Annotated in this window: 58 protein-coding genes, 2 tRNA genes and 3 pseudogenes (2 of these 63 cut by a window edge); 37 read left to right on the forward strand and 26 right to left on the reverse strand. The window is 61.6% G+C overall.

What is annotated here, in order from left to right:
• The 7 genes from ABE459_RS01335 to ABE459_RS01365 all read left to right on the forward strand — a co-directional run.
• On the forward strand, positions 1-293 hold the 3' end of the coding sequence (locus ABE459_RS01335; protein WP_346647867.1) for a phage antirepressor. 454 nt of this gene lie to the left of the window's left edge; only the last 293 of its 747 coding nucleotides appear in the window; its start codon lies beyond the left edge, outside the window; the stop codon is at positions 291-293.
• Complete coding sequence (locus ABE459_RS01340) at positions 290-568, forward strand: hypothetical protein (RefSeq protein WP_346647868.1); 279 nt, start codon at positions 290-292, stop codon at positions 566-568. The genes ABE459_RS01335 and ABE459_RS01340 overlap by 4 nt, the downstream gene beginning before the upstream one ends.
• 4 nt (positions 569-572) lie before the next feature.
• The gene (locus tag ABE459_RS01345) at positions 573-1,304 is read left to right on the forward strand and encodes a helix-turn-helix domain-containing protein (protein WP_346647869.1); all 732 of its coding nucleotides are present in this window, start codon (positions 573-575) and stop codon (positions 1,302-1,304) included.
• Positions 1,285-2,085: an ATP-binding protein gene (locus tag ABE459_RS01350; RefSeq protein WP_346647870.1), complete on the forward strand. Its 801-nt coding sequence runs from the start codon at positions 1,285-1,287 to the stop codon at positions 2,083-2,085. Before ABE459_RS01345 ends, ABE459_RS01350 begins: the two co-directional genes overlap by 20 nt.
• Positions 2,082-3,473, forward strand: coding sequence for a DnaB-like helicase C-terminal domain-containing protein (locus ABE459_RS01355; protein WP_346647871.1), 1,392 nt, complete (start codon positions 2,082-2,084; stop codon positions 3,471-3,473). The genes ABE459_RS01350 and ABE459_RS01355 overlap by 4 nt, the downstream gene beginning before the upstream one ends.
• The gene (locus ABE459_RS01360) at positions 3,460-4,668 is read left to right on the forward strand and encodes a tyrosine-type recombinase/integrase (RefSeq protein ID WP_346647872.1); all 1,209 of its coding nucleotides are present in this window, start codon (positions 3,460-3,462) and stop codon (positions 4,666-4,668) included. Before ABE459_RS01355 ends, ABE459_RS01360 begins: the two co-directional genes overlap by 14 nt.
• 360 nt (positions 4,669-5,028) lie before the next feature.
• The gene (locus ABE459_RS01365) at positions 5,029-5,589 is read left to right on the forward strand and encodes a hypothetical protein (RefSeq protein WP_346647873.1); all 561 of its coding nucleotides are present in this window, start codon (positions 5,029-5,031) and stop codon (positions 5,587-5,589) included.
• Positions 5,590-5,903: 314 nt separating this feature from the next.
• On the opposite strand, the gene ABE459_RS01370 is transcribed toward ABE459_RS01365, so the two are convergent.
• Entirely contained in the window at positions 5,904-6,152 is a 249-nt protein-coding gene (locus ABE459_RS01370) for a DUF6555 family protein (protein WP_346647874.1), read from the reverse strand.
• A 188-nt stretch (positions 6,153-6,340) separates the two neighbouring features.
• On the opposite strand from ABE459_RS01370, the gene ABE459_RS01375 reads away from it, so the two are divergent.
• The 12 genes from ABE459_RS01375 to ABE459_RS01430 all read left to right on the forward strand — a co-directional run bounded on the left by ABE459_RS01375 (position 6,341) and on the right by ABE459_RS01430 (position 15,202).
• On the forward strand, positions 6,341-6,715 hold the full coding sequence (locus ABE459_RS01375) for a putative holin (RefSeq protein WP_346647875.1): 375 nt from the start codon (positions 6,341-6,343) through the stop codon (positions 6,713-6,715).
• A complete protein-coding gene (locus tag ABE459_RS01380; RefSeq protein WP_346647876.1) occupies positions 6,716-6,997 on the forward strand; it encodes a phage holin family protein in 282 nt (93 codons plus the stop codon).
• 139 nt (positions 6,998-7,136) lie between these two features.
• Complete coding sequence (locus ABE459_RS01385) at positions 7,137-7,370, forward strand: hypothetical protein (RefSeq protein ID WP_346647877.1); 234 nt, start codon at positions 7,137-7,139, stop codon at positions 7,368-7,370.
• Positions 7,371-7,511: 141 nt separating this feature from the next.
• On the forward strand, positions 7,512-7,838 hold the full coding sequence (locus tag ABE459_RS01390; RefSeq protein ID WP_346647878.1) for an HNH endonuclease signature motif containing protein: 327 nt from the start codon (positions 7,512-7,514) through the stop codon (positions 7,836-7,838).
• A gap of 380 nt (positions 7,839-8,218) precedes the next feature.
• On the forward strand, positions 8,219-8,896 hold the full coding sequence (locus ABE459_RS01395) for a thermostable hemolysin (protein ID WP_346647879.1): 678 nt from the start codon (positions 8,219-8,221) through the stop codon (positions 8,894-8,896).
• Complete coding sequence (locus ABE459_RS01400; protein WP_346647880.1) at positions 8,886-10,349, forward strand: AMP-binding protein; 1,464 nt, start codon at positions 8,886-8,888, stop codon at positions 10,347-10,349. Before ABE459_RS01395 ends, ABE459_RS01400 begins: the two co-directional genes overlap by 11 nt.
• Before the next feature lie 8 nt (positions 10,350-10,357).
• Positions 10,358-11,038, forward strand: coding sequence for an iron-containing redox enzyme family protein (locus tag ABE459_RS01405; RefSeq protein WP_346647881.1), 681 nt, complete (start codon positions 10,358-10,360; stop codon positions 11,036-11,038).
• The gene (locus ABE459_RS01410; RefSeq protein WP_346647882.1) at positions 11,025-11,831 is read left to right on the forward strand and encodes an SDR family oxidoreductase; all 807 of its coding nucleotides are present in this window, start codon (positions 11,025-11,027) and stop codon (positions 11,829-11,831) included. The genes ABE459_RS01405 and ABE459_RS01410 overlap by 14 nt, the downstream gene beginning before the upstream one ends.
• Positions 11,828-12,469, forward strand: coding sequence for a hypothetical protein (locus ABE459_RS01415; RefSeq protein ID WP_346647883.1), 642 nt, complete (start codon positions 11,828-11,830; stop codon positions 12,467-12,469). Before ABE459_RS01410 ends, ABE459_RS01415 begins: the two co-directional genes overlap by 4 nt.
• A gap of 2 nt (positions 12,470-12,471) precedes the next feature.
• Complete coding sequence (locus ABE459_RS01420; protein ID WP_346647884.1) at positions 12,472-13,134, forward strand: response regulator; 663 nt, start codon at positions 12,472-12,474, stop codon at positions 13,132-13,134.
• The gene (locus tag ABE459_RS01425) at positions 13,131-14,495 is read left to right on the forward strand and encodes an ATP-binding protein (RefSeq protein ID WP_346647885.1); all 1,365 of its coding nucleotides are present in this window, start codon (positions 13,131-13,133) and stop codon (positions 14,493-14,495) included. Before ABE459_RS01420 ends, ABE459_RS01425 begins: the two co-directional genes overlap by 4 nt.
• 167 nt (positions 14,496-14,662) lie before the next feature.
• Positions 14,663-15,202 carry a cytochrome b gene (locus ABE459_RS01430; protein WP_346647907.1) on the forward strand — a complete coding sequence of 180 codons (540 nt, stop codon included), beginning with the start codon at positions 14,663-14,665 and terminating at the stop codon, positions 15,200-15,202.
• A gap of 557 nt (positions 15,203-15,759) precedes the next feature.
• Here the strand turns inward: ABE459_RS01430 and ABE459_RS01435 are convergent.
• The gene (locus ABE459_RS01435; RefSeq protein WP_346647886.1) at positions 15,760-17,655 is read right to left on the reverse strand and encodes an ATP-dependent helicase; all 1,896 of its coding nucleotides are present in this window, start codon (positions 17,653-17,655) and stop codon (positions 15,760-15,762) included.
• On the reverse strand, positions 17,652-19,610 hold the full coding sequence (locus ABE459_RS01440) for an AAA family ATPase (protein ID WP_346647887.1): 1,959 nt from the start codon (positions 19,608-19,610) through the stop codon (positions 17,652-17,654). The genes ABE459_RS01435 and ABE459_RS01440 overlap by 4 nt, the downstream gene beginning before the upstream one ends.
• A 457-nt stretch (positions 19,611-20,067) precedes the next feature.
• Here ABE459_RS01440 and ABE459_RS01445 point away from each other — a divergent pair, with 457 nt between their 5' ends.
• The gene (locus tag ABE459_RS01445; protein WP_346647888.1) at positions 20,068-21,255 is read left to right on the forward strand and encodes a restriction endonuclease; all 1,188 of its coding nucleotides are present in this window, start codon (positions 20,068-20,070) and stop codon (positions 21,253-21,255) included.
• A gap of 87 nt (positions 21,256-21,342) precedes the next feature.
• Positions 21,343-22,326, forward strand: coding sequence for a hypothetical protein (locus tag ABE459_RS01450; protein ID WP_346647889.1), 984 nt, complete (start codon positions 21,343-21,345; stop codon positions 22,324-22,326).
• A 215-nt stretch (positions 22,327-22,541) separates the two neighbouring features.
• On the opposite strand, the gene ABE459_RS01455 is transcribed toward ABE459_RS01450, so the two are convergent.
• From ABE459_RS01455 to ABE459_RS01470, 4 genes are all read right to left on the reverse strand, one after another.
• Complete coding sequence (locus ABE459_RS01455) at positions 22,542-23,780, reverse strand: MgtC/SapB family protein (protein ID WP_346647890.1); 1,239 nt, start codon at positions 23,778-23,780, stop codon at positions 22,542-22,544.
• Entirely contained in the window at positions 23,765-24,574 is an 810-nt protein-coding gene (locus ABE459_RS01460; protein WP_346647891.1) for a helix-turn-helix domain-containing protein, read from the reverse strand. Before ABE459_RS01460 ends, ABE459_RS01455 begins: the two co-directional genes overlap by 16 nt.
• 2 nt (positions 24,575-24,576) lie before the next feature.
• A complete protein-coding gene (locus ABE459_RS01465; protein WP_346647892.1) occupies positions 24,577-24,795 on the reverse strand; it encodes a hypothetical protein in 219 nt (72 codons plus the stop codon).
• 80 nt (positions 24,796-24,875) lie between these two features.
• On the reverse strand, positions 24,876-25,949 hold the full coding sequence (locus ABE459_RS01470) for an NAD(P)-dependent alcohol dehydrogenase (RefSeq protein ID WP_346647893.1): 1,074 nt from the start codon (positions 25,947-25,949) through the stop codon (positions 24,876-24,878).
• A gap of 199 nt (positions 25,950-26,148) precedes the next feature.
• Between ABE459_RS01470 and ABE459_RS01475 the strand changes: the two genes are divergently transcribed.
• Positions 26,149-27,075 (forward strand): universal stress protein, encoded by a 927-nt coding sequence (locus ABE459_RS01475; RefSeq protein ID WP_346647894.1) that lies wholly within the window; start codon positions 26,149-26,151, stop codon positions 27,073-27,075.
• A 27-nt stretch (positions 27,076-27,102) separates the two neighbouring features.
• On the opposite strand, the gene ABE459_RS01480 is transcribed toward ABE459_RS01475, so the two are convergent.
• A complete protein-coding gene (locus ABE459_RS01480; RefSeq protein WP_346647895.1) occupies positions 27,103-27,654 on the reverse strand; it encodes a GNAT family N-acetyltransferase in 552 nt (183 codons plus the stop codon).
• A gap of 181 nt (positions 27,655-27,835) precedes the next feature.
• On the opposite strand from ABE459_RS01480, the gene ABE459_RS01485 reads away from it, so the two are divergent.
• The 3 genes from ABE459_RS01485 (at position 27,836) to ABE459_RS01495 (ending at position 30,785) form a co-directional block, all read left to right on the forward strand.
• The gene (locus ABE459_RS01485) at positions 27,836-28,762 is read left to right on the forward strand and encodes a universal stress protein (protein WP_346647896.1); all 927 of its coding nucleotides are present in this window, start codon (positions 27,836-27,838) and stop codon (positions 28,760-28,762) included.
• Positions 28,753-30,120, forward strand: coding sequence for an MBL fold metallo-hydrolase (locus tag ABE459_RS01490; protein ID WP_346647897.1), 1,368 nt, complete (start codon positions 28,753-28,755; stop codon positions 30,118-30,120). The genes ABE459_RS01485 and ABE459_RS01490 overlap by 10 nt, the downstream gene beginning before the upstream one ends.
• Positions 30,121-30,278: 158 nt before the next feature.
• On the forward strand, positions 30,279-30,785 hold the full coding sequence (locus tag ABE459_RS01495; protein WP_346647908.1) for a hypothetical protein: 507 nt from the start codon (positions 30,279-30,281) through the stop codon (positions 30,783-30,785).
• A gap of 77 nt (positions 30,786-30,862) precedes the next feature.
• Here the strand turns inward: ABE459_RS01495 and ABE459_RS01500 are convergent, their stop codons facing one another.
• The 4 genes from ABE459_RS01500 to ABE459_RS01515 form a co-directional block, all read right to left on the reverse strand.
• The gene (locus tag ABE459_RS01500) at positions 30,863-31,432 is read right to left on the reverse strand and encodes a GNAT family N-acetyltransferase (RefSeq protein ID WP_346647898.1); all 570 of its coding nucleotides are present in this window, start codon (positions 31,430-31,432) and stop codon (positions 30,863-30,865) included.
• 371 nt (positions 31,433-31,803) lie between these two features.
• Entirely contained in the window at positions 31,804-32,229 is a 426-nt protein-coding gene (locus ABE459_RS01505; protein WP_232884572.1) for a potassium channel family protein, read from the reverse strand.
• Between the two features lie 28 nt (positions 32,230-32,257).
• Positions 32,258-34,099 carry an ATP-dependent zinc metalloprotease FtsH gene (ftsH, locus tag ABE459_RS01510; protein ID WP_346647899.1) on the reverse strand — a complete coding sequence of 614 codons (1,842 nt, stop codon included), beginning with the start codon at positions 34,097-34,099 and terminating at the stop codon, positions 32,258-32,260.
• A 27-nt stretch (positions 34,100-34,126) separates the two neighbouring features.
• Complete coding sequence (locus ABE459_RS01515; protein ID WP_346647900.1) at positions 34,127-34,255, reverse strand: hypothetical protein; 129 nt, start codon at positions 34,253-34,255, stop codon at positions 34,127-34,129.
• Between the two features lie 184 nt (positions 34,256-34,439).
• On the opposite strand from ABE459_RS01515, the gene ABE459_RS01520 reads away from it, so the two are divergent.
• Both ABE459_RS01520 and ABE459_RS01525 read left to right on the forward strand, forming a co-directional pair.
• Positions 34,440-34,691 (forward strand): outer membrane lipoprotein OprI, encoded by a 252-nt coding sequence (locus ABE459_RS01520; RefSeq protein ID WP_346647901.1) that lies wholly within the window; start codon positions 34,440-34,442, stop codon positions 34,689-34,691.
• Between the two features lie 115 nt (positions 34,692-34,806).
• Positions 34,807-34,938, forward strand: a pseudogene (locus ABE459_RS01525) (universal stress protein); the annotation flags it as partial.
• Positions 34,939-35,007: 69 nt separating this feature from the next.
• On the opposite strand, the gene ABE459_RS01530 reads toward ABE459_RS01525, so the two are convergent.
• Positions 35,008-35,904, reverse strand: coding sequence for a universal stress protein (locus ABE459_RS01530; protein WP_346647902.1), 897 nt, complete (start codon positions 35,902-35,904; stop codon positions 35,008-35,010).
• 162 nt (positions 35,905-36,066) lie between these two features.
• Here ABE459_RS01530 and ABE459_RS01535 point away from each other — a divergent pair, with 162 nt between their 5' ends.
• Together ABE459_RS01535 and ABE459_RS01540 are read left to right on the forward strand one after the other, a co-directional pair.
• Positions 36,067-36,957: a universal stress protein gene (locus ABE459_RS01535; protein ID WP_346647903.1), complete on the forward strand. Its 891-nt coding sequence runs from the start codon at positions 36,067-36,069 to the stop codon at positions 36,955-36,957.
• A gap of 275 nt (positions 36,958-37,232) precedes the next feature.
• Positions 37,233-37,512: pseudogene (locus ABE459_RS01540) on the forward strand (cupin domain-containing protein); the annotation flags it as partial.
• Here the strand turns inward: ABE459_RS01540 and ABE459_RS01545 are convergent.
• Positions 37,427-37,710, reverse strand: a pseudogene (locus ABE459_RS01545) (carboxymuconolactone decarboxylase family protein); the annotation flags it as partial. The pseudogenes ABE459_RS01540 and ABE459_RS01545 overlap by 86 nt on opposite strands.
• A gap of 531 nt (positions 37,711-38,241) precedes the next feature.
• Between ABE459_RS01545 and ABE459_RS01550 the strand changes: the two are divergent.
• A tRNA-Ser gene (locus tag ABE459_RS01550) sits at positions 38,242-38,313 on the forward strand.
• 125 nt (positions 38,314-38,438) lie between these two features.
• Here ABE459_RS01550 and ABE459_RS01555 read toward each other — a convergent pair.
• From ABE459_RS01555 to ABE459_RS01580, 6 genes are all read right to left on the reverse strand, one after another.
• Entirely contained in the window at positions 38,439-39,344 is a 906-nt protein-coding gene (locus ABE459_RS01555) for a MurR/RpiR family transcriptional regulator (RefSeq protein ID WP_323831741.1), read from the reverse strand.
• Between the two features lie 81 nt (positions 39,345-39,425).
• Positions 39,426-40,190, reverse strand: a complete 765-nt coding sequence (locus ABE459_RS01560) for an ATP-binding cassette domain-containing protein (protein ID WP_346647904.1) — start codon at positions 40,188-40,190, stop codon at positions 39,426-39,428.
• A gap of 19 nt (positions 40,191-40,209) precedes the next feature.
• On the reverse strand, positions 40,210-41,322 hold the full coding sequence (locus tag ABE459_RS01565; protein ID WP_323831737.1) for a succinylglutamate desuccinylase/aspartoacylase family protein: 1,113 nt from the start codon (positions 41,320-41,322) through the stop codon (positions 40,210-40,212).
• Between the two features lie 9 nt (positions 41,323-41,331).
• A complete protein-coding gene (locus ABE459_RS01570; protein ID WP_110994742.1) occupies positions 41,332-42,030 on the reverse strand; it encodes an ABC transporter permease in 699 nt (232 codons plus the stop codon).
• Between the two features lie 13 nt (positions 42,031-42,043).
• Positions 42,044-42,733, reverse strand: a complete 690-nt coding sequence (locus ABE459_RS01575) for an ABC transporter permease (RefSeq protein WP_323831735.1) — start codon at positions 42,731-42,733, stop codon at positions 42,044-42,046.
• A 24-nt stretch (positions 42,734-42,757) separates the two neighbouring features.
• Positions 42,758-43,534 carry an ABC transporter substrate-binding protein gene (locus tag ABE459_RS01580; protein ID WP_125464482.1) on the reverse strand — a complete coding sequence of 259 codons (777 nt, stop codon included), beginning with the start codon at positions 43,532-43,534 and terminating at the stop codon, positions 42,758-42,760.
• A gap of 350 nt (positions 43,535-43,884) precedes the next feature.
• Here ABE459_RS01580 and ABE459_RS01585 point away from each other — a divergent pair, with 350 nt between their 5' ends.
• Together ABE459_RS01585 and ABE459_RS01590 are read left to right on the forward strand one after the other, a co-directional pair.
• Positions 43,885-44,337 carry a hypothetical protein gene (locus tag ABE459_RS01585; protein ID WP_323831733.1) on the forward strand — a complete coding sequence of 151 codons (453 nt, stop codon included), beginning with the start codon at positions 43,885-43,887 and terminating at the stop codon, positions 44,335-44,337.
• Positions 44,338-44,416: 79 nt separating this feature from the next.
• On the forward strand, positions 44,417-44,836 hold the full coding sequence (locus tag ABE459_RS01590; protein ID WP_258704545.1) for an organic hydroperoxide resistance protein: 420 nt from the start codon (positions 44,417-44,419) through the stop codon (positions 44,834-44,836).
• A 37-nt stretch (positions 44,837-44,873) separates the two neighbouring features.
• On the opposite strand, the gene ABE459_RS01595 is transcribed toward ABE459_RS01590, so the two are convergent.
• The 3 genes from ABE459_RS01595 to ABE459_RS01605 are packed head-to-tail and all read right to left on the reverse strand — an operon-like array spanning position 44,874 to position 48,111.
• Complete coding sequence (locus ABE459_RS01595; RefSeq protein WP_258706621.1) at positions 44,874-46,382, reverse strand: DHA2 family efflux MFS transporter permease subunit; 1,509 nt, start codon at positions 46,380-46,382, stop codon at positions 44,874-44,876.
• Positions 46,383-46,435: 53 nt separating this feature from the next.
• Positions 46,436-47,566 carry an HlyD family secretion protein gene (locus ABE459_RS01600; protein ID WP_323831730.1) on the reverse strand — a complete coding sequence of 377 codons (1,131 nt, stop codon included), beginning with the start codon at positions 47,564-47,566 and terminating at the stop codon, positions 46,436-46,438.
• A gap of 5 nt (positions 47,567-47,571) precedes the next feature.
• Positions 47,572-48,111, reverse strand: a complete 540-nt coding sequence (locus ABE459_RS01605) for a helix-turn-helix domain-containing protein (RefSeq protein WP_323831728.1) — start codon at positions 48,109-48,111, stop codon at positions 47,572-47,574.
• Between the two features lie 249 nt (positions 48,112-48,360).
• Here ABE459_RS01605 and ABE459_RS01610 point away from each other — a divergent pair.
• Positions 48,361-48,437 (forward strand) — tRNA-Val (locus ABE459_RS01610).
• A gap of 94 nt (positions 48,438-48,531) precedes the next feature.
• Here ABE459_RS01610 and ABE459_RS01615 read toward each other — a convergent pair.
• Entirely contained in the window at positions 48,532-49,437 is a 906-nt protein-coding gene (locus ABE459_RS01615) for an AraC family transcriptional regulator (RefSeq protein WP_125464476.1), read from the reverse strand.
• Positions 49,438-49,614: 177 nt separating this feature from the next.
• Between ABE459_RS01615 and ABE459_RS01620 the strand changes: the two genes are divergently transcribed.
• On the forward strand, positions 49,615-50,667 hold the full coding sequence (locus ABE459_RS01620; protein WP_323831726.1) for an NAD(P)-dependent alcohol dehydrogenase: 1,053 nt from the start codon (positions 49,615-49,617) through the stop codon (positions 50,665-50,667).
• A 266-nt stretch (positions 50,668-50,933) separates the two neighbouring features.
• On the forward strand, positions 50,934-52,136 hold the full coding sequence (locus tag ABE459_RS01625) for a sugar transporter (protein WP_110994757.1): 1,203 nt from the start codon (positions 50,934-50,936) through the stop codon (positions 52,134-52,136).
• On the opposite strand, the gene ABE459_RS01630 is transcribed toward ABE459_RS01625, so the two are convergent.
• Together ABE459_RS01630 and ABE459_RS01635 are read right to left on the reverse strand one after the other, a co-directional pair.
• Positions 52,133-52,771, reverse strand: coding sequence for a cupin domain-containing protein (locus ABE459_RS01630; protein WP_223277149.1), 639 nt, complete (start codon positions 52,769-52,771; stop codon positions 52,133-52,135). The genes ABE459_RS01625 and ABE459_RS01630 overlap by 4 nt on opposite strands.
• Before the next feature lie 11 nt (positions 52,772-52,782).
• Positions 52,783-52,938 carry a hypothetical protein gene (locus tag ABE459_RS01635; RefSeq protein ID WP_153788526.1) on the reverse strand — a complete coding sequence of 52 codons (156 nt, stop codon included), beginning with the start codon at positions 52,936-52,938 and terminating at the stop codon, positions 52,783-52,785.
• A gap of 157 nt (positions 52,939-53,095) precedes the next feature.
• Between ABE459_RS01635 and ABE459_RS01640 the strand changes: the two genes are divergently transcribed.
• Both ABE459_RS01640 and ABE459_RS01645 read left to right on the forward strand, forming a co-directional pair.
• A complete protein-coding gene (locus ABE459_RS01640) occupies positions 53,096-53,485 on the forward strand; it encodes a GFA family protein (RefSeq protein ID WP_323831723.1) in 390 nt (129 codons plus the stop codon).
• Between the two features lie 36 nt (positions 53,486-53,521).
• Positions 53,522-53,682, forward strand: partial view of a VOC family protein gene (locus ABE459_RS01645; RefSeq protein WP_258642151.1) — the 5' portion only. Its footprint extends 286 nt past the window's final position; only the first 161 of its 447 coding nucleotides appear in the window; the start codon lies at positions 53,522-53,524; its stop codon lies off the right edge, out of view.

Raw genomic sequence — 53,682 nt, forward strand, 5'->3', positions numbered from 1 at the left:
GCTTTGAGACCATCACCTCGATCCGCGACCGCATCAACCACCGTCACGGCCTACCTGTGTGGGTGGTCAATGCGGTGATGCGCGAGGTGTCCGGCGCGCCGCTGCCATTCGCCATGGTGCGCAGCCGGCACGCGGGCGAAGGCGGACAGCCCTTCGCCATTTGGCCCAGAGCAGCAATCACGCGCCGCTTCGATCAGTTCGTTGCGCAGTGCATGTACGTCACGGCCGAGCGCGCCACTCACCCGGAAATTCCGCAGGACCGTTTCAAGATCAAGTCGAGGTCTACGCGATGATCGACAACACCATCCCGTTTCTCGGTCCTCGCCCGACTGACTCGGTTGGGATCAGCGAGGTGTATTTCGAGCCGCTGACGGAACCCCACCGCGCAACCGCAGCCGGCGGGCACACCTCAGTGGAGGCCAGGGCAAGCCGTCTTCCTGAGTATGATCGCCGGCTGATCTACGAGGCCGCGAAGCGTCGACGCGCCGACCTGGAAGACGAGGGCATCGCCCTGGCAGAACCGTACGACCTGTTTGTTCAGCGGATCACCGCTGTGTTGGAGATTTGAGCCCGTGAGCATGGATTTAATGGTCAAGGCCATGAATACCGCAGTTGGCAATCCGCTGCGCAAGCTGGTGCTGATCAAGCTGGCGGACAACGCCAGCGATCAGGGCGAGTGCTGGCCGTCGTATCAACATATCGCTGATCAATGCGAGATCGACCGCAGTACCGTGCGCAAGCACATCAAGCAGTTGGAGGCCCAAGGTCTGCTTCGAATTGAGAATCGGGATGGTCCGAAAGGGAACTCCACCAACCTGTATACCCTGACACTTTCAGGTGTAGGCCGAAACAGCCCCCCTGTAGGCCCAGAAAGCACAGGTGTAGGCCCAGAGCCTAGAGGGGGTGTAGGCCCAGAAAGCACCAGAACCAGTCACTCTTTTGAACCAGTCAAAGAACCTATACCTGTGTGCATTTTCGATGCCGCTGGGTTCGATCAATTCTGGAAGCTGTACCCGAAAAAGAGGAGTCGCAAGGAGGCGCTGAAGGCCTGGAACAAACTCAACCCGACTGTCGACCTGCAGACACTCATGATCGCCGCGCTCGCCAAGCACTGTGCCTCTCCGGACTGGACCAAGGCTGGCGGCCAGTACATCCCGTTGGCCTCGACCTGGCTCAACGGCGAGCGCTGGCACGACGTTGTTCAGCCCGCCGGCCACGCCGCGCACTTTGGGTCATTCAACGACCTGCCGCAACACACCCCTGACATGTACCTGGAGAGCGCCGATGGCCGTGCAAATTTCTGATCTGTTCCACCGTGCCCCGGCCAAGCGAGCGTTCACTGGTCAGTGTCCCGCGCATGGCGAGGTCGACATGAGCGAAGTCGAGCAACTGGACGGCTCGCTGCTGGTGCGCGGCTGCAAGCGCTGCCAGTGGGAGGCGCTGCACTTGGCTGCGCGCGATTCCGAAACCTACGCGCTGGCCCAGCGTCAGGCCCTCGCTGAGCGCACCACTGCGGCGCTGATCGGGGCCGGCATCACACCGCGCTTCGCTGACGCGACGTTCGACGGCTATGTCGCCCACACCGCTCAGCAGCGCAATGCCCTGAGCAAGTGCCGCGACTACGCCGAGCAGTTTCCGAGCCACTTCCGCGCTGGTCGCTCGCTGCTGCTGACCGGCAACGTCGGCTGCGGCAAGACTCACCTTGCCAGCGCGATTGTGCGCACCGTTGTGGCTGACCAGTGCCGGGCGCTGATCATCCCAGCCAGCGACGTCATCAGCCTTGCGCGCGCCTCGATGGTCGCCAACTCGGGTTACACCGACCGGGATGTGGTTCTGCACCTGGGCGGCCTGGACCTGTTGGTGATTGACGAGGTCGGTTGTCAGAAGGGCAGCGAGTACGAGCTGGCGCTGCTGCACGCGATCGTCGACCGCCGATATCAGGCGGTTTTGCCCACAGTGCTGATCAGCAACTTGGGTGTTGACGGATTGAAGGCCTACATCGGTGACCGCGCCCTGGACCGCCTGCGCCAGAACGGTGGCATGGCCGTCGGCTTCACCTGGTCCTCGATGAGGACGGTGGCATGAGGGCGTTGTTCAGCGACGAAGCCGAACATGGCGTGCTCGGCGCGGTGTTGCAGGCCGGCCTGCACCAGGATACCGGCTTGGTCGAGGACATCCTCGGCCAGGTGCGAGCCAGTGACTTCTACCGTGACGATAACGCGGCGTTGTTCGAGGCGATGCAGGAATGCCGCGAGCGCAACCTGCCCATCGACCCCGTGACCGTGAGCATGGTGCGCCGCCACCTGCCCAGCAGCGACTCGGTCATGGCCTACGCCGCCGAGCTGGCCCGCAACGTACCCTCGATGGCTAACTGGAAGGCCTACGCCAAGCACGTGAAGGAGTGGGGTGTTATCCGCCACATTCTCGACATTGCCGGCCAGGCCGAGACCATGGTGGAGGCGGGCGCCCCCACCGCCGAGGTGATCGCCACGGCGCAACAGGCCATGGCCGAACTGCGTGACCTGGACGGCGAGACCAAGGGTTTCAAGCGCCTGGACGCGTGGATGGGGGCGGCGGCGCAACTGGTCGATGACAAGTTGAACGGCAACGCACCGGCCTGGCCCGGCACAGGCCTCGACACCTTGGATGAGCTAGTGCAGGGCATCCGCCCGAAGAAGGTGACGGTGATCGCCGGCCTACCCGGCAGCGGCAAGACCACCTTGGCCCTGCAGATCGCCCAGCACAACGCCGTCAAAGAAAAGCAGCCGTGGCTGGTGTTCTCCATCGAAATGCCGGGCGAAGAACTGGGCCTGCGCGCCATTGCTTCGCTGGGCGGCGTGTCCCTCCAGCGGCTGGACAACCCAGACCGGATGCAGGACGACGACTGGGCGCGGATGGTTAGCGCAGTGGCCCAGGCCCAGCAGGCGCCGTTGTTCGTTTGTGATGACCCGGTGCAGACCCCGGCCAGCATCCGCGCCACGGCGCGGCAGTGTCAGCGCGAGCACGGCCTGGCCGGGATCGTGGTCGATTACCTGACGCTGGTGCGCGGCGACCGCGCCGGCCGCAGCCGCAACGAGGAGGTGGGGCAGATCAGCAAGGCGCTGCTGCAACTGGCCAAGGAACTGGCCATCCCGGTGATCGAGCTGGCGCAGCTGAACCGCGAATCCACCAAGCGGGTGGGCAAGAAACCGCAGTCCAGCGACCTGCGCGACTCCGGCGAGATCGAGGCTGACGCCAGCTGCATCCTGATGGTCCATCGCGACATGGACAGCGAGGAAGGCCAGAACGGCTTGACCGAGATTCTCATGACCAAGTGCCGGCACGCCCGTGTCGGCAGCTGCATCGTCCAGCAGGAGGGGCAATACGGGCGCTTTGCCGACTTTATGGGCTCGCTGCCCTGCGACGACGAGATCGAGGCGGGGCGGGGCAGCTATGCCCAGCGCTACAAGGGAGGGGGCCATGAGCGGTTCTAAAACCCTGACCGTCACCCTCAGCGATGCCGAGATCCGCCGGCACGCCGCCGGCGATGCAAGTCAATTGCGCGATACTCGCCACCGCGAACTGCGCTTCCGTTACTCGACCACCGACCGCACCCGAGGCGCCTGGCACGTGGTGTTTCGCCAGCGCTGGGGCAAGGCCGGGGATTACCCGGGCATCAACACCAAGACCATGCTGGCCACGCTGCCGGCGATCCTGGCGCGCCGGGCGGCCGATGCCAGCGCCAAGTCCACCACCACCAGCTGGACGACCGTGGGCGAGGTGCTGGCGTGGTACCGCGCCCGGATGAACCGGGATCGGGGGCTGTCGGCCAAGCGCAAGGCCAGCGTCAGGTCGGCCTTGGATCGTCACCTGCTGCCGCGTCTGGGGGACCAGCGCCTGGATGCGATCAACAAACAGCTGATAGACCAGCAGCTGATGTGGCCGCTGCAGGAGCGCTACGCCCTGTCCTTCGTGCGTTCGGTCTATGGGGTGCTCGCGGTGGCGTTCCGTCAGGCCCTGCGCCTGGAGCTGCTGGCGGCCAACCCGCTGGCGGCGCTGAAGTTCACCGACTTCGTGCGGACGCGGATCCGGCCCAAGCCGGCGCGGCTGCGCGGGGATGATGTGCCGGGCCTGCTGGCGCGGCTGAACCAACGCTTCGAGGTCGAGCCGGCGGGCAGCATGCTGGCGTTGATGATGCTATGCCACGGCTCGCGCTTGGGGGAGACCCGGCTGGCGCGTTGGCGTCATCTCAATCTCGACGCGGGGCGCTGGTTCATCCCGGCGGGCGACACCAAGACCAAGGCCGAGCACACGCTGCCACTGACCGCCCAGGCCTGTGCGCTGCTACGCCGCTACCAGCGTTTGCAGACCGCCCAGGGCTACCCGGGTCCGTTACTGTTCCCCGGCAGCCACGGTGCGCCGTTGAGCCCGAGCAAGGCCAGCACCCTGTTCACCGACCTGGCCCAGGGCGCGTGGTCGAGCCACGATCTGCGCAAGTTAGCCCGCACGGCCTGGACCGACCTGGGGGTGGACTACATGGTCGGTGAGCTGCTGCTCAACCACGCCATGAAGGATCTGGACGCCACCTATATACACACCACCGCCGAGGCCCTGAAGCGCCGCGCCCTGGAGGCCTGGCATCAGCAGCTCGACCAGCACGGCTTTACTGTGCTGCACACCGAGACATAGCCGAGACAGGAAGCTCCGTCATTGCCCGCCGACGCCAGTGCCGACGCGGGCTGTGGCGGTTTTCAGGATCCATCCCAAGGGAGGATGCGCAATCAAGATTCAGAGCCAGGAGGTGGCCATGAATAACGTCGCAGCGGCTCTACCGCGCAAGAGCTTGACCCCAGTCGAGCGGGAGTTCCTGAAGAAGGGCAATCGCATGCGTAAAAAAGGCTTTCCGTACGGATAAACACCTGTTTTCATAGCAGCGTGTCCAGCTTGCAACGTCACGCGACACAGACAAACCCCGGCCTAAGCGTCGGGGTTTCGTGTTTCTGAAGGGCCACCAATTCGCTATCCTGCGATGGCCCAAGAGGAAACGTGATGAACAGTGCAATCGAAGCAATCGGTTTGATCATTGATGGAAGCAGAAGACTCGAGCAGCAGCTTCGAGATGTCGGGGCTGTTGGATCCGGGCTCAAAGAGCTGAGTGAGAGCATTACGGCCAGCCTGAGCCCTGGAGATGCTGCGAAAATCCGTAGAGTCTACGTTCTACGCAACAAGGTCGCCCATGACACATTTGAAGTCGATCAGGCTGCGCTTGCCCAGTTTCTCGCAGATGTCGAGCACCTGTTGGCTGAGTTGAAGCCTGATGAAGATCCGGATACGGCGATGCGCAAGCGGATTAGAAACGCCGATGTCATGGATGATGAGATGCATGAATGGCTGAAGAAAGAGGCTGCAAAGCGTATGGAGGCGCAGCGAGTGTCTCCATCTGATGCCCAGCCAGCGACAGTCGCAAAGCCGGCTACCCAGCCCGCCCCTGGCCAACATGGCTCGGCGACCACGCTCAGCGGATCGCCCATGGCTGAGCAGTTGAAAAATACCGCAAAGGAGGCCGCCTTGAAGGTGGCCGTTCGAGCGCTGGTCTCGCTTATAAAGTAGGCCGTTGTGCCGCGACTCGCGCGTTTTGTCCAGCTGCAAGTAATGCGACACATACCAACCCCCGGCCGACGAGCCTGGGGTTCTGTTTAGAGGGTCATTCTTTAGGCTGGATAAGGACGTCGGAAATCCCTAGGTCGCGAGCCATTTCCATTCGCTTCTCCGGCGTATCTGGAAGCTGCTGTGCTAAACCGTCTTTTGCAATGGCAAGCCGGAGGAGAGCGATCACTGCTTCGTTCAGGCTGAGCTCTTGCGGAGAGTCACAAACCCAAGCCCGGACTTCCCTCTGAAGTTGTACTCGATGCGGTATTTCATCGCTAATCCCGGAGCCTTCCCTCAGCGCCCATCGAACGCCATGCGACGTCGCCAATGCCGTAATGCTCAGCCTGTGCGCGGCTCACCTTTCGTATGCCTGACTGTCCGAAGCGTGGAATCACTGCTACGCCTGCATCGCAGGCTGCCCAGTGCCAAGCGTCAGCGTCATCCATTCTATCTGAGCGAACCACGAATTCTCGCGCAAGGCCACGCAGCGAATACTTGATCACATACAGCGCATTATCCGGCATGGGCTCTCCTTATCAGCTTAGATCACTGAGTTTTTAGAGCCTTGTTCTGCTTAGGGCAAGAGCCCGTGTAAACCGTTTTGCTTGCTGTGAGTCATTTCACATTCGACGAGCCGAGGGGGAAGACCCTCGCCACATCATTCAAGGGCTCGCCACTTCGGCGGGCCTTTTTCCTTTCTGGAGCATCACCTATGGCCGAGCCAAGCACCGGCGCCCTTGCAGTGACCGGCGTACTTGCCAGCGTCGGTCTGGGCGCAGTCTTCCCTCAGCTGGATCTGGCCACCCTGGTGGGCGCGTTCGGCGGGGCTTTCTTCTACGTCGTGTATGCCAGGGATATTGGCATGCTGCGCCGCATCGGCTACCTGCTGACCGGCTGGATCGGCGGCTACCTCGGCGCCGCCGAGATGCTGGGCAGGACCTGGACGCAGACAGCAGGCTTCAGCGCCTTCGTCTGCGGCGTGCTCTGTGTAGTCACGTTCTCCGGCTTGCTGGAGTGGATGCAGACCGGGCGAATGCCCCGCTGGCTGCAATGGGTCGTCCGCCTGCGAGCCGGGAAGGAGGGTTGAATGGTTTCCGTTATCCAGGCCGCCTTGTGCGCCGTTATCTTCGTGATGATCGGCCTGCGCTATCGGTCCTACCCGGATGCCCGATACAAGCTAGGGGTTTCCCTGATGGCCTGGGCCGCGTGTGCGATTACCGGGATGCAGTTCGTGAGCCTCATCGGGCGCATGGTGCTGCATGACGATTTCGCCGACGCGTCCTGGTTCAACACTGCGTTCTACTTGCTCGCTGCCATTCTGGTTTGTAGAGCTAAAGGAAACGTCGCCAAAATCGTGAGAGTCGATTGACCGCGCCACGGTTCACGCCCGTCTCGTTTCAAGGCGCGCGAGGGAACATGTCTATCATTCAATTGAGGCCCAAGGGAGAGGTCGAAAAGCACCTGGTTGGGTTTCCGCTTCTTTGACAGTTCACGCAAGGAATTCGGACATGGCAGACAAATATGTTGGGAAGGTCGTTGGAGTTGGCACGGATAATTTGGAGTACGTGATCAACATTTACCAGGATGAGGTCGTTGAGCGATCCTCAAGTGGGATGATTCGACATGAAGGGTTGAAGCATTTCGAAATACGCACGGGTGGCGCCGTGAGGAGGATCTCCGAAGCTGAGTACGAGATCGTGGCTACGGGAGTGAAGGTCACTATTCGTGATGGTGAAGGCTAAGAGCGTCGGCCTTTTATGCGAGCATTTGGCATGGAATGTCGCATGGCAACGCACTATCTCTGACTTGGTGGTTTAGATGGCGTGGAAAAGCATAGCGGCCACTCCGGACCACTCTTGTCGCGCAATGCGCAGGAGTGACAGATGTCCATGTCATTGAGTGATAGAGAGAAACAGCCCAGACCTTACGGTTACCAGTGGCAGCAAGCTCGCGAGGGCTGGCTGCGCAAGAACCCACTCTGCGTGCGTTGTAAACAGTCAGGCATCAACAAGCCTGCCACCGTCGTCGACCACATCCAACCACACCGCGGCGACATGACCCTGTTCTGGGATCGGACCAACTGGCAGTCGCTCTGCGCCAACTGCCACAGCTCCTACAAGCAGCGCCTGGAGAAGTCAGGGCGCGAGGTAGGGTGCGACGTCAGCGGCAGGCCGCTGGACCCACGGCACCACTGGAACCGGCCCTCCTGAGGGCTTCCAGGCGCTGCGGGGCCCCATGACACGGGGTAGGGGGGGGTGAAAATGTTTTCCGCAAAACCTTTCCTGACCGATCGCCCTTCTCTGTGCGCATACCCGCGAAATGAAATGATTTTTTTTGAGACCAAAAAATGGCTGGGAGAAGACCCTGACAGAGCTGAAGCTTGTCAGAGGGAACCCCGGCATCGAGCTGACGGTTCGTCATAAACCTACAGTGTGTGGCTGGGCGACACGCCTTCGAACTCGCAAACCTGTGGGTGTGTGCAGCATTTAACTGTCAGGTCGGGTTCGCCTAAAGTCGAAAGCACCACTTCAGATTCTATTCAGATTCGGCCCCGATAATTCCCCCGTCGAACCCAATTGGGGGGAGTTTCATGACCGAATCTCAATGGAGCAGCCTGCTCCCGCTACCGATTGGTAGCCATGCCGACCATCACGCGCACCTGTCGCTTCATCTGGTCGCAGACGCATCTCGCGCAGATATTGAGCATTTCATCCACCAGTGTTTTGCCAGCGCGCATCAGGCGGATGTGCGGCACTTCCTGCCAGAGTTGCTGGCGTTGCATGACAGCCACGGCCGGTTGATCGCCGCAGCAGGCATGCGGCCAGCCAGTCATGGCCCACTCTTCCTCGAACGGTATTTGGACGAGCCTTTGGAAACGGCCGTTTCAAGGATTGTGGGTACCCCACTGGAGCGCACCTGCATGGTGGAAGTGGGTAACCTGGCCTCCCTCAGCGCTGGTAGTGCTCGCATCATGATCATCGCCGTCACTTGGTTGCTGGCCACCCGTGGCTTTGAGTGGGTCACGTTCACTGGGGCGACGACACTGATCAACAGCTTTAAGCGTCTTGGGCTGACGCCCAGCGTGTTGGCCCCGGCCGATCCCGACCGCCTGCAGGGGCAGATGGACCAGTGGGGGACCTACTACGAGCAACATCCGCAGGTGTTTGCTGGAAAGATTGGCTATGGCTTCGACGCTCTGACCCGATCTGGCGTGTTCCAACGGCTGGGTTTTCCAGTGCCCGCAGAGGAGACCGGCCATGCCGCGTGAATTGGAGCGGTTTCAAGAGCTGCTGATGGCGTACGCTCGCGATCATGCCGGGGCCGTGGCAGTGAAGGGAGATACTCAGAGTTACACCTATCGGCAGTTACTCGGTGAAGTGGGACTGCGAGCCCATGTTCTGCACCGGCAACCTGCGGGCGTATTGGTACTGGCCCTGGACAACGGCCCCGATCTGCTGTTCTGGGACCTGGCCGCCTTGTTCGCGGAGCGCCCCTGCGTGATCGTGCCTTCGTTCTTCAGTGCAACGCAGTTCGATCACTGTATTGCTCAGAGCGGTGCCTCAACCGTGCTCTGCACGACGCAGTGGGTGGCGCGACTGCTGAGTGAGGGATTTGTCCAGGAAGGTGAGTTCTGGGTGCGCGAGCGGTCGGGCAGCGCCCCCTTGCCTGATGGCACCGCCAAGGTGACCTACACCTCGGGCAGTACCGGGACACCAAAAGGTGTCTGCCTGAGCGCTGATGCCATGCTGCGGGTAGCACGTGAACTGGAGGTGGCAAGCCGGCCCACTGAACCGCAGCAGTATCTGGCCGTGCTGCCTTTGGGGGTATTGCTGGAGAACCTCGGCGTCTATGCCGCACTGATGACGGGGGCCTGCGTACAGCTCTATCCACAGCATCAGTTGGGCATGGGCGGCGCAAGCCAGGTGGATTTCAAGCGACTACTGGGCGCCATTGCCCTCAGTGGTGCGCAGAGCCTGATCCTCGTACCGCAGTTGCTGATGGGGCTGGTCACGGCCATCGAGCGCGGCCTTGTGCGTGTTGGCCCACTGCGTTTCGTGGCGGTGGGTGGCGCTCGGATATCGCCAAGCCTGCTGGCCCGGGCCGAGGCGGTCGGTTTGCCGGTGTTCGAAGGCTACGGCCTGTCGGAGTGCGCCTCCGTGGTCGCATTGAATCGCCCTGGTGCCGTACGCCACGGCAGCGTCGGCAAGCCATTGCCCCATGTGCAAGTGCGTATTGCCGAGGACGGCGAGGTGCTGGTGGCCGGCTCGACATTGCTTGGCTACCTGGAGGAGGGCCCGGTGACCCAGTCATGGTGGGCAACAGGCGACCTGGGCCACCTCGACGAAGAGGGCTACCTGTATCTGGACGGGCGCAAGAAACACCAGTTCATCACCAGCTTCGGGCGCAACGTCAACCCCGAGTGGGTAGAGGCCGAACTCACTCAGAGCGGCGTCATCGCCCAGGCCTTCGTGCATGGCGAGGCCTTGCCGCAAAACCTGGCACTGCTCTGGCCGCTGGATCCCACCGCCAGCGATGAGGCCATCGAGCAAGCCGTGCAGCAGTGCAACGCGCAGTTGCCCGATTACGCCCGGGTACACACCTGGCGGCGTTTGCCAGCCCCGCTCAGCCCCCGTGACGAAACCCTGACTGCCAACGGCCGCCCGCGACGCGAGGCGATCTTGCAGCGCTACCACACCCTGTTATCCGACATCTCGTTGTGAGGTTTCCCATGTCCTTTTTCGACACCCTGCAAACAGAAACAGCCCAAGAGCGTCAGGCGTTGTTCGCCGTACCCGTGATCCGTGAAGCCTTGGCTGGCCAGGTCAGCCTGGACAGCTATGTCGCTTTCCTGAGCCAGGCCTACCACCACGTTCGCCACACCGTTCCACTGATGATGGCCTGTGGCGCACGTTTGCCGTCACGGCTGGAGTGGCTGCGTGGCGCGGTATGCGAGTACATCGACGAGGAATACGGCCATGAGCAGTGGATCCTCAACGATATCAAGGCGTGCGGCGGCGACTGGGAGGCGGTTCGTGATGGTCGCCCGGCAGTGTCGATCGAGCTGATGGTCGCCTACCTGTACGACCTGATCGCTCGCGGCAACCCCGTCGGGCTGTTCGGCATGGTCAATGTGCTCGAAGGCACCAGCATCGCTCTGGCCACTCAGGCAGCGGGCACCATCAAGAGTACCCTGGCCCTGCCTGATCAAGCGTTTAGCTACCTCAGTTCCCATGGCGCGCTCGACCAGGACCACATGGTGACTTACAAGCAGTTGATGGACCGCCTCGACGATGCCGCCGACCAACAGGCCGTCATCCACGCGGCGAAGGTCGTCTATCGCCTGTACACCGAGATGTTCCAGGGCTTGCCGCGCGCGGGCCAGTCAGAGGTGCGCCATGCGCTTGCCTGAATCTGTAGTCATCCTTACCGGCGCCAGTGGGGGCATCGGCCTGGAGCTGGCTGAACAACTGTGCGCAGCTGGCGCCCAGGTGCTGGCTGTCAGTCGGCACATGGGCAAGCTGGCCGGTTTGATGAATCGGTATCCTGATCGCCTGCGCTGGCAAGAAGCGGACCTGCGTAGCCCGCTGGGGCGCGAACTGGTCGTAGCCCGCGCTCGCGAGATGGGCACGGTCAACGTGCTGATCAACGCAGCCGGCGTGAATCGCTTTGCCTTGCTCGATCAGTTGGACGAACACGCACTCGACGAGCTGCTGGACATCAATCTTAAGGCCCCGCTGCAACTGACGCGTGCCTGCCTGCCCTTGCTGCGTGCGCAGCCAAAGGCGTTGGTGGTCAATGTAGGGTCCACCTATGGCTCGATCGGCTATCCCGGCTATGCCACCTATTGCGCCAGCAAGTTCGCCCTGCGCGGGTTCTCCGAAGCGCTGCGGCGCGAGCTGGCGGACACCACGGTAAACGTCTTGTATGCCGCGCCCAGGGCAACCCGCACCGCCATGAACAGCAGCGCGGCGACAGCGCTCAATCAAGCGCTGAAGGTTGGCATGGACGACCCGGCGGATGTCGCCCGTGCGGTGCTCGAAGCGGTGCAGTCCGAGCGCAGCGAGCTTTACTTGGGCTGGCCGGAAAAACTCTTCGTGCGCATCAACGGCATGTTGCCGGGTGTGGTCGATCGCGCACTGCGCAAGCAACTGCCTGTCATTCGTCGCTACATCGGTAGCCATTCCAAGGAGTCGATCAAATGAAGCGTCTGTTCGTTGCCAGCTTGTTGGCATTCGCCCCCTTCACTTGGGCACTGGACCAGGCCGGTACCCAACACTTGAGCGAGCTTCAGCAGCGCTGGGCGCAGATCCAGTATCAATTGCCCAAGGACAAACGGGCCGATGCTTTTGAAAAGCTCTCTGCTGACGCGGCGGCTTTCGTTCATCAGTATCCCGGTACACCTGAGCCTCTGATCTGGGACGGCATCATCAACAGCAGTTGGGCGGGCGCCGTTGGCGGTTTAGGGGCACTGGGTAAGGTCAAAGCGGCGAAGACCAGTCTGGAACAGGCCATGAAACTCGACCCCAACGCGCTACAGGGATCGGCCTACACCAGTCTTGGCACGCTGTACGACCAAGTGCCTGGCTGGCCGATCGGTTTCGGCGATGCCGACAAAGCTGACGCTTTGCTGCGCAAAGCGCTGCAGATCAACCCCAATGGCATCGACAGCAACTACTTCTGGGCTGATCATCTGTACCGACAAAAGCACTACCCTGAAGCAACTGCAGCCCTGCAGAAAGCCTTGCTGGCTCCGCCTCGGCCGGGGCGCGAATTGGCTGACCAGGGTCGGCGCGCCGATATCGATGCTTTACTCAAGGCCATCAAGGACAAACAGGACTGAACATGCGGCTGTTGCTGGTTGAGGATGACATCGCACTGGGAGAAGGGATCTGCGACGGCTTGCGCCAGGAGGGCTACACCCTCGACTGGTTGCGTGACGGCATCAGCGGCTTGCATGCGTTGCAGCACGAGACCTTCGATCTGGTGATTCTGGATCTTGGTTTGCCCCGCATGGATGGCATTGAACTGCTGCGGCGGGTACGCGCCGGTGGTGACAGCCTGCCGGTGCTGATACTCACCGCACGGGACGCACTCGACGATCGCATCACCGGCCTGGACGCCGGCGCCGACGATTACTTAGTCAAGCCGTTCGACCTCAACGAGCTGAAGGCACGCTTGCGCGCGTTGCTCAGGCGCAGCGCCGGCCGCGCCAAGGTCATGATCGAGCATGCCGGAGTCAGCCTCGACCCAGCTACCCAGCAAGTTCATTACAACGGCGTTGAAGTGGTGCTGACCCCGAAGGAATACATGCTTCTGCACGAGTTGCTGGCCCAGCCAGGCAAGGTCTTCACCCGCGAACGCCTGACCCAGCTGCTGTATGGCTGGGATGAGGAGCCAGAGAGCAATACGCTGGAGGTGAACATCTACCACCTTCGCAAGAAGCTGTTTAACGGGCTGATCCGGACAGTGCGCGGCATCGGCTATCTGGTCGAGGCCAAAGCATGAGCTCGCTGCGCCAACGCACTCTGTGGCGGGTGATGCTGTTGCTGCTGCTGGGGACCGGCCTGCTGGCGCTCTATAACTATCACGACAGCCGCCATGAAATTAATGAGGTGTACGACGCGCACCTGGCCCAGAACGCGCGCTTGCTGCAGGGCGTCATGAGCCTGCCGGTGCAAAGTGGCTCGCGTGAAGCGATGTACCAGGCATTCAACCAGGCATTGGCCCAGGCAGGCCACCATCGGGTAGGCCACCCCTACGAGAGCAAGCTGGCATTCCAGGTCTGGCAGGATGGCGCTGGCTTGCTCGTGCACACCCCCAGTGCACCGACCATCGACCCTCCACCGACGGCTCCCGGATTCTATGATTTTTCAAGTGGTGGCGAGCAATGGCGCGGTTTTGTCTTGCCAGTACCGGAACATCACTGGGTTATCTGGGTGGGTGAGCGTGATGATGTGCGCTACGACCTGATCGACCGGATTGTTCGTCACACCCTGTTCCCGTTCCTGCTCGGCAGCCTGGCCTTGGCACTGCTGGTTTGGGCTGCGATTGGCTGGGGGCTGCGGCCGTTGCAGAACATGGCCAATGTCATCCGCGGGCGCCACGCCGACTCGCTGGAGCCCCTTCAGCTAGTACCACTGCCCTCGGAGCTGGAGCCCATGCAGGCCGCCATCAACCGCCTGTTGGCGCAGATCGAGGACCTGCTGCGGCGTGAGCATCGGTTCATTGCCGATGCCGCCCACGAAATGCGCACACCCCTGGCCGTTCTGCGCCTGCACGCGCAGAACGCGATGGAGGCCAGCAACGAGGCCGAGCGGCACAAAGCGCTGGGCTTTCTGATGGGGGGGGTCGATCGACTCACCCGGGTTGTCAACCAGTTACTCACCCTGGCCCGTGTCGAGCCAAGGCTGGGGCAGCGAGCCAGCACTCGGACCGACCTGGCCGAAGTGGTCACCGAGACCTTGGCTGACCTGACCCCGTGGATACTGGACCGCGGCCTGGAGCCCTCGTTGGACATCGGAGAAGGCGACCACCACCTGGCAATCGATGCCGGCGCCCTGGGCATCGCGCTGCAGAACCTGGTATCCAACGCGGTGGAGCACTCACCGCCCGCTGGCCGCATCGCAGTGTCACTCAGGCGCCTGGACGATAACTTCGAACTGACTGTCGAGGACGAGGGGCCGGGTATCGATGAGGCGAGTCTGTCGCGCGTATTCGAGCGTTTCTATAGCCGTAACAGTCCCAATGGTGCAGGCCTTGGGCTTTCCATCGTGGCGACCATCGTTGACCGAATGGGCGGGCAGGTGCGTCTGCATAATCGAGCAAGCGGCGGGCTAGCCGCCACTCTGCTGTTTCCCGTCGAGTGAGTCCCCCAGCACACTCGCCGCCAACCCTACAGCTGGTATCTGACGCTGATCACTTCAGACTTCCTTAAGCTTGAACCAGCAACCTGACATTGTCCGGTTGCTGGGGACCGCTTCTACATGGCACCTAGCGGCAACGGACCTCCCTCTCATTTTTCGAGGCCATGGATATGAAGCGCGATTCAACTATCGACCGCTACGGTCGCCTGTCCATCATCATGCACTGGAGCATGGTCATCCTGTTCATCGGCATTTACGCCTGCATCGAACTGCGTGGGGCGTTGCCAAGAGGCAGCACACTAAAGAGCCCATTGCTGGGATTCCATGCGCTGATGGGTGTCGCCGTATTCGCGTTGGTATGGGTACGCCTGATTGGTCGGCTGAGCCCACGTCCTCCCATCCTACCCACGCCACCTACCTGGCAGACGGCGATGGCCAACGTCACGCACCTGGCCTTGTACGGTTTAATGATCGTTACTCCGCTGTTGGCCTGGCTGATGCTAAGCGCCGCAGGTAAGCCGTTGCCGTACTGGGGCGTCATTCTGCCTTCGCCTGTTCCTGTCGATCCTGCTCTGGCCAGAACACTGAAGGACTGGCATGAGCTGGTAGGTAACGCTGGTTACGCGCTGATTGGGCTTCATGCTTGCGCAGGCCTGGCACACCACTACTTGATCAAGGACAACGCCCTCAGGCGTATGCTGCCACGGTGATACGAGCTACCGCTCGCAACCTACCGAGTAACCTGGAACTTACTATCGAATGGCGGAACGGTCTGACTTTGGTGGTGTTGCTGGCAGGCATCGCTAGCCCGGTCAATCTTTCTCGCTTGGCCACCGGCACCGCAGAGTGTGATGGGCCTCGCGATCTACACGAACCTCTTCCAGCTCGGTCAGCAGGAGCGAGCATTTTCGCAGATGAGTACACACAATACTGCACATAGGTCAGGCGCCGGCTGTAGAAACGGATGCTGCTATTCATAAGCGGCAGCTTTGGGGCGATTTCGGTCAGCCGCGACCGGCTGCTTTCGACCCATAGCGGCCCTTCACAAATGTCTGCTACCGGCCAAGAGCTGCAGTTCACGGGCCGTTTCCGAGCGCTACTCCTTCTGATACAAGCCACACTATCTACAAGGTATACCCCAAGGATTGTGAACCAGTAGGTGAACAACTTATAGCCTGCGCCCGAAGAGCAACGCTGAAAATCATAACGTTATAATTTGTCCAGTCTGCGGCCATGATAATTAAATAAATATCTTGCCGCCTAGCATTCAGCGAATCTCGATTTCTTCCACGCCTGCGTCGGTTAACAGTTGATATAACTCGGAAACACGATCACGATTGCCTCTGCCGGAGCAAAAAAGGAAGATTGCTCGCTGCTTAGCTCTCGAAAGGGCAACGAAGAATGTTGCTATACCTTCCGGGTTTCGTGGCGTATGACTCCACCACGATTGATCGTCGAGTCCGATGAAAAATACGGTATCGAACTCGAGTCCCTTGCTCTTGTGCACAGTCATCATTGAAATGTCGTGCACACCTATGAATCGATCAATACAGCGCGGCCAAGTCTCTGCCTCGGAGGCAGCCTGCTGGAGGTGTAGTGAGAACGCTTCCACCATGATATCGAGAAGGTCGTTGCGGGCGTATGCAGCGTAGGTAGTCGACATAGATGCAACATCCAAGAACGCAAAAATACGATCCGTAATTTCCGACGCCAACTCTACCGTAGGCAAACGAGGACGGATATGTTGCCCGAGTACGTCAAGGAAGTCCTGAATATCCCGATCAACTCGGTATCGTCGCACCTCATCGTCTACGTCGACTCCGCGAATAGCATAAACAGCCGAGGAAAAGGTCGACCATGCCGCCGCACTACGTTGACCGCTAGCCAAACTTAACGCTGCCAGAGCTATGGCAGTAGCCTCATCGACCATTAAATCTTGGACATTTGTTCGACCTATAGCCTTGCTCTCGTTTCGGATGCTCAATCCTGCGGCGGTAAATATTGGCTTCAGTTCCTCCTCAAACTGATCCGGGCGCTGACGCACTAGGAGCACATAGTCGCTAGGTTGCTTCTGGCGTACAGCCATGTCCGCCGCGATCCATTGTGCCAGCCTCTGCCCCTCTACAGCCGTCGAGCGAGATCTCCATACCTGGACTACATCCCTATCCAACTGGCCCTCAGTCTGTGACTGGATCTGCGGAGATTGCGGATCTAGGGCCTGCGCGACAAAATGTTGAACGCGCACCAGCTCTGGTGAGGATCTGAAGTTAAAAAGCAGGTTAACCCGCTGCGCCGCAAAATCTACCTCAAATTGCTCAAAGGCATCATTACGGGCTCCGGCCCATCCCATGATCCTCTGCTTGTGGTCCCCTACAGCTGTGACGACTGTTCCCGCTTGACCAAAAGTGGAGAGTAAAAAGTCGTATTGGGCAAAAGATGTGTCCTGGAATTCGTCCACAAATACGTATGGATAGGTCATACGTAGAGCACGAGCAATCTTGGGATTCGCTCGGATAATCAGCTCGGCAAGTCGGTTCAACGTTACGAACGACATCTTGGACACATTAGCGCCGAATAGCTGCTGCCGTAGCCACTGATAGATCGCTAGCTGCTCCGGTGTATTAGGTTGTTGAAGCGCATCTGCTTCTAGGCGACTACCACCTATCGTCTCTGATTCAAACCGCTCAACGGATAATTGTGCAATTCTCGCTTGCCACTCTGGCCGAGCCATGAATTGAATACGATTCAACTCGTCCTGTACTAGTCGCCGGTTAGGGAAGCTAATCTCATAAGGACGGGAGGGGCGCCAATGCTCTGGAATCGCAGCTTGAAAGCGATCAACAAGGCTTTTGGTGAACGCGTCAAATGTCAGGGAGCTGAATCGTGCAGCCAATTGAGGTGGGCACCGCTTGCGAACACGAGCTGCGAGATTGGCAGCCGCATCAGTTTTGAATGAGATAGCGAGAATCTGCTGTGGTGCTATGCACAACCCGGTCTCCAAAAGGTAAGCAGCACGCTGCGCCAAAAATTCAGACTTTCCGGCGCCGGGGCCTGCAACAACAGATGTTGACTCCAAGCGACGCAGAGCTATCCAGGCATTGGGTTCCAGTCTCTGTATGCCGCGTGGTTGCCATTCTTCGATAGGGATGGGTCTCCAGTTCATTGCTGCTCAACCTGCTCTAAAGTAGTGCGAACTCTTGTCAATAGACGTCGTAAAGGCTCTGGCATGGCTGCCACTAAATCTTCGGGTGATATTTGGCTCAAAACTCTTACATGTGTAGTGGGCTTACCACGTCCTAAGAAAAGATATCGATACCACCTCAGGTTGTCGTCCTCCGCGGCTGCATAAAAGGCTGGAGAGCCTTCTGCGCCGAGTACTGCGTCCCGGGGCTCCCCCGCTTGGGCTGGTCCACGCATTCCATGTTCAAGGACCCGATAAGCTTCGGGATAGGCTTTGAGCATGGTGTAGTCCAAGTCCAGAGGGTCCGAGAAAAATACTTGAAACTGTTCAAGCCAGCTGGTCCATTGGCCCAGAGTTGCAAGATCAGCAGCTGGATGGTTCGCTATTAGGTTTATATTTTCAGCCGGACCATCAGCATGTAATGTATTTCCGAAGAGCCGCTGCGGCGTGACACCGGAACTCAGCAGTTGTTCACACGTAGTTTTAATACGGCCGAAGCCCCCACCGCTGCGTCCCCAGTCAAGATCAAGCAATGTCGCATACGGTACTTCGAGACTAGCTAGCAATCTCCATAGATGATTGACGTGCCGACCTCCTAGCGGTACTACAGCAACGAATGACCTATCGATTGGGAAGCCCATTGCTTTAGCCAGCATGGGCAGCACCACTTCCTCCGTAGCACCTTCACCAAGTATCACGTAGCGTGCGAAGTACAGTTCGGGATATGCCCGGACAGCCTCCCGGACGAACTTGGAAGCCTCTTCTTCGCCTATAGGCAGACTGATTTGACGTACTTCGGTGTGACGGAATTCTAGGTTCAACCGGAAGTGCCGCACGCTAGAAGGCTCTATCCGCGCAAGGATGCTGGGTGAGTGGCTCGAGACCAAAGCTTGAGCGTTTAACCCCGCGGCGACTTCTTCGACCTGATTGATGATGCGAGATAGATAGAACGGAGCCAAATTGTTTTCCGGTTCTTCAAGCGCGACGATGGTTAGCGCAGGTAGAGCGATACCAGCAGCAGCGAAGCCTGCTGGAGCATTGTTACCTGCAAGTCTCGCCTCAATGTCCAGCGTTGCTGAGACCATTGTCATATGGAACAGAGAACGCTGGCCGTCGCTTAGATCCTCTAATGTACGGTCTTGTCCGTCTTCGGCGGGCAGGAAAACTACTTCGACGCGTTTGATGAATTCTTGCCAACGGGTGTCTACAGGCCGGAAAGACGGGGTTGTGTGGGTACCTGCTGAATGGAGCTGCCGCCAACGCCGGGTGACTGCGGAGCTAATGCTATCTACAGCAGCCTCGGCAGAAAACGCTTGGTTCACGGCAGCGCCAGCGTCGGTCAATGAATCCTTAACCTGCTCTGACCAATTGATTGCGCGCCAAAGTCGGCCGCGTATAAAAGCAGTGACTTGAGAAGCGCCGTCTCGCGTTGCCGGTATATAGATGAGCTGGACTCGCGAGCGATCGGAGCCACGAAGCTGGTGAAGGTCACTTGCTTCGAAATCACCGAAGGTCTGCACGGCGCAGTAGGACTCTTCGATCGCGCCATCCAAGGTGCCATCGTCCGTCCATGTTGCGTGCAGCCTCAAACGCACCTTTAGATTACCGTTATCCTCGGCCGCCATGTTCTTGAAAAACGCTGGTACGGCAGGGTTTTCCTCGTCGGCATCGAGTTCTGGAAAGGCAAGGATTGCTTCGATCACCAATGTACGAGCCGCGGGTCGTTCCGTCTCGTTAAAGGGAATATGAAAGTCTTGCTTGCGTAATCGTCGTTGCTCAGAGGTGACACCAAACAACCGCTGTAAAGCTTGCATCACTGCAGTCTTACCGGTGCCGTTATCGCCTACAAACGCTACAAGACTTGGTCCTAAAGCAACAGAGGTTTGCTGAGGGCCAAAACAGCGAAAATTCGCCAAACCGAGACGCTCAATATGCATGCGATCTTCCTGACAGCAGTTTCATGAGAGCGGCCTCAGTCAGAGACTAGAGGCTGCCGTGCTTCCGCGCAGCACAAGCGTAGCACTCAACAGCGTTCCCAAGAACGATCATTCCTGAGTTACGTAGACACATTTTCATAGGCTGCTTTTCGGCCGTCAGCTGCCCTTCCTGAAGGGCAGCAGTGTGTCGGGAGCGGACAGTCACGAGGGGCGGCTTTCGACCCAAAACGGCCGTTCGCCGAGGTCGGCTTACGGCCAAAAGCGGACGCTTAGAGTAGGGGGGTAATCTGTCCATTTTCTCCAGGCAGCGTTCGTAGACGGAAGGGTGGCACTAGGCTATTGTCTTGAATTAGTTGCCTAAGCGCTTCAGACGATCAGATGCCATGCTTTACAGCTGGTTGAGACTGACATGACAGGCCTGCAACTTTGATCAGTCTTCAGTTCGGAACAGATAACCATGATTTATCAATGCAGCGGATGCAGCAGAACGACCTTTGAGACAGCATGCCCTTGGTGCAGTAGCTCACAAATTTCAACGTCTACTGAGCTGAGAGCTCAGCAGCTAACTCCGCTCGACCCCTCTTTCTACCCTGATTTTCAGTATCAGTCCAAAGGGCTCATAAAGGATTTCTTAGGAAAGAAGAAAGAGCAGGCACAGCTGAACGATCTGCTCAACAATGTGCTGAGGAAATACGCACAGCTTAAGCAGCCATACTTCACAAATTTCATCCATACCACCCGGGAAACCACGTCTTCAAATAACGACGTTGGAGTGCCAGGACCTAGGCCAGAAGGGGTGTATACGGAACGGGAGTTATTCAGGGAGGTGCTTATCCGAAAGGGGTTCGATGAACTTGAAGGCTTGCCCTCGCTGCTGGACAAACTGCTCCTTACAACTGCATTTAATTCAACCTATCTTGGTTTCTCTAGAGAGCTGAGCCGCCATATCAAAGCCAGCCTAACCGAGACCCTCCGGTCTTGGATTGATGAAGCTGGAACGACGTTCAGATCCGATCTTGCACTATTCTATTACTACCTTTGGGAGAATGATATTTCATACAAAAGTGTCAATTTCAACGCACAAGCGAATACAGCAGACGCTACTTCTTTGATTTCCTTGTCCGCCTTCCGCTCAGGGATGAGTCTTTGCGAGAGCATATACTTCGATATTCTTGTCGAGCGATTGGGGAACCAGCTTGAGCACTTCAACCCAAACCGGTTCATCACGATGTATCTGGTGGACGCAATGGACGGGTTCCAGTTCGAGGCATTTCTAGTGGAGATTTTTCAGACCATCGGCTTCGATGTGAAGGAAACGAAGAAGACCGCTGATCAAGGGGCCGACCTGTTCGTGAGTCGATTCGGCAAGAACATGGTTATACAAGCAAAAAACTACACTGGCTCCGTTGGCAATGCTGCAGTTCAACAAGCGATCTCGGCCAAGGCTTTTTATGGCTGTGATGAAGCCATGGTGGTAACTAACTCGTACTACACGAAATCGGCCAAGGAGCTCGCTAACACGGCAGGGGTACGCCTTGTCGATCGGGAAGGCCTGCAGACTTACCTGGATGATTACAACCAGAAACTAATTGAGATCTTTCAGGCTGAATCGGAAGAAGAGCAGGAAGAAATCAGCCTAAGGTAGCTAGGTAGTGCTATCGCCACAAAGCAGTCAGTCGCTATCGTTTGGATAGTGCGCCCCAGCCTCACTCAGCAAGCTGAGGAATGGAACATGAAATGGAAGAACAGGAATATCAGAGAACTCGCTAAAATTGTTTGCGGCGACGCTGAATATTTTCGTTATCGGTCAAGTAGTTACATTACGGAGTTTTTCCAAGATTGCGACCTAGATTACGTGCACGACGGTTCGACCCGTTGGTCTTGGGTTGCAAGCAGATTGGAGGAGGTGCTGGACTTGCCGCACTCGACCCCTTCGGTTCCTCCCGATGCTTTCATTCGGATCATCCGCTCAGCTCTTGACAAGGGCGATGCCCAGGACGGTGATCCGGACAGGAACAAAGCACTCGCCGCTCTTAATACCGTACTTGCGAGGGAAGGTTGGGAAGCGTTCTACGACGAGCACGGTATCGGCCAGCTGCGCCACAGTGCCACGAACACCATAGTGCAGATGGCAAACCCTCATCGGCCGTTGAGTCCAGCAGAGGTGGAACGTAGAGAGCTGCTCATTATGTACCTCGATAAGTGCTCCGAAGATGAACTAATCGAGGAAGTCTTGTTGCCATTATTCCGTCAGCTGGGCTTTCATCGAATCACGGCAGCGGGTCACAAAGATAAGGCCTTGGAGTACGGCAAGGACGTTTGGATGAAATACACCCTGCCGACTCTTCATGTCCTCTACTTCGGAATTCAAGTGAAGAAGGGAAAGCTAGACTCAGCAGGTGTCGGAAAGGCTGGTTCAGTAAACGTTGCCGAGATTCATAATCAGGTGAGCATGATGTTAGGGCATGAGATATTCGACTCGGAACTTAATCGACGAGTACTAGTTGACCATGCATTTATCGTCGCGGGCGGCGAGATAACAAAGGCTGCAAGAAACTGGCTAGGCAATAAGTTGGACGCAACTAAGCGTTCTCAGATCATGTTTATGGACAGGAATGACATTCTCGATCTATTCATTGTTACGAACCTGCCGCTGCCTAAGAATGCGATGCCTCTCGAGTCGGTGATAGACCCTTTCGAGGACATACTATTCTAGTGAATGGCCTCGTCCATAGTGGGGTAGCTAGTGATCACCGATCGACTGCTGCTGGCCGATTGCTGCTTTTCCTGAAGGGCAGCTTTGGGTCGATAGCGGAAACTGGTTCGCTATCAATCATGGGAGTTCAAAACTCTACGGCTGCATCGCGAGCTCTCATTAAAGGCATTATTCATAATGTTTTTGTCTTTGTAATGTTGGCCCGTGAGGAGTCGTTACGCCAGCATTCCCAGCCACATCGTCCCGAGAATAATGAGCTGCGCCGGGACTAGGTACCGCGCAAAATCGTAGCCACCATTGCTGAACGCTAAAACACATTTGGTCAGTGTGTTCCCCGTCAAAGCCATCATGCCCGGCACCACCAACTCGGCCATTTGAAGCCGACCTGCAACCACCAGCGAGGCTGCCGATGCCGTTGCTGCGTGGGCATCGCCTAGGCCGCTGATGAACGCTGCGATGCTGGCCCCGTTGTGTCCCAAGTGTTCAAGCAGAAACGCCGAGAGCAAGGCGATACCAGTTAGGGCGAGAGTGATGATGAGAGCTGTCCACAGGTTGAAGGCGCCATCTCCCGGATGCACTGCCGAGCTGCTCGATACCCCGCGCCATGGTGCGAGCAGTAACACGCCATAGATCGCTGTAACCAGTGCACCGAGGCCGACCGCTGGTAGGAAAGGGGCGAGCAGGTGGCGGTCGATGACGCTCAGCACCAAGGCGAATTGAGTGATAGTGGCTAGGTTGGACAGTACTGCCGCCGCAGCGATGGGACGCACGGCAGCACTTTGTCGCTTGGCTTCATGGGCCAGCAGGGCAATGGTCGCCGAACCCGAAGCAAAGCCTGAAGCGATAGCGCTTAAGGGCAGGCCATAGCGCGGGCCCATGAGGCGAATGGCAATATGGCCCAGCGCCGCCACCGCCATCAGCAGGACGACCAAGGTGCACAGGGTACGTGGGTTGAGCACATTGTATGGGCCCAAGAAGCGGTCGGGTGTAAGTGGCAATACAACCAATGTTACCGTAAGCAACGTCAGGCCATCGCGCAGTTCCTGTTCGCTCAGTTGCTGCTGCACGAAATGATGCAGCTCGCGGCGCAGGGCCAGCAGTACGGTCGTGACCACACCTGCGGCAGCGCCGAGCTCAGGCTCGGCAACGCTCAGCGCGCCCAGGACAAGCACCAGCAACAGGGCGATCTCCCCGGTCACATCCGGTGTCTTCCTGGGCGAGTGGCGGTACTGCAGGCAGAGCAGCAGTACCAGGCCCAGAGCCGCTGTCGCTACCAGTACAGGCCCTGCCAGCAGCATGCTGACGTAGCCCAGCAGGGCAGTGATGGCGAAGGTCCGCAGCCCGGCTGCAGCAGGTTCTTCGTCGCGACGTTTCTTGCGTTCGCGCTCAAGGCCTACCAGCATGCCGATGCCCAGCGCCACAGCGCCGTGGCCAACATTCAGCGTGTCGAGCATGGCTCTTTCAGGTTTTGCGTGCGTTCATTGTCGGGGGCGCCTTGCTCGAGCGCCATCAATGCGGGCATGTCGAGTATTTCCACCAGCCTGCCGCGCAGGCTGACGATGCCTAACGCACGCAAGCGGGCGACCGATCGGCAGACGGTTTCCAGGCGTAGGCCCAGGTACGATGCTATATCCTCGCGCGACATGCGTAATATGAAGCCATGGGCAGAGTAGCCACGGTTGACGAATCGCCTGGAAAGCCCGATCAGAAAGCTGGCCAGGCGCTGCTCGGCGGTGAGGTTGCACAGCATCAGCACGCGCTCGTGCTCACGCACGATCTCCCGGCTCATCAAACGGTTCAGGCTTTGCTGCAATACCGGAAAGTCGCGTGCCAGCGCTTGCAGGCGACGATACGGCACTGGGCAGACTTCGCTGTCTTCAAGTGCTATCGCGTCGCAGACATGGTGGTCGGTGGCGATGGCGTCCAGGCCGAGCACATCACCCGGCATCCAGAAGTTGATCACCACACCCTGGCCTTCGGCGCTGTTCAGGCTGGTCTTGAAACTGCCGCAGCGCACGGCGTAGAGCGTGGTCAAGGGATCATTGGCATTGAACAGCGCCGTGCCTTTGCGGATGCGCATGCGTGCCCCGATCAGCGCGGCCAGGCAGCTGTTGTTATGCAGGGGCAGACCGGTGGGCAGGCACAGGCCGCTGACCCGACACTCGCCACACGGCGTCGCCAGCGGCTTCAGGTGGACCGGAGGCGAAGCAGGTTGCTCGAGCAGCGTGACTTTCAGTTGGCCGGACATGTTCAAGCCTCTTTCGCACATCGCAGATTAGCCCGAGCTTTTGCACCTGGGCGGGGTGACCAGTCCGAGAGCATGCCCCACGAATGGGGGGCGTTGAGGCGGGCATTCAGTCGCTCGACAAACTGTTCGGCTTCAGCGGCCGTGTTGAAACCTACCCGCCAGTCGTCCATGCGGACCCAACAGCGGTTCTGTTCGGTGTTGTACTCGACGTGGATGTTCACGGGGGCCTCCGGAGCATGCATGGGCAGGAAACTGCAGAACTATGCGAAGCGAAGGCGTCCCTGCCGGCCAGCTCCGCGGTTCAAGGCGTTATTGCCACTTTCATCACGCCATCGCGCTGGTGGGCGAACAGTTGGTAGGCGGTTTCGATGTCATCGAGGCGCATGCGGTGTGTGACCAACGGTGAAACGTCGACCCTGCCACTGGCGACAACCTCCATCAACCGGCGCATGCGCTCCTTGCCGCCGGGGCACAGGGTGGTGATGATGCGGTAGTCACCCAGGCCGGCGGCGAACGGGCCCAGTGGTATGTGCAGGTCGGTGCTGTACACACCCAGGCTGGACAAGGTACCGCCCGGCCGCAGCACCCGCAGCGCCGCCTCGAAGGTGGCTTGCGTGCCCAGTGCTTCGATCGCCACATCCACGCCGCGTCCACCGGTGAGCGCCATGATCTGCTCGACCACATTGCCCTGTCTGAAATCGACGATCTGGTCGGCGCCCATGCGGCGGGCGACGCTGATACGCTCGGCCACGGTATCGACGCCAATGATGGTGGTCGCACCGAGCAGCCGGGCACCGGCGACCGCGCACAGGCCGATCGGCCCCAGGGCGAATACGGCCACGCTGTCGCCCAGGGTCACGCCACCGCGTTCGGCCCCGGAAAACCCGGTGGACATGATGTCCGGGCACATCAGTACCTGCTCGTCGCTTAGCTGATCGGGAATGGGGGAGAGGTTGGCCATGGCGTCCGGCACACGCACGTATTCGGCCTGGCAGCCGTCGATGATGTTGCCGAATTTCCAGCCGCCGATGGCCTTGAAGCCATGGGCGGTGCCTACACCGTCCTGCGAGCCGCAGCCACACAGGCAGGCGTTGCTGTGACCGCTGGGGGTGATGGCGCCGGCAATGACGCGCTGGCCTTCATGGAACCCCTGCACCTGCGAGCCGAGCTTTTCGATCACACCCACCGGCTCATGGCCGACGGTCAACCCTTTGGCCACTGGGTATTCGCCGCGCAGGATGTGCACGTCGGTGCCACAGATCGTGGTGGTGGTGACGCGCAGCAAGGCGTCCAGAGGGCCGATGTCGGGTATGGGTTTTTCGTCCAGCACGATACGGTTCTTTTCGACGAACACCGCTGCTTTCATGAGGGCCATGGCACGCCTCCGGGGCTGGAGATCGTTGTTGATATGGTCGTAGCGTGCGCCCGGCAACTGGCGATACGTTGATCCTCGTCAAGTTTGTGTGCTGCGGGAAATACCGTTTGTCCGTAGGGGCGCCAATTGACAAACGTCAAGTCTGCAAAACACGGGTAAACGATGCTTCGGGTACGTATCGCAACTGCCGAGGTGTGCCATGGAAACCCCGCAAAGACTGTTGTTGATCGCATCACCCTTGATGCGCCGAACCCCCGTCTACGACCGAGCCGCAGCCTTGGCCAAGGCCAAAGGCATGGCGCTGCATATCGTGGCTTTTGATTACGTGGAAGGGCTTGCCACGGCGGGCCTGGTCAATGACCAGGCCCTGGCAGTGATGCGCGAAGGCTATGTACAGCAGCACCGCGAATGGCTGGAAAGCCAGGCGCAGCCGATGCGGCGCAACGGTGTCACGGTCACCACCGAAGTGGTGTGGGTGCAGCATCCCTTGAACGAGGTCCTGGTGCATCTGCGCGAACAGCCGTTCGCCATGCTTATCAAGGAATTCGAGCATGAGCCCTGGTGGACGCGTGCCATGTTCACGTCCCTGGATATCCAGCTGCTGCGCGAAACCTGCATCCCGCTGCACCTGGTGCACAAGGCCAGCCATGCGTTGCCGCGTCGGATCCTCGCGGCGGTGGACCTGTCCAGGCCCGAGGATCAGTTCGAAGGCTTCAACGACCAGATCATCAGCGAAGCGTTGAAACTGGCCCTGCAGTGCAACGCGCAGATCGAACTGCTGTATGCCTATGATCTGGGTTCGATGTACCTGGACGCCAACGGCAGCCGGGAGCATTCGTTTCTGTTCGATTCCAACCTCGCCCAGACGCTTCACGAAGCCCAGAGCGATGCCTTCCAGGCCCTTGCCGAGCGCAATGGCATCGCCGTCGAGCACCGCCACATGCGCATAGGCGACCCGGCCAAGGTTCTAGCCCTGTTCATGGACAACAATGATATCGATGTGCTGGTGATGGGCAGTTATCACCACCACGGCATCGGCTGGCTCATCGGCAGCACCGCGGAGCGTGTACTGCATCGCTTGTCCAACAGTGTGCTGGTGATTTCCCCCGAGCGTTCTCAGGGGTGAGGTACAAGGCCCGCAAGGGCCTTGTTTTCAGGCCCGCAGGTCAAGCTCGTGAAGGATCTCGCTGACATCGCCGCCCAGGTAACCTGAGGTGAATCCCTGCGCCTTGGTCAGCCGGTGCATGGCGTAATTGTTCGCCAGGTCCCTGGAAATCATCCACTCATAGCCATTGCGCCGCGCGGCTTCGATCAGGTGCAGCAGCAGGCGCTTGCCCAGGCCTCTACGCTGCCAGTCCTCCCGCACCGCCACTGCACACTCGCAGCGCGGGCTGCCCGCTACCCCGGCGTAACGGCTGACGCCAATCTGCTGCAGGCAGCCGTCGACGTGAGCCAGCGCGACGTAGGCCATGCGCTGATGATGCTCGACGGGCATCCCTTGCGGGTGGTCCAGGCTGGGCAGGACGCTGTGGATCCCGGCGATACAGCGCAAGCGCCGGGCCTCGTAGGTGAGCGAGCTGAGGAAGCGCCGGTCGCGGTCGTGGTCTTCCTCGCGCAGCGGCCGGATGAGCACGGGCGTGCCGTCATCCAGTTTTTCGACCCAGTGCTCGCAGGCGCCCGGCTGTTCAGTCTGCTGCGTATTCATGTTGCCTCCCATCACCCGGATAGATGCCTGATGCCGTTGTAACGTGGCCGGCCGCCGCGGTTCTGACAATCGTCAATTTCGGACCGGATCACGGGTTTCTGATCTGCATCAAGCGCCAGTGCGCCCCCCACTGGAAAATCCCGTTCATCACACCCCAGCGGCGCAAGCCCGGAGGTCCACTATGAGCCAATATCGACAATTGCTGGTGCTGCTTACCGAGGTCGATCCGCACTCAGCCGCGCTGCGCAGGGGGCTGGCGCTGGCGCATGCCAGCGGGGCCCGCGTGCACGTGCTGGGGGTGTTCGAGCCGAGTGAGGCACACTTGCTGCGCGAAGAGCGACTAAATGAGGCCGATATCAAGCGCCAGTACGACCACTATCGCGAGCAATTGCGAACGCTGGTCGAGCGGCACCGCGGTAGCGGTTTGGCTCTGACGGTCGACAGCCTCGCCGACGGCGATATCCGTAGCGAGTCCATTGCCTACATCAGCGAGCTGCAACCGGACATGGTCATCAAAGACAGTGAAGCCGCGTCGGCCATGACGCGGCTGTTCGGCACCCCGTTGGACTGTGCGCTGATGCGCGGTTTCATGGGGCTCACCCAGTTCGTGCCGATGGCGGCCGTCTCATTGCCCCGGCGCGTTCTCGTTGCCGTGGACACCAGCTTCAGCGAGACGCCAGCCGCGCAGGAACAGTTCAATCGAGGACTCATTCGTGTCGCCCAGGCCTTGGCACTGCAGTGCGATGCCCAGTTGCACCTGCTGTCTGCCTACAACATGGCCGGAGTGTTCGCGGCGGATATGAACGTTACCCAGGCATGGGTCGAGGAGATGCGCGAAGCGCTCCAGGAACCCTTCAATGCCTTGGCCGAGGCCGAAGGGGTGGCGCCGGACCGTCGGCACTTTATGGAGGGCGGCCCGGTGCAGGTGATCCGCAAACAGGTCGCGGCCCTGGAGGTCGACGTCGTGGTGATGGGCGTGGTGCAGCCCAAAGGGCTGGACAAGTTGCTGGGCGACACCACTGAACGCATCGTCGGCCACCCACCGTGCAGCGTGCTCGCGGTTCATCCCCATGTGTTCGAAACCCAGGAGCCTTGGCCATGCAACTGACCTTTCTCGGCGGCACCGGGACGGTGACCGGCAGCAAATTCCTGTTGACCCACAACAGCACGCGGATACTGGTCGACTGCGGGTTGTTCCAGGGCTACAAGCAATTGCGCCTGCGCAACTGGGAGCCCTTGCCACCGAAACTGCGGGGGCTCGACGCGGTCGTGCTGACCCACGCCCATCTCGACCATAGCGGCTTCCTGCCGGTGCTGGTCAGGGAGGGCTATAGCGGACCGATCTATGCCACCCCGGCAACCTGCGCCCTGGCTGAGGTGCTTTTGCTCGACAGCGCGCGGCTGCAGGAAGAGCAGGCCGAACATGCCAATCGCCACGGCTATTCCAAACACACGCCGGCGCGACCGCTCTACACCGAACAGGATGCGAAGCAGGCGCTGGCACTGTTGCGCCCTGTGGAGCTGCATCAGGCGACGCCGATCGCGGAGGGCATGGACCTGCTGTTGCGCACGGCCGGCCATATCCTGGGGGCGGCGACGGTGCAGATCAGCGCCGACGGGCAGACCTTGATCTTCTCGGGTGACCTGGGCAGGCCGCAAGACCCGATCATGCGGGCGCCGGAGCTGATTCGATCGGCGGATGTATTGCTGGTGGAGTCCACCTACGGTGATCGCCAGCACCCGGCAGAATCGACAGAGCAATATCTGGCCCAGGTCATCAACCAGACACTCCTGCGCCATGGCATCGTCCTGGTTCCCTCATTCGCAGTTGGGCGCGCCCAGCTGCTGATGTATTACCTCTACAAGCTCAAGCGTGACCGGCTTATCCCAGATATCCCGGTGTACCTCAATAGCCCGATGGCCACCGATGCCACCGCCCTGTATCAGCAGTTTCGCAACGAGCATCGGCTACCGGCTGCGGAGTGCGCCGCGATGTGCAAGGGCACACGGATCATCCGCACGGTCGATGAGTCCCGCCATCTGGACCAGCTGCGCGAGCCGGCGGTAATCATTGCCGCAAGTGGCATGGCCACCGGTGGGCGTGTGTTGCACCACCTGAAGGCGCTGGCCCCGAACCCGCGTAACAGTATCGTGTTTTCCGGCTTTCAGGCGGGAGGCACGAGGGGTGCCGATATTGTCGCTGGTGCTCACAGCGTGCGCCTGCAGGGTGAGGACGTGCCCATCCGGGCACAGGTGCACGCCATGGAAAATCTTTCCGCCCATGCCGACGCCGACGAAATCATGGAGTGGTTGCGCGGTTTCACTCGGCCACCGCGGCAGACCTACGTCATCCATGGCGAGCCACACGCTGCCGACACCTTGCGACGGCGCATCAGCCTGGAGCTGGGGTGGCAGGTGTGCGTGCCGGAATATCAGGAAACCGTTGCCATAGACCCTGTGCGCTGAACCCAGCGATGGAGGTAGTCATGAACACGCAAGCACGAGAGAAACTACGGGCCTGGATACACCGCCCCAGGGGCAGCCTAGGTTGGATCGTGGCCATCGCAGCGATACTCCTTGCGGCATCTGTCTATCGCGCCGTGAGCCCGAGTTGGCGCATGCCCATGCGTGATCCGGCCGTGCTCCTTAGCCTGCTGGCATTGAGTGTGGCGCTGGGCTGGGTAGTGCAGCGCGGCGTGAAACGCGCGGTCGGCAAAGCAATTTTCAACGGCCAGGAGTCGGGCTGGCAGGCCAGGCTGGCATTTCTGCGCTCGATCGCCCGGGAGTCGAACGTGCTGATGGGTATGCTGTTGCTGCTGGCGGTGCTGGGCGGTGCCACCATATGGCTGGCCGGGCGCTCCGTGGCGCAGATCGTGGAAAACTGCTCGGCCAACCTGCAGGCACAGGTGCAGGTGCCTGAAGATGAGCAGCTTGCGGCGTTGGTCGGCAAACCTGTGTGTACCTGCCTGGCGCAAACCTTCCTGCAGCGCAATGGGGTGATCCGCCTGGCGTTGTTCGAAACGCCGCTCCAGGAAGTGAGTGGCCTGCAGGCGCTTACCCCGGCGGATGAGCAGCGCTGCCTCGCGCAGTTCGATCTGTTACCCGAGCAAGGCAGTGCAAGTACGCCTTGAAAGCAGGCGGTTGTCACCCTGGGCACGCCTGCGCAGGCAGGCCGCCGCGCCTTAGGGCCTTGCGCGGCGGCCAGTGATCAACTCAGGTTGAGCCGGTGGATAACCTGGCTCAGGTCATCCTGATCGACAGTTGTGGTGAAGCCTGCCGCCTTGGCCAGATCGCGCATGGGCTGGTTGGCTGCCGAGTCGATCGAGTACATCTGCCGCAAGCCCTTGGCCTTGGCATGATCAATCAGGTGCCTGAGCAATAATCGGCCCAGCCCAAGATGTTGCCAACTGTCGAGAACTGTCACGGCACACTCGCAGGTGTCATTGCCGACAGCGGCTGCGTAGCGGGAAATACCCACCTCCTGCAGTTCGCCATCCACGTGGGCGAGGGCGACGAAGGCCGCCTGTCGGTCCTGGTCGACCTGCATCAGCTGGTCGAGCATGGCCTTGCCGGCCTCCCTGATCTGGCAAAGGAAGCGAAAATGCCGCGACTCGGGCGAAAGGCGTTCGATGAAGGCCTTTTCCCGCTGTCGGTCCTTGGGTTGCAACGGCCTGATGAGCACATGGGCGCCGTTATCGAGGGCTTCGATCCAGTGCTCGCCTGCGGGTGTTGGAAAGGGCGGTTTGGAGGGGTGCTTTGAACGTTCGGCGGGGGTCATGGCATATCCTCGGCGTTGATTGAACCAGGGAAGGCCAGTGTCGGCGCTTGACTGCGAGTTGACTTGACAGTTGTCAAAGGATTGGCCGCTGGCGTGGATTCATCTGCAGCAAGCCCGGGCGGGTGTTATCGACCCTTGGTTGGCCATGGCGCAAACCTTTTGCAGCCCAGCCAACTTGAGCACATGCCTGCAGGTAAAAAGCCGTGCGGCAATTCGACTAAGTGAACGCGTGCATTGGCACCCCGGTCCATTGCGGCCTCACTGTAAGTTGTGACCCATCTGAGTTCAGCTTGGGCCCGGTCTGGTGCAGCACGTTGATCGCGATCAAACCGACAGGCGCGCGTGATCGTGAGCACGTGACCATTCGATGTTCACTTGGCTTTCCAGTACTTCTGCATCTCCAGAAACAGGAACGAGGCGGTCCAGGTGATCAGCACCAGGCCGGTCAGCGCCTGCAGCCCGGTGAGGTACTTGAGATGGCCGGTGGGGGCGATGTCGCCGAAGCCTATGGTGGTGTAGGTGGTGAAGGAAAAATACACACAGTCCAGAAAGCTCCCGTCGAAATTACCGCTGAGCCTTCCCCAGCCCTCGGCATGGGCCATCAGGTAATAAGCCAGGGCAAAGCACCAGACTTCCACGGCATGGGCCAGCAACGCGCCGAATACCCCCGCGACGATACGGAACCTGCTCCACAGCCTGAGGCGCGGTAGCCAGTCATTCAGGCGCAGCAGGCATTCGTAATGAATGACCACCACCAGGATCACGATCAGCATGTTGATCAGCGTGACAGTGAGCATCGTCGTTACTCAGGACGGGGTTGCAGGGTCACTGCTTGCTGGCGATCAAGGTATGGGTGGCGGGGTCAAGGACCCGCGGCAGCAACGCCGGGAATTCTTCCGGGGTGATGCTTTCCTTGGCCAGTAACAGGTGCGCACCGGCATCCAGGTCTGCGCGCCGCTGCTCGAGCAAAGTGCGGGCACGGCCGTAGGCCTCTTCCAGCAGGCCACGGATGCCGAGGTCGATCTCGCGGGCGGTCTGCTCCGAATAGTCCTTGCGCTCCTGATGCAGCAGCGAGTCACCGAGGTAACTGGCCTGCTGGCGCTCCAGCACCGCCTGGCCCAGCGCTGCACTCATGCCGAAGCGGGTGATCAGCTGTCGGGCGATATCGGTGGCGCGGCCCAGATCATCGGCGGCGCCTGTGGAAACCTGACCGAACACCAGGTTTTCGGCGGCGCGCCCGGCCATCAGCACGACGAGCCGGTCGCGCAGCATTTGCGTGCTGATCAAATAGCGGTCATCGGTGGGCCGTTGCAGGGTGTAGCCCAGCGAGCCAGCGGCACGGGGGATGATCGACACCTTGTGTACCGGGTCCATCGCCGGCAGGCTGCTGGCGGCCAGTGCGTGGCCCATTTCGTGGTATGCCACCACCTGCCGCTCGTCGCTGCGCAGCACGTTGCCCTTGCGCTCGACACCGGCCACCAGTCGTTCGATCGCTGCAGTGAAATCCTTCAGCTCGACCCACTGGCTGGCCCGCCGGGTGGCGACGATGGCGGCTTCATTGACCAGGTTGGCCAGATCGGCGCCTGTCAGGCCCGGAGTGAGTTCGGCAATCCGCTCGCAATCAAGGTCGTTCTTGTAGACGATCTTGTGCAGGTGCACCTTCAGGATCGCCAGGCGGCCCTTGCGGTCGGGCCTATCAATGATGATCTGCCGGTCGAAGCGCCCGGCGCGCAGCAGTGCCGGGTCCAACACTTCGGGCCGGTTGGTCGCTGCCAGCAGCACCACGCCTTCGCGCGGGTCGAAGCCGTCCAGTTCGGCCAGCAGTTGATTGAGTGTCTGTTCTTTCTCGTCATTGCCGCCAAAGCTGCCGATGCCGCGCATCTTGCCCAGGGCATCCAGTTCATCGATGAATATGATGCAAGGCGCTGCCTGGCGGGCCTGATCGAACAGGTGACGTACCCGCGCAGCGCCCACGCCCACGAACATCTCGACGAACTCCGAACCTGAGATCGAGAAAAACGGCACTGCCGCTTCCCCGGCAATGGCTTTGGCGACCAAGGTCTTGCCAGTGCCGGGCGGGCCGACCAGCAACGTGCCTTTGGGCACATGCGCGCCAAGGCGTGCGTACCAGGCTTTGTTCTTGAGAAAAGCGACGATCTCCGTCAGCTCATCCTTGACCTCATCGATGCCCGCAACATCGGTGAAGGTGACCTTGGTGTCGTTCTCGACGTACACCCGAGCCCGTGACTTGCCAACGCCCATCAAACCGCCCAGGCCTTGTTTCTGCCCCAGGCCATGAAAGAGGAAGTACCACAGCACCAGCATCATCAGCAGTGGCATAAACCAGCCGACCACGGTCGCCAGGGTACTGTCCTCGACGACACCACTGAATGCCACGCCCGAGCGCCCCAGTTGCTCGCTCAGTGCCGGGTCGACACGTACAGTGGAAAACACCGTGTGCCCGTCGATGGGCTCTTGCAACCGGCCCAGGATGCGTTCGCGTTCGACATGCAGGTCGCTGACTTTCTGCTGCTCCAGCAACTGCAGGAACTGGCTGTAAGGGATGGCCTGCACGGCCGGCCGGCTGAACAGGCCGAACTGCGCGGCAGCCAGCACGGCCAGCCCGACTGCGAGGAAATACAGCTTCCAGGGCTGATCGTTGTTCATGGCCATCCCTCCTTCTGTGTGCGCGGGCTAGGCGATCAACAGGTAGTCTTCGACCTTGCTCACACCTGGCACCGACCAGGCCGCACGCTCCACCACTTTGCGCACGCCTGGCAGGTGCTCTTCGAGCGCAAGGTCTCGCAAGTCAAGGTCGTTCATGATGGGCCCCTTTGGCAGATCGAAGGGGCAGGGGGGCCCTTCGCTGTTTTTACCCCTGCATCGGGCGAGGCGATTGATAAAGGTCAAACTCGGCGAACTGACGCTGCGTGGTTGACAAATGTCAGGCCGCTGCGGGTGCCGCTACCGATACTCAGGGTGTCTTGGCACCCACGAGGGTCTCTACATGCAACGTTATCTGTTATTGGGGTGGGCGAGTCTGTTGCTGCTAAGTGCTTCAGGTTGCAGCCCGTGGCGCACCGCGGAATACGACGCGCGTCTGGAGTCGGCAGAGAACAATGCTGCCACCGCCCGCTTGCGCGCCGATGAGGTGTGCTCCCGCATCGATCTGGTCGAGCAGACCGCCAATGAGGCCCTGCGCCGGGCAACCCAGGCTCAGGACCAGGTGCAGCAACTGCAGCAGGCCCGGCGCAAGTAGCCGCCATGTCACGCCGATGGCACGGGTTGTTTCCACGCAGCCTTGAACGGCGGGGGGCTCTGTAGAAAAGAACGGCGTGCAAGTATTCAGATCAACCGAACAGACCGAGGCAATCATGAGCCACTATCAACGCCTGCTGCTGATCCTGCGCCCGTTGCTGCGCCCGGCCGGCGCCCTTGAACAGGCGGCCGCGCTGGCGCGGTCAAGCGCGGCCAATTTGCATGTGGTCGCGTTGCTGGAGCCCCTGCAATATCCTGGTGGTTGAGCGCCGCCGCCTGTCATCCACGGCAAGGATGCTGTTCAGGCAGGTGGCGGATCAACCATGGATCGCCAGGATGCTGGAGTGCACCTTGTACAAGGTCTGTTCGGTGGTACTGCCGATCACCTTGGCCTGCCCTTCGTGGTACAGCGTGCCCATGACGACCACCTCGAAGCCATGCTGGTTGGCGTATTCACTGACAACAGTGCGAGCCGCGCCTCGCAGCACGTGCAGGTGATCCGGCTTGATGCCGTAATGGCTGGCGAATGTGCTCAGGCGCTTCCGCGCCCGGCCGGTCACGTCCTCGATCCTTTCATCAGTCCAGGCGACGGGTGCGGCGGCATAGGCGACGAAGCTGGCGCTGGGCTCCCAGGCCTGCAGCAGATGCAATTGCGCCCTGCAGGCGCGCGCCAGCAGTTGTGCTGCTTGCAGGATGCGTTCGTTGAGTTTGCGGATGGCCGGGTCATGTTCGACCAGGTCCACGGCGACCAGGATCTGCGCTGGCAGTGAGGCATCCGCCTGGGCCACCAGGTGCAGAGGGACCGGGCAGCGACGCAGCAATTGCCAGTCCAGTGGCGTGAGCAGGGCGCGGCTTACAAGGGTTTCGTGGCGAATGTCTTTTATCAGCATTTCCACCCGGTGCACTTGTGCCAAGCGGATCAGGTCCTTGAGCGGGTCTTCGTCTTCCAGTGTCTCGGCATAGGCAGTGATGCCCTGCTCGCCAAGCGCCGTCACCTGCTCGTGCAACCACGCCTTGCGGTGTTCCTCGTTCTGCCTGCGCGCGTTGCTGCGCAGTATCTGGTCCAGGGTGGCCAGGCGTGAAGGCAGGTGGTTCAGCAGCACCAGGTGCAACGTGCCACTCGTCGCCTTGGCCAACGCTTGCGCGCGCGCCAGGGCGGGCGAGGGGTGCAGGTCCGGGTGGCAGATCAATAACAGTCGTGTCAGGGCGTTCATGTTGGCCTCCACAGCAATGGCCGTCTCGCTGGCGGCATACCGGTTCAGGCCAAGGGTGGCGCGATGGCGCCCGGGGGCCTTGATTTTTATCAAGTACCGTCCAGTACAGGCTTCGATAATGGCAGGCCCAGACAACCGCGCAGCTGCGCCGGGAGGTGACCGATGAACCCGTATCGCCGGATCCTGCTGATCATGACCGAGGTCCGGGCCAGTGCCGCGCTGTCCCGGGCCATGGCACTGTCTGCGGCCTCCGGTGCTTGCTTGCATGTGCTGGGCATCCACGAAAGTGCCGAGCTGCGGCTGCGTCATGCCTTGCAGGAGCCTGCCTTGCCCTCTGCCACGTTCACGCACTTCGTCTCAGGGCTCAAGGCGTTGATCGATGTACAGCCAGCCGCTGGTGTGCGCCCAGGTTTCGAGGCTATGGAATCTTCCAGTCCGCGTGATCTGGTTTCAGGTTACATTGCCCGCTACGCACCTGACCTGGTAATCAAGGACTGTCCAGGCTGCGCCTTGTTCGATCAGGTGGCACAGGCCTCGCTCGACCAGGCGCTGTTGCATGCAAGCGCGGCACCGTTGATGTTCGTGCCGGCTGACGCCCCGGCTTTGCCTGGCAGCGTGCTGGTGGCGGTGGATGTCGCCAGCCCGACGTCGCAGAAGGACTCCCTCAACCATGAATTGCTCGCGGCGGGGCAGCAACTGGCGGCTCAATGCCGGGGGCAACTTCACGTGCTCTCGGTTTACGACCTGCCGGTCGCCATGCTGGCCAATCCTGACCTTGCTGGCCCCTGGGCTGACGAAGTACGCGAGTCGCTGAAGTTGCCGTTCGACGCCCTCGTCGATGCCCATGGCATCCCCCTCTCGCACCGCTATTTCAGCGAAGGGGCGCCAACGCGGGTGATCAAGTCGCATATCGTCAAGTTGAAGATCGATGTGGTGGTGGTCGGCGTGGTGCAGGCCAGAGGCTGGGCCAGGCTGATCGGCGATACCACCGAGCGACTCGTGAGCCATGCGCCGTGCAGTATTCTGGCCATCAGGCCTGCGCCTGCCAGTTGAGTCACAGGGCGTCGGCGCGTCGGCCCCACTGGGGCGGGCCTTAGGCTGTCCATTGTCCCCACCATCATCGAGCGTCTGGGGTGGCAGGTGCGCCTGCAGAGCAGGCGCCATGGGGGCTGGCTGCCACCTTGTCGTTGCCGATTGCCTGAGCCAGTCAGCCACTGGATTAGTCGTTGAGTGGGGCACGTCCATGTGGCGGGCAGCTGCGGTAGTGGATTTCCAGTTGCTGGAAGCCGGCAGTCTGTCTGCATCGATTCATTGACATCGAGGCACTGATGCCCAAGCAGTCCAAAATTTTTCCGCTCGCAGCCCTCGGTCAAGGGCGCGGCTCAAAACTTTACCGGCTCGGTGCGCGTTGATGGCCTGTTTAACGGTGATGCGCCGGCGCGCATCGGCGGCGGCACGGTAACCTTCGAGCCCGGCGCACGCACGGCCTGGCACACCCACCCACTGGGGCAAACGCTGATCGTCACCGCGGGCGTTGGCTACGTGCAGCAAGAGGGCGGCCCACGACGGGAAATACGGCCGGGCGACACTGTCTGGATTCCGCCGCACGTTCAGCCGTCTGCGCATCGCCTTGTTTTTCAGCAGTTCCGTGACCTCATGCAACTGTGTCGAGCTCAGACCGACGCGCAAGCTCGCCGCCATGTGCGAGCGCAATTGCGCCTCTACACCTGGTGTTGCCAGGGCCCCGACAGTCGCCAGTTCGCGGCTTTTCCAGTCGAGGTTGTCGCGCTCGAAGATATCGCCGAACTGATGGGGCTTTGGCTGGGCGGCTATAGGCCTTCGAGGCCTCCTATACTGCCCTTGTCAAATGATGGAGGCGAGGCATGGAGAGAGTGATTGAAGCCTGGCACCTGCCGGCGATCTTCCGCTCCTGCAGGCGCTGGCAGCTTTCCGGGCATACGGAGACGCGGTCAAGGGTGGCGCTCCTACAGAGAAAGTACGCAGGCTGTGGATTTTGGCGGACTCGCTTTACCAGGTGATCACAGATTTCCAAGTCTTGGTCGTTGGCGAACCTAGTTACACGTCCAGCTGACTGAGCGCCGGTAGCGTATCTGCTATGAGGATTTGCTTGAGGCAGCTGTTTCGGTGTTTCGATAGGTCCCAGGTCCGCGTCCTGCGCCACAGAATTGCGAGCTCCGGTTTCGTGGCGCGGACGGTGTGTAGAATATTCTTTACGCACGCACCATTTGCAAAACCGCATGCTAACTTATTGATTTTTATAGACTGATTTTGACTTTTTCAAGTCGTCAGCGGTTGAATTAACTTTATGTAAATCAAAGGCTTGTAATGCATCCGGCCACCACCTTGACATGGTGGGGGTCGTTGGTTCGAGTCCAATTGTGCCTACCAAACAAAAGCCCCGGGTAACCGGGCATCGAAAAGGGCGATCCGCAAGGGTCGCCCTTTTTGTTTGAGCAAGATTCTTGCCGCGGCACTTCGGCACGGGAGCGGCGGCTCCCGCGCCAGCCCCGCAGTCAACCCCTGCTGCCTTTACCGCCCGGCACATGCAGATAGGCCATGACGCTCTCGGTCAGTTCAGTCGCCAGCTTCACCGCTTCCTTGTTGCGTGCCATCACGCCGGCCACCAACCCTTCGATCAACGCCAGCACGGCGATGTTGGAGCTGGTCAGCACCGGATGATCGGCGGGCGCGAACAGTACATGGTGGGCAATGGCGGTCAGTGGCGAGGCCGGCGAGTCGGTGATCGCCAGTACCGTGGCGTTGCGCTCGCGGGCATAGCGCGACAGTTGCAGCGTGTCCTGGGAGTAGCGCGGCAGGGCGATCGCCAGCAGCACGTCCTGCTCGTCGATCACCGCCAGCCTGTAGGCTGCGTTCTCGTTGCCACCCTCCATGCTGATGGCCAGGGCGTCGTTGCAGAACGGTACCAGCGTAGAGGCTGCCAGGCTGGCCAGGTAGGCGCTGTTGCCAAACCCCAGCACATAGACCTTGCGAGCCGCGAGCAGACGCTTGACGAAGGTTTCGAAGGTGTCGGCCTGGTTGTTGCTGGCGGTCGTCGCCAGGTTGCTGCTGGCGCTCTGGATCTGTTCGTGCAGGCCAAAGTCGCCATCGGGGCGTTGGGCCAGCTCGTTGCGCAGCTTGTCCACCGGCGAGACCATCTGCTGCAGGGTGGTCACCAGCTCTGCTTTCATGCCGGTGTAACCGCCCAGGTCCAGGGCCTTGGCCAGGCGATTGACCGCCGCCGGCGAGGTCGCGGTGGCCTGGGCCATCTCTTCGATGGTCAGGGTCGCGGCCTTCAAGGGGTGGCGCAGAATGTAGTCGGCGACCTTGCGCAGCGAAGGCGGCAGCTCGGCCAGGCTTTCCGACAGTTTGCGCATGACCGGCGAGGCATACACGGTGGTGTTCTTCGAATGGCTCGGCATCCGGCGCGAAGCTCCCTGAAAAGTTGGGCCGTAGTGTATCCCAAGGCGCCCCGCGGCGGACGGCCGCAGAGCGCCGGGGGCTTACTTGAGGCTGCCCGCAAGGAATTGCCGCAGCCGCTCGGACTGCGGCCGTGCCAGCACTTCGCGCGGGGCGCCGCGTTCTTCGGCAAGGCCCTGGTGGAGGAACAGCAGCTGGTTCGACACCTCCCGGGCAAAGCCCATCTCGTGGGTAACCACGACCATGGTGCGGCCCTCCTGGGCCAGGTCCTGCATCACCTTGAGCACTTCGCCGACCAGCTCCGGATCGAGCGCCGACGTGGGTTCGTCGAACAGCATTACCTCGGGCTCCATGGCCAGTGCCCGGGCGATAGCCACCCGTTGTTGTTCGCCACCGGACATGTGCGCAGGGTAAGCGTCGCGCCGGTGGCTGACACCCACCTTGTTCAGGTAGTGCTCGGCCTTTTCACGTGCCTCCTTGCGGTTGATGCCCAGCACCTGCACCGGCGCCTCCATCACGTTGTCCAGTGCGCTCATGTGCGACCACAGGTTGAAATGCTGGAAGACCATGCTCAGCCGTGAACGCAGGCGCTGCAATTGCCGCGGATCGGCCGCCCGCAAACCGTCACGCGGGCATTCGCGCAACTTGAGTTGCTCGCCGTTGACCACGATCTGCCCGGCATTGGGTTGTTCGAGCAGGTTGATGCAGCGCAGGAAGGTGCTCTTGCCCGAGCCGCTGGAGCCAATGATGCTGATCACGTCGCCAGCGTTGGCCGCAAGCGACACGCCCTTGAGCACCTGGTGGCTGCCGTAGCTTTTATGCAGGTCCTGGATGTGCAGTTTATTCATCGGTCGGTACTCGTAGGTATCAGTCGCTGAGCAAGCGACCCTGGCGGATGGGGGTATTGCCGGCGACCTTGGCCAGCCACAGGCCCGGTTGGGCAAAGCGCAGGCGTTCGCGGGCGTAGAGAATGCCGTCGGTGCTGGCCCGGACCACGCTGTGGCGATCACTGAGCGGGTCGATCACTTCGAACAGCGGGTCGCCGACCCGCACCTGGGCCCCCAGGGGTTGCAGGTAGCTGACCACGCCGGGGTGCTCGGCGTAGGCGTACTGGGCGCCAGCGAATGGCGTGGCCTGGCAGCCAAGCGCCGGTGCGCTCGGCCAGTGGCCGCTGATCAGGCCTTGCTCGGCCAGGTAGCCGAGGATCTGCTCGGCGCTGGCCTGGCACTGCTCGCGGCCGGTGTCGGCCATGCCGCGCAGTTCGATGGTGGTGGCCACGCAGGCCAGGGGGATCTCGGCCTGGGGGAAGTGCGCGCGCAGCTGCAACCACGGCGCCGCACAGGCTTCATCGAACGCGTCGCCGCCGGCGCCTTCGGCCAGCAGCACCGCTTCGGCGCCCAGGCGCGCGGCCAGCGAGCGCAGCTGCGGCCAGTGCTGTGGCATGGCGTAGAGCAGCATCACCGATTCGAAATCGCAGTGCAGGTCCAGCACCAGGTCGGCGTCGCAGGCGTGGCGCAAGAGCAGCCGGCGCAAGCCGTCCAGCTCCGACTGCGGCGGCGGCAGGGCGTCGATGAGCTCGACCATGGCCTGGCGAATCGTTGCCACGTTGCTGGCCTCGTCGTCGCCCAGGCGCCCCTCCAGGTGCGCGGCGAGCGCCTGGGTCAGTGCCGGGAAGTCGCGGTTGAAATTCTTGCCGCTGTTGAATTCGAAACGGCCCTGATGGGTGGCCTGGAACATCTGGCCGATGCCGATCGGATTGGCCAGGGGCACCAGTTCGATGGTGCCGTTGAGCCGGCCTTGGGCCTCGAGCTCGAGCAGGCGCCGCTTGAGCTCGACGGCAACGCGCATGCCCGGCAGTTCGTCGGCGTGCAGCGCAGCCTGGATGTAGGCCTTGCGCGGCCCGTTGCCAAAACGCAACACGTGCAGGCTCCGCTGGGTGCCGCAGGCGCTCCAGGGCAAGGAATGGTCAATGTGCTGCATGCAGGCTCCTTAGTGCTTGCGTGGGGCCAGGTAGGCCAGCCAGTGGCGCTCGGCCAGTTTGAACAAGCGCACCAGCAGGAAGGTCAGGGCCAGGTAGATCAGCCCGGCGGTGATGAACGCCTCGAAGGGCAGGTAGTAGCGCGCGTTGAAGGTTTTTGCAGCGCCGGTGATGTCCACCAGGGTGACGATCGAGGCCAGGCTGGTGGTCTGCAGCATCATCAGCACCTCGTTGCTGTACTGCGGCAGGGCCCGGCGCAAGGCCGAGGGCAGCAGGATGCGCCGGTACAGGGTCAGGGGTGACATGCCCATGGCGCGGGCCGCTTCCAGCTCGCCGCGCGGGGTTGCCCTCAGGCTGCCGGCCAGCAGCTCGGCGCTGTAGGCACTGGTGTTGAGGGCGAATGCCAGGCAGGTGCAGAAGGTTGCGCTGGACAGGTACGGCCACAGCGGGCTTTGGCGCACGGCTTCGAACTGGGCCAGGCCGTAGTAGATGAGGAACAGCTGCACCAGCATCGGCGTGCCGCGGATCACGTAGGTGTAAAGCCAGGCGGGGTAGCGCAGCAGGCACCTGCGCGAAACCCGCATCAGCCCCAGGGGGATTGCCAGCGCCAGGCCGCAGGCCAATGAAATCAGCAGCACCTTGAGGGTCAGGGCAATGCCGTTCAGGTACAGCGGCAGGTTCTGCCAGATCAGCTGGTAGTCGAGCATCATCGCAGCGGCTCCCTTACAGCTCGGCGGCTTTGTAGCCGACCGAGTAACGTTGTCCCACGCCGCGCAGCAGCACCAGCGACACACTGGTCAGCAGCAGGTACAGCGCCGCCACGGCGAGGAAAAAGGTGAATGGCTGATGGGTGGCATCGGCCGCGTTCTTGGCCTTGAACATCATGTCCTGCAGGCCGATCACCGAGATCAGCGCGGTGGACTTGGTCAGCACCAGCCAGTTGTTGGTGAACCCCGGCAGCGCCAGGCGCACCATCTGCGGCAGGCTGATCCGCCAGAACACCTGCAGGCCGCTCAAGCCATAGGCCGCGCCAGCCTCGGCCTGGCCCTTGGGGATGCCCAGGAAGGCGCCGCGGAAGGTTTCCGACAGGTACGCGCCGAAAATGAAGCCCATGGTGCAGACCCCGGCGATGAAGGGGTTGATGTCGATGTACTGCGAGTAACCCAGGGCCAGCGCCAGGCGGTTGACCAGGTCCTGGCCGCCGTAGAACACCAGCAGGATCAGCACCAGGTCAGGGATGCCGCGCACCACCGTGGTGTAGACCTCGCCCAGCGCCGCCAGCCACTTGAGGGGGGACAGCCGGCAGGCGGCGCCGAACAGGCCCAGGCCGATGGCCACTGCCATGGCCAGCAGGGCCAGTTCGATGCTCAGCCAGGCACCCTCGAGAATGCTCGATCCATAGCCGTGAAGCATGATGAAAACCCTCGCAAGCCAGCGTTACTGGCCGTAGATATCGAACGGGAAGTACTTGCTCTGCACCTGCTGGTAGGTGCCGTTGGCGCGGATCGCGGCGATGGCGGCGTTGAGCCGCGCCAGGTTGGCGGTGTCGCCTTTGCGCACGGCGATACCGGCGCCACGGCCGAAGTACTGAGGGTCGCTGATGTCCGGCCCGACCAGGGCAAAGCCTTGGCCGGCGGGGGTCTTTATAAAGCTCTCCTCGGTGTTGACGATGTCGGCGAGGGTGGCATCCAGTCGCCCGGACACCAGGTCGAGGAAGGCTTCGTTCTGCGAGGCGTAGCGCACCACTTCGACGCCCGCAGGCTCCAGTTGCTCGGTGGCGAAACGGTCATAGGTGGATGCGCGCTGCACACCCACCTTGCGGCCCTTCAGGTCCACGGCAGGTACGTTGAGCTGGCTGCCGGCCTTCATCGCGAACTTGCCGGGCGTGTGGTAGTAGCGGTCGGTGAAATCGACCGACTTGAGGCGGTCTTCGGTGATCGACATGGACGACAGCACGGCGTCGATCTTGCGCACCTTCAGCGACGGAATCATCCCGTCGAACTCCTGGATCACCCACTGGCACTTGACCTGCATCTGCGCGCACAGGGCATTGCCGATGTCGTAGTCGAAGCCGGCAAGCTCGCCTTCGGGCGTGCGGTAGGAGAAGGGCGGGTAGGCCGCCTCGATGCCGATCCGCAGGCTTGCTTCATCGGCGTGGGCGAGGGCGCTGCAGGCACAGAAGGCCAGTGCGCCAAGAAGTCCGGTCTTGTTCATTTTATCGACTCCGGTGGGTGGGCAATGCCGCCCGGCGCTGCATGGGCGAGGGGTCGGCGGAATTGAAATTGACACAATTAATTTCACAAATCAATACGCTGAAAATAAACATGTCAAAAAGGCGATGCTCGGTTCACCCTGGCGGTCGAGCGGGCACCGGTACCCACCTCGACCCGAGGATGTATCTCTTTGTATCCGCCCCCGGCCTTTGCAACCTCGCTTACAAATACCGCTGCCGATGGATACGCCCCGGATACACGCCTGGGGCCAAATGCGTCAGCCCGAACGAAAAGCCTGCCGGCGATGTTCCGGGCCCTCATGGCACAACCCAACCGCTATCGGAGCAACACATGTCCAACACCAAGACTCGTATCGGCCTGCTCACCATCGCCCTGGTGGGCGGTATCAATCTCAGCGCCTCGGCCTTCGCCGTGGAGGCGCTGCCCCAGGGCTACCAAGTCGCTGCCGCCGGCAAGGTTGCGGAAGGCAAGTGCGGCGAGGGTAAATGCGGCGCCGGCGCAGCCCAGGCCAAGGGCGCCCAGACGGAAGGCAAGTGCGGTGAAGGCAAGTGCGGCGATGCCTCCTTCGCCCGTACCGACACCGACCATGATGGCCGTGTCTCGCGCGCCGAACTGCTGGCGGTGGCGCCCAAGGCCAATGCCGAGTTCGACGCCATCGACGCCAACCACGACGGCTACCTGTCGGAAGGCGAGGTGTACCAGTTCCGCAAGGGCCAGTTCGACGCCAATGGCAAGCCATTCCCGGCCGACCTGTACAGCAAGCTGAGCCAGGCCAAGAACTGAACCTCGGCAATACCCAAGGCACGACGCCGGGCCGCTGGCCCGGCCAAGCCTTCCCTTACCTTTGTGAAGGAGCAGCAGCATGACCCAGCAGACCACCATCCTCTACACCGCCCGCACCCACACCAGCGGTGGCCGCGACGGACGCGGCCAGGCCATCGACGGCGAGCTTGACCTGGCATTGAGCCCGCCCGGCTCCGGCCGCCCTGGTACCAACCCTGAACAGCTGCTGGCCATTGGCTGGTCGGCCTGCTTCATCGGCGCCCTGCGCCGGGCGGGGCAGAAGCTCGAAGTACGCCTACCGGAAGGTGTGGCGGTGGATGCCGAAGTCTCCCTGGGCAACAGCGCCGACGGCGGTTTCATCCTGGCTGCCCAGCTGACCGTGCACCTGCCAGGCCTGGCGCAAGTGGACAAGAAGAGCCTGGTGGACGAAGCCCATCAGATCTGCCCGTACTCCAAGGCGACGCGCGGGAACATCGAGGTGAACTTCGTCATTCCTTGAAGGGCACGTCCTGCGCACCTTGTCCGGGCGCGGGGTATCAATGCGCGTCGGCTGATGGCTGTGGCGGCGGCTGGACCTTGCGCATCAGGGGCACCAGCAGGGTGGCGACGGCAAAGCACAGCATGATCACCAGGAACGCATCGGCAAAGGTCAACGTCTGCGCTTCGCGCCAGGTCAGGCCCCACAGCTGGTGCAACGCCGCCTGGCCGGCGTCGAGGCTGTTCTGGCCCAGTGCCTGGGCGTTGTCGCGCCATTGCTCGAGCCAGCGGTTCATGCCCTCGTTACTGGCGTTCAGGTGTTCGGCCAGGCGCAGGAAGTGCAGGTTGGTGCGATCGTTGAGCACGGTCGCACAGGCCGCGATGCCGATCGCGCCACCGAGGTTTCGCATCAGGTTGAACAGGCCCGAGGCCAGTTTCAGGCGTGCTGGCGACAGTGCGCCCAGGGTCAGGGTCACGGTCGGCGGCACCGCCATCTGCTGGGCGAACCCGCGTATGGCCTGGGGCAGCAGCAGTTCCTTGGCGCCCCAGTCATGGGTGATCGACGAGAAGTCCCACATCGAAATGCCGAACAGCGCCAACCCCAGCATCAGGATCCAGCGCAGGTCCACGCGGTTGGCCAGAAAGGCGTAGACCGGGATGGCCAGCAACTGGAACACCCCGGTGGAGAACACCGCCAGGCCGATATCCAGTGCGCCGTAGCCGCGAACCCGGCCGAGGAACAGTGGTGTGAGGTAGATCGTGGCGAAAATCCCGATCCCGGTGATGAAGGAAAACAGGCAGCCCAGGGCAAAGTTGCGCTCGCGCAGGGCGCGCAGATCAACAATGGGGTCGTCGATCTTCAGGCTGCGCCAGACGAACAACACACCGCAGATGGCGGCCACCCAGGCCGTGGTGGCGATGGTGCTGTCACTGAACCAGTTCCAGCGCGGGCCTTCTTCCAGGGTGTATTCCAGGCAACCCAGAAACAGCGCCATCAAGCCCATGCCCAGGTAGTCGGCGCCCTTGAGCAAGGCCAGGTTGGGGCGGTCGACCTTGACCAGAAGCGGCACGGCGACGGTGACGAACAGGCCGGGCACCAGGTTGATGTAGAACAGCCAGTGCCAGGACGAGATATCGGTGATCAAACCACCCACCGCCGGGCCCAGGGTGGGGGCAAGCGAAGCGATGGCGCCGATCACCGAGGCGGCGATCACCCGTTGCTTGCCACTGAAGTAGATGAACGCTGTGGTGAATACCAGCGGGATCATCGACCCGCCGAGAAACCCTTGCAGTGCGCGAAAGGCGATCATGCTCTGGATGTTCCAGGCCAATGCGCACAGCAGGCTGGTCAGGGTGAAGCCGGCGGCCGAGGCGGCGAACAGCCAGCGTGTGCTCATCACCCGCGACAGCCAGCCCGACAATGGGATGACGATGATCTCCGCGATCAAGTAGGCCGTCTGCACCCAGGCGGTGTCGTCGGCGCCGGCAGAGAGCCCGCCTCCGATGTCCTTCAGTGACGCCGAGACAATCTGGATATCGATCAGGGCAATGAACATCCCGACGCACATGCAGGCAAAGGCCGTGACCTTTTGCGCGGGGCTGAGGGCGGGCAGTTCGCTGATCACGGCCGGCCTGCCGACGCAACCTCAGGCTGCGGCAGGGGCTGGGGCCTGGTATCGACTTCGGCAACCACCGACAGGCCCGGGCGCAGCGCGCCGAATTCGGCATCGCTGCCTTGCAGGCGAACGCGTACCGGCACCCGTTGCACGATCTTGGTGAAGTTGCCCGTGGCGTTCTCGGCGGGCAGCACGCTGAACTGTGCGCCCGTAGCCGGCGCGATGCTCTCGACGTGGCCCTGGAAGGTGCGGCCCGGCAGGATGTCGGCGGTAACCTTGACGGCCTGGCCCACCTGCATGCGGGAGAGCTGATCCTCCTTGAAATTGGCGTCCACCCACAGGCCGTGGGCGGGTACCACCGAAATCAACTGGCTACCGGCGGCGGCATAAGCCCCCACCTTGGCCCGGCGGTTGCCCACATAACCGTCCACCGGAGCGCGCAGTTCGGTGTAGCCGATGTTCAGTTGCGCCTGCTGGCGGTCCGCTTCGGTTTGGGCCAGGGCCGCAAGGGCCTGCTCACGCTGGGTGCCGATCACCGCCAGTTGCTGGCGCGCCGCCAGTAACCCTGCATCGGCGTGGGCGCGGTCGGCCAGCGCGGTTTTCCAGGTGGCTTCGACCTGCTGGGCACTTTGCACCGACACCGCCTGGCTGTTCACCAGGGTCTGGTAACGGGCGCGGTCGTGCTGGGCCCTTTGCGCTTCAGCGCTGCGCGCGTCGATCTGGGCCTTGGCCTGGCTGATGATGGCCTGCTGCAGCAGCTCGACTGCGTCCAGGTTGGCCAGGCGTGCCCGTTGCGCGGCCACGGCGCCGTCGGCTTTGGCCAGTGCCGCCTGGTAGTCGCGCACATCGATGCGCGCCAGCAGGTCACCGGCTTTGACGAACTGGTTGTCCAGCACCGCGACTTCGCTGATATACCCCGGCACTTTGGCGCTGATCACGGTGACGTCGGCGCCCACGTAGGCATCGTCGGTGTCTTCGATGAAGCGCGCGCTCGACCACCAGTGGCTGGCATAGCTCACGGCGCCGACCACCACGAGCGCCAGCGCGGCCAGGCGCAAGGCCGCTTTTTTCCGGCCCGGCTTGTTTATCGTGGGCGGGGCGGACTGCTCGGGGGCGGGGGCAACGTGAGCGTTCATGGCGTTCAATCCTCTACAGAGGCTTGGCTGGGGAGGGCGCTGGCCAGGGCATCGCCCTGGCGGTAGGCCCGCCCGGTTTCGGCGCGCCAATGGGTCAGCGGGTCGGCATCGGGCGAAATGCGCAGCCGGTGGTCGTCCGCAGTGATGGGGCGGCCGGTGTTGGTATCCACCAGCGCCAGGGCAACCGGCTCGCCGGTGTGCTCGTCGGCGAGGTAGACCTTCTTCGAGCCCTCGGCATGCTTCGCCCCCCAGGCCATCAGGGTCAGGATCACCGGGCGCAGGTCTCGGCCGGCCTCGGTGAGGTGGTATTCGAACCGGGGTGGGTTGTGCTGGTAGGGCTGGCGCACGAGCAGGTTTGATGCGGTCAGGTCGTTGAGCCGGCGGGTGAGGGTGTTGCTGGCGATGCCCAGGCTGTGCTGGAACTCATCGAAGCGGCGCAGGCCGTAGAAGGCGTCGCGCAGGATCAGCAGGCTCCAGCCGTCGCCGATGTGTTCGAGGGCACGGGCCACGGGGCAGGGCATGGGTTGGAAGCTGGCTTTCTTCATGGTCTTGACCTTGGATGTCATGCCTTGGATGGAGTGACTATCCTCTAGTAACTTTCATTATGCAAGTTACTGTGTCGGCCGTTGTACCTTCCACCCGACCGGACGCCACCGACAGCATGTCGCTGGTCTGCAGCAACCACAGGTTGGCCATTTGCCGGCCAATCTGGCTTGTTTCGCAAAGTTTTTGATTTTTTTGAAAAAAACGCTTTACAGGTAGGGCTTCGATCACTAATATGCGCACCACACGACAGGCACATAGCTCAGTTGGTTAGAGCACCACCTTGACATGGTGGGGGTCGTTGGTTCGAGTCCAATTGTGCCTACCAAACAAAGTCCCGGTTTACGGGCATCAAGAAGGGCGATCCGAAAGGGTCGCCCTTCTTGCTTTTGCGCGTCTGGTGCCCGGGCGGTCTGCCAGCATTACACCGGCAAGCTCTGGTACGGCTGCTCTTCCCCAGGGCTGCGGGCGAACTCGCGCTTGTACTCGCGGCTGAACTGCGAGGTGCTCTGGTAGCCGACCCGGTGCGCCGCCTGGGCCACACCCAGGCCTTCGCCGATCAGCATCTGCTGGGCCTTGAGCAGGCGCAGGCGCTTGAGGTACTGCATCGGCGCCAGGTCGGTGCTGCGCTTGAAGTGCTCGTGGAAGGTCGACACGCTCATGTTGGCCCGGCTGGCCAGCTCTTCCACGCTCAGGGCTTGGGCGTAATGCTCGCGCAGGAAGGCCAGGGCGGCGCCGATGCGGGCGAAGTGCCCCTGCTGTTCGACCAGCGCCCGCAACACCCCGGCCTGTGGCCCGCGCAAGGCGCAATAGAGCACCTCGCGCACCCGTGCCGGGCCCAGCACCTTGGCGTCCAGTGGGTCCTGCAGGCACTGCAGCAGGCGTTCGACGCTGTCGCGCATGGCCGCGTCCAACGCCGCCGAGCTCATCGACTGCGGGGTTTGCACCTGCACCGCCGGATCCGGTGCCAGGTTCATGCTTTGCACCAGCTCCCCCAACTGCGCCCGGTCGATATCCACCGATACACCCAGCAGCGGCGCGTCCGGGGTGGCGAAGGTTTCGCACATGAAGGGCACCGACAGCGCCTGGATCAGGTAATGCCCGGCCCCGTATTCCAGGGTGCGCGGGCCCAGGCGCGCCAGTTTGCTGCCCTGGGCCAGGATGATCAGGCTGGGCTCGTAGATCTGCGGGCTGCTGGCCACGTAGTGGTCCCAGGTCAGCACCTTTACCTGAGGCAGCATGGTTGGGACGAAGCCTGGGCGCGTGGCGAGGCCGCGGATCAATGAGCAGAGGGTGGCGTTGGCATCCACGTGGCGGGTGAGGTGCATGGTCAACCTGGGCAGAGAATCGGACAGTGGCATCTTCGCAGAATCGCAGTTCAGCGCCAGAGGTGGCCTGGCGATTCCGGAGAATCAGGCATGCATACCGGAGAATCGGCGATGGGCGAGGGCGGTTTGGGCGCCCAAAATGCGCCGCCTGAATCGTTTCACTCTGCGAGGTTCCCCATGTACAACGCCATCGGCTACGCCGCCCAGACCCCTAGCAGCCCCCTGGCTCCCATGACCTTCCAGCGCCGTAGTCCGCGCGCCGATGACGTTGCCATCGAAATCCTCTACTGCGGCGTGTGCCACTCCGACATTCACCAGGCGCGCAACGAGTGGGGCATTGCCGTGTACCCGCTGATGCCGGGCCACGAGATCGTTGGCCGGGTCACTGCGGTGGGCGAAAAAGTCAGCCGCTATCAGGTCGGCGACCTGGTCGGCGTGGGCTGCATGGTCGACTCCTGCAGGCACTGCGAGGCCTGCCGTCAGGACGTCGAGCAGTACTGCCTGCAAGGCCCGACCATGACTTATGCCACCCCTGATCGTGTGGACGGCAGCAACACCATGGGCGGCTACTCCAACAGCATCGTGGTCAGCGAACACTTCGTGCTGCGCATTCCCCAGGGCCTGGACCTGGCCAGCGCAGCGCCGATTCTGTGCGCCGGCATCACCACCTACTCGCCACTCAAGCACCATGGCGTCGGCCCTGGCCACAAGGTCGGGGTGCTGGGCATGGGCGGCCTGGGCCACATGGGCATCAAGTTCGCCAAGGCGCTGGGCGCCGAAGTGACCCTGTTCACCCGCTCGGCGAGCAAGGCCGAAGAAGCCCGCCGCCAGGGCGCCGACCATGTGATCGTGTCCACCGATGCCGAGCAGATGCGCGCCGCTGCCGGGCGTTTCGATTTCCTGCTCGACACTATTCCGGTGCAGCATGACCTCAACCCTTACCTGGAAACCCTGGCGTTCGGTGGCGTGCATATTCTGGTCGGGCTGATCGAACCGGTCGATCCGCCGGTGCATGCCGCCAACCTGGTGATGAAGCGCCGGGTGCTGGCCGGTTCTTTGATCGGCGGGATCGCTGAAACCCAAGAGGTGCTTGAGTTCTGTGCCGAGCACGGGATCAGCTGTGATATCGAGATGCTCGATATCCGCAACATCAACCAGGCGTTTGAGCGGATGATCGTCGGGGATGTGAAGTATCGGTTCGTGATCGACATGGCGACTTTGCAGGGCTGAAGGCATGCCTGGCTTGGGGTTGCATGAGTGCGACCAGGTGCATGGCGACAGATGTGCAGCGCCCTCAAGATCGAGCGCCGCCCGCGCGGCGCTCGATCTCATAGGCGCTGCAAAAACACCGGCGAACACCTGTTTGGTTGTGACACCCGGCCTCGATGCGTACCATGCCTGGCATCCTTCCAATAACAACACGTGCGTCAACGGCCCTGATCCCCGGCCGCCGACGCGCGCCCTGTTGCCTTGCCCGCGGAGAAACACCCCTTCACATGAATGGCCCCGTACCTACCACAATGCCGCCCACCGCCGGCACCGGCAGTTGGCTGAGCGTCATCGCCCTGGCGCTGGCGGCGTTCATCTTCAACACCACCGAGTTCGTCCCGGTGGCGCTGCTCAGCGACATCGGCCGCAGCTTTGACATGACCACCGCGCAGGTCGGCCTGATGCTGACCATCTACGCCTGGGTGGTGGCGCTGGCCTCGCTGCCGATGATGCTGATGACCCGCAACATCGAGCGCCGCCGCCTGCTGTTGCTGGTGTTCCTGGTGTTCATCGTCAGCCATGTGCTGTCGTGGCAGGCGCAAAGCTTCGCCATGCTGCTGGTCAGCCGCATCGGCATCGCCCTGGCCCACGCGGTGTTCTGGGCGATCACCGCGTCGCTGGCGGTGCGGGTGGCGCCGCCGGGGCAACAGGCCAAGGCGCTCGGGCTGCTGGCCACCGGTACCACCCTGGCCATGGTCATGGGTATTCCGCTGGGGCGGGTGGTGGGTGAGGCGCTGGGCTGGCGGGTGACCTTCCTGGGCATCGCCGGGGTGGCGCTGGCGACCATGCTCTGCCTGATGAAATCGCTGCCGCTGCTGCCCAGCCAGAACTCGGGCTCGCTGCGCAGCCTGCCGATCCTGTTCAAGCGCCCGGCGCTGGTGATCACCTATGTGCTGGTGACGCTGGTGATCACCGCGCAGTTCACGGCCTATAGCTACATCGAACCCTTCGCCCTGCACGTGGCGCAGATCGGCGGCGAGCGCACCACGCTGCTGCTGTTGCTGTTCGGTGGCGCGGGCGTGTTCGGTTCGCTGCTGTTCAGTCGCTACAGCGATCGCTTCCCCCATGGCTTCCTGGTCGGTTCGATCGGTGCACTGGCGGCGTGCCTGCTGTTGCTGTTGCCGCTGTCGGGCAACTTCTACCTGTTCGCTGGCCTGAGCATGGTCTGGGGCATCGCGATCCTCAGTTTCAGCCTGTCGCTGCAATCCAAGACCCTCAAGCTCGCCTCGGACGCCACCGATGTGGCCATGGCGCTGTTCTCGGGCATCTACAACATCGGCATCGGCGGTGGTGCGCTGCTGGGCAGTATCGTCAGCAGCCAAACGGGTGTGGCGAATATCGGCATGGTTGGCGGGGGCGTGGCGGTGGTCGGGCTGCTGCTGGCTGCGGCCAGCACCCGGCGCTTCCGTGAGGCGCTGGGCGGGGCTTAGCCCCCCAGGTTCAGCGCGGCCTCTTTCAGCCAGACCCGCGCGCCCTCGCTGCCGGCCTTTAGTTCGACGACCTGCCCCGCCGGCAGACGCATCCAGCTCCAGGTCGGCAGGCTACCCGCCGAGCCGTGCAACTGGCCGGCCAGTACCAGCAGCTCCAGCCCACGGCCACTGTCCCAGCGGCATGTATCAGCGGGCTGCAGCACCTGCAGCCAGACCCGTTCATGGTCGTTTTCGAACAGCATCCCGCCCTGCGCGGGTAACTGCATCACCAGCGCCTGGCGATCCTGCGGATGGAACTGGCGCAGGCGCACGAAGATCACACAACCCTCGCTTGCGCCCGGGGCATGGGCGCTGCCCGGTGGGTTGCGCACGTAGCTGCCGACCGGGTAACGGCCGTGCTCATCCTCGAACACCCCTTCCAGCACCACGAACTCCTCGCCGGCACCGTGCACATGGGCACTGAAACGGCTGCCCGGCGCATAGCGCACCAGCGAGGTGGCCCGCGCCTGCTCGCCGCCGACCCGGTACAGCATGCGCCGCTCGACGCCCGGCAGTGGGCTGGGCAGCCACGGCAATGCGGCGCCGTGCACGGTCACGGGGCGGGACAGGTCGGCGTTCAGTTGCAGGTCGTGCATGCTGGCTCCAGTCAGCGCAGGAAGGGGTTACGCAGACGCACCCAGACGATCGCCGGCAGGGCCATCAGCAACCATTTGAGGTAGCGGTTAACGTCGTACTGTTCGCAGGCCACGCCGATGACGGTGCACACCACCACCACCGCGAGGAACTCGATCATCTTGTGCATCGGTTGCTTTCCATCATTGGTGCAAAGGAGGGCGCGCACTTTACCAGTTGGCAGGCCAGCATAGCGCCGTTGCATTTCGCCGTAACATTTTCACGCTTTACAGCTGTGAGTGTTCAGCTACCGTCCCGCCAGCATCATCAGCCAAGGACGCGCCCCCATGCCTACTCACAACGGCGGCTGCCTGTGCGGCCGTATCCGCTTCAGCGCTCGCGGTACCCCGCGGTTCCCCCACACCTGCTCCTGCCACATGTGCCAGCGCCACTCCGGCAGCCTTACCCTGTGCTGGGTGGAATTCGACAAGGCCGACGTATCGTGGACCGGGGAGGGCGGGGCGCCGAGCCTGTATCGCTCATCCGAAGGCTCCAGCCGCGCTTTCTGCCCGATCTGCGGCAGCTCCCTCGGCGCCATCGACGATGCGCCCACGGTGGCCTTGCTGCTGGGGTGTTTTGACGCGAAAGGGGCCGATGCCTTTCGGCCGACCGCGCATTCGTTCAGCACCTCGCGGCCACGTTGGTGGACGCCCGGCGCCCGCACTGACACCCTGTGAGCGGTTAGCCCAACCAACACGTCATGGAAGATCGCAATGCTCAAGCGCAACAGCCTGGTCCCCGAACTGATCGTCAGCGACCTCGAGGCCAGCCTCGGTTTCTGGGTTTCACTGCTGGGTTTCGACATCGCCTATCAGCGCCCGGAACAGCGTTTCGCCTACCTGGACCTGAACGGCTCGCAGGTCATGCTCGAACA

It is taken from the genome of Pseudomonas sp. TWI923 (assembly GCF_039673365.1).
GTDB classification, from domain to species: Bacteria; Pseudomonadota; Gammaproteobacteria; order Pseudomonadales; family Pseudomonadaceae; genus Aquipseudomonas; species Aquipseudomonas sichuanensis.

Excerpts from the sequence above, each read along its gene's own strand:
- ABE459_RS01340 (WP_346647868.1), top strand. The coding sequence starts at position 290 with ATGATCGACAACACCATCCCGTTTCTCGGTCCTCGCCCGACTGACTCG.
- ABE459_RS01350 (WP_346647870.1), top strand. The coding sequence starts at position 1,285 with ATGGCCGTGCAAATTTCTGATCTGTTCCACCGTGCCCCGGCCAAGCGA.
- ABE459_RS01355 (WP_346647871.1), top strand. The coding sequence starts at position 2,082 with ATGAGGGCGTTGTTCAGCGACGAAGCCGAACATGGCGTGCTCGGCGCG.
- ABE459_RS01360 (WP_346647872.1), top strand. The coding sequence starts at position 3,460 with ATGAGCGGTTCTAAAACCCTGACCGTCACCCTCAGCGATGCCGAGATC.
- ABE459_RS01365 (WP_346647873.1), top strand. The coding sequence starts at position 5,029 with ATGAACAGTGCAATCGAAGCAATCGGTTTGATCATTGATGGAAGCAGA.
- ABE459_RS01370 (WP_346647874.1), bottom strand. The coding sequence starts at position 6,152 with ATGCCGGATAATGCGCTGTATGTGATCAAGTATTCGCTGCGTGGCCTT.
- ABE459_RS01375 (WP_346647875.1), top strand. The coding sequence starts at position 6,341 with ATGGCCGAGCCAAGCACCGGCGCCCTTGCAGTGACCGGCGTACTTGCC.
- ABE459_RS01380 (WP_346647876.1), top strand. The coding sequence starts at position 6,716 with ATGGTTTCCGTTATCCAGGCCGCCTTGTGCGCCGTTATCTTCGTGATG.
- ABE459_RS01385 (WP_346647877.1), top strand. The coding sequence starts at position 7,137 with ATGGCAGACAAATATGTTGGGAAGGTCGTTGGAGTTGGCACGGATAAT.
- ABE459_RS01390 (WP_346647878.1), top strand. The coding sequence starts at position 7,512 with ATGTCCATGTCATTGAGTGATAGAGAGAAACAGCCCAGACCTTACGGT.
- ABE459_RS01395 (WP_346647879.1), top strand. The coding sequence starts at position 8,219 with ATGACCGAATCTCAATGGAGCAGCCTGCTCCCGCTACCGATTGGTAGC.
- ABE459_RS01400 (WP_346647880.1), top strand. The coding sequence starts at position 8,886 with ATGCCGCGTGAATTGGAGCGGTTTCAAGAGCTGCTGATGGCGTACGCT.
- ABE459_RS01405 (WP_346647881.1), top strand. The coding sequence starts at position 10,358 with ATGTCCTTTTTCGACACCCTGCAAACAGAAACAGCCCAAGAGCGTCAG.
- ABE459_RS01410 (WP_346647882.1), top strand. The coding sequence starts at position 11,025 with ATGCGCTTGCCTGAATCTGTAGTCATCCTTACCGGCGCCAGTGGGGGC.
- ABE459_RS01415 (WP_346647883.1), top strand. The coding sequence starts at position 11,828 with ATGAAGCGTCTGTTCGTTGCCAGCTTGTTGGCATTCGCCCCCTTCACT.
- ABE459_RS01420 (WP_346647884.1), top strand. The coding sequence starts at position 12,472 with ATGCGGCTGTTGCTGGTTGAGGATGACATCGCACTGGGAGAAGGGATC.
- ABE459_RS01425 (WP_346647885.1), top strand. The coding sequence starts at position 13,131 with ATGAGCTCGCTGCGCCAACGCACTCTGTGGCGGGTGATGCTGTTGCTG.
- ABE459_RS01430 (WP_346647907.1), top strand. The coding sequence starts at position 14,663 with ATGAAGCGCGATTCAACTATCGACCGCTACGGTCGCCTGTCCATCATC.
- ABE459_RS01435 (WP_346647886.1), bottom strand. The coding sequence starts at position 17,655 with ATGAACTGGAGACCCATCCCTATCGAAGAATGGCAACCACGCGGCATA.
- ABE459_RS01440 (WP_346647887.1), bottom strand. The coding sequence starts at position 19,610 with ATGCATATTGAGCGTCTCGGTTTGGCGAATTTTCGCTGTTTTGGCCCT.
- ABE459_RS01445 (WP_346647888.1), top strand. The coding sequence starts at position 20,068 with ATGATTTATCAATGCAGCGGATGCAGCAGAACGACCTTTGAGACAGCA.
- ABE459_RS01450 (WP_346647889.1), top strand. The coding sequence starts at position 21,343 with ATGAAATGGAAGAACAGGAATATCAGAGAACTCGCTAAAATTGTTTGC.
- ABE459_RS01455 (WP_346647890.1), bottom strand. The coding sequence starts at position 23,780 with ATGCTCGACACGCTGAATGTTGGCCACGGCGCTGTGGCGCTGGGCATC.
- ABE459_RS01460 (WP_346647891.1), bottom strand. The coding sequence starts at position 24,574 with ATGTCCGGCCAACTGAAAGTCACGCTGCTCGAGCAACCTGCTTCGCCT.
- ABE459_RS01470 (WP_346647893.1), bottom strand. The coding sequence starts at position 25,949 with ATGGCCCTCATGAAAGCAGCGGTGTTCGTCGAAAAGAACCGTATCGTG.
- ABE459_RS01475 (WP_346647894.1), top strand. The coding sequence starts at position 26,149 with ATGGAAACCCCGCAAAGACTGTTGTTGATCGCATCACCCTTGATGCGC.
- ABE459_RS01480 (WP_346647895.1), bottom strand. The coding sequence starts at position 27,654 with ATGAATACGCAGCAGACTGAACAGCCGGGCGCCTGCGAGCACTGGGTC.
- ABE459_RS01485 (WP_346647896.1), top strand. The coding sequence starts at position 27,836 with ATGAGCCAATATCGACAATTGCTGGTGCTGCTTACCGAGGTCGATCCG.
- ABE459_RS01490 (WP_346647897.1), top strand. The coding sequence starts at position 28,753 with ATGCAACTGACCTTTCTCGGCGGCACCGGGACGGTGACCGGCAGCAAA.
- ABE459_RS01495 (WP_346647908.1), top strand. The coding sequence starts at position 30,279 with ATGCGTGATCCGGCCGTGCTCCTTAGCCTGCTGGCATTGAGTGTGGCG.
- ABE459_RS01500 (WP_346647898.1), bottom strand. The coding sequence starts at position 31,432 with ATGACCCCCGCCGAACGTTCAAAGCACCCCTCCAAACCGCCCTTTCCA.
- ABE459_RS01505 (WP_232884572.1), bottom strand. The coding sequence starts at position 32,229 with ATGCTCACTGTCACGCTGATCAACATGCTGATCGTGATCCTGGTGGTG.
- ftsH (WP_346647899.1), bottom strand. The coding sequence starts at position 34,099 with ATGAACAACGATCAGCCCTGGAAGCTGTATTTCCTCGCAGTCGGGCTG.
- ABE459_RS01515 (WP_346647900.1), bottom strand. The coding sequence starts at position 34,255 with ATGAACGACCTTGACTTGCGAGACCTTGCGCTCGAAGAGCACCTGCCA.
- ABE459_RS01520 (WP_346647901.1), top strand. The coding sequence starts at position 34,440 with ATGCAACGTTATCTGTTATTGGGGTGGGCGAGTCTGTTGCTGCTAAGT.
- ABE459_RS01530 (WP_346647902.1), bottom strand. The coding sequence starts at position 35,904 with ATGAACGCCCTGACACGACTGTTATTGATCTGCCACCCGGACCTGCAC.
- ABE459_RS01535 (WP_346647903.1), top strand. The coding sequence starts at position 36,067 with ATGAACCCGTATCGCCGGATCCTGCTGATCATGACCGAGGTCCGGGCC.
- ABE459_RS01555 (WP_323831741.1), bottom strand. The coding sequence starts at position 39,344 with ATGCCGAGCCATTCGAAGAACACCACCGTGTATGCCTCGCCGGTCATG.
- ABE459_RS01560 (WP_346647904.1), bottom strand. The coding sequence starts at position 40,190 with ATGAATAAACTGCACATCCAGGACCTGCATAAAAGCTACGGCAGCCAC.
- ABE459_RS01565 (WP_323831737.1), bottom strand. The coding sequence starts at position 41,322 with ATGCAGCACATTGACCATTCCTTGCCCTGGAGCGCCTGCGGCACCCAG.
- ABE459_RS01570 (WP_110994742.1), bottom strand. The coding sequence starts at position 42,030 with ATGATGCTCGACTACCAGCTGATCTGGCAGAACCTGCCGCTGTACCTG.
- ABE459_RS01575 (WP_323831735.1), bottom strand. The coding sequence starts at position 42,733 with ATGCTTCACGGCTATGGATCGAGCATTCTCGAGGGTGCCTGGCTGAGC.
- ABE459_RS01580 (WP_125464482.1), bottom strand. The coding sequence starts at position 43,534 with ATGAACAAGACCGGACTTCTTGGCGCACTGGCCTTCTGTGCCTGCAGC.
- ABE459_RS01585 (WP_323831733.1), top strand. The coding sequence starts at position 43,885 with ATGTCCAACACCAAGACTCGTATCGGCCTGCTCACCATCGCCCTGGTG.
- ABE459_RS01590 (WP_258704545.1), top strand. The coding sequence starts at position 44,417 with ATGACCCAGCAGACCACCATCCTCTACACCGCCCGCACCCACACCAGC.
- ABE459_RS01595 (WP_258706621.1), bottom strand. The coding sequence starts at position 46,382 with ATGTGCGTCGGGATGTTCATTGCCCTGATCGATATCCAGATTGTCTCG.
- ABE459_RS01600 (WP_323831730.1), bottom strand. The coding sequence starts at position 47,566 with ATGAACGCTCACGTTGCCCCCGCCCCCGAGCAGTCCGCCCCGCCCACG.
- ABE459_RS01605 (WP_323831728.1), bottom strand. The coding sequence starts at position 48,111 with ATGAAGAAAGCCAGCTTCCAACCCATGCCCTGCCCCGTGGCCCGTGCC.
- ABE459_RS01615 (WP_125464476.1), bottom strand. The coding sequence starts at position 49,437 with ATGCACCTCACCCGCCACGTGGATGCCAACGCCACCCTCTGCTCATTG.
- ABE459_RS01620 (WP_323831726.1), top strand. The coding sequence starts at position 49,615 with ATGTACAACGCCATCGGCTACGCCGCCCAGACCCCTAGCAGCCCCCTG.
- ABE459_RS01625 (WP_110994757.1), top strand. The coding sequence starts at position 50,934 with ATGAATGGCCCCGTACCTACCACAATGCCGCCCACCGCCGGCACCGGC.
- ABE459_RS01630 (WP_223277149.1), bottom strand. The coding sequence starts at position 52,771 with ATGCACGACCTGCAACTGAACGCCGACCTGTCCCGCCCCGTGACCGTG.
- ABE459_RS01635 (WP_153788526.1), bottom strand. The coding sequence starts at position 52,938 with ATGCACAAGATGATCGAGTTCCTCGCGGTGGTGGTGGTGTGCACCGTC.
- ABE459_RS01640 (WP_323831723.1), top strand. The coding sequence starts at position 53,096 with ATGCCTACTCACAACGGCGGCTGCCTGTGCGGCCGTATCCGCTTCAGC.